The sequence below is a fragment of the Levilactobacillus tangyuanensis genome (assembly GCF_003946545.1).
Taxonomy (GTDB): domain Bacteria; phylum Bacillota; class Bacilli; order Lactobacillales; family Lactobacillaceae; genus Levilactobacillus; species Levilactobacillus tangyuanensis.
In genome coordinates this window covers 173,015-230,685 of the sequence record NZ_RHOA01000003.1, presented here as the reverse complement: position 1 = coordinate 230,685, position 57,671 = coordinate 173,015, and the positions used below count along the sequence as shown (strand labels likewise).

47 protein-coding genes and 1 riboswitch (2 of these 48 running past the window's edge) are annotated in these 57,671 nt (G+C 51.6%); of the genes, 2 read left to right on the top strand and 45 right to left on the bottom strand.

Annotated elements, in window-relative coordinates; genetic code table 11:
• The 7 genes from dprA to EKM96_RS04285 all read right to left on the bottom strand — a co-directional run.
• A protein-coding gene (gene dprA / locus EKM96_RS04315; protein ID WP_125640221.1) for a DNA-processing protein DprA crosses the window boundary here: on the bottom strand, window positions 1-210 show its beginning. The gene continues 663 nt to the left of window position 1, outside the view; the window shows 210 of its 873 coding nt (coding positions 1-210); its start codon is at window positions 208-210; its stop codon lies beyond the left edge, outside the window.
• Window positions 211-240: 30 nt separating this feature from the next.
• Window positions 241-1,026 (bottom strand): ribonuclease HII, encoded by a 786-nt coding sequence (locus tag EKM96_RS04310; RefSeq protein ID WP_125640218.1) that lies wholly within the window; start codon window positions 1,024-1,026, stop codon window positions 241-243.
• Window positions 1,019-1,882, bottom strand: a complete 864-nt coding sequence (gene ylqF, locus EKM96_RS04305) for a ribosome biogenesis GTPase YlqF (RefSeq protein WP_125640215.1) — start codon at window positions 1,880-1,882, stop codon at window positions 1,019-1,021. The genes EKM96_RS04310 and ylqF overlap by 8 nt, the downstream gene beginning before the upstream one ends.
• 293 nt (window positions 1,883-2,175) lie before the next feature.
• Complete coding sequence (locus EKM96_RS04300; RefSeq protein WP_125640212.1) at window positions 2,176-2,397, bottom strand: YozE family protein; 222 nt, start codon at window positions 2,395-2,397, stop codon at window positions 2,176-2,178.
• Between the two features lie 11 nt (window positions 2,398-2,408).
• Window positions 2,409-3,008, bottom strand: coding sequence for a YpmS family protein (locus tag EKM96_RS04295; RefSeq protein ID WP_125640209.1), 600 nt, complete (start codon window positions 3,006-3,008; stop codon window positions 2,409-2,411).
• Between the two features lie 15 nt (window positions 3,009-3,023).
• Entirely contained in the window at window positions 3,024-3,941 is a 918-nt protein-coding gene (locus tag EKM96_RS04290; RefSeq protein ID WP_125640206.1) for a GDSL-type esterase/lipase family protein, read from the bottom strand.
• A gap of 67 nt (window positions 3,942-4,008) precedes the next feature.
• Complete coding sequence (locus EKM96_RS04285) at window positions 4,009-4,860, bottom strand: DegV family protein (protein WP_125640203.1); 852 nt, start codon at window positions 4,858-4,860, stop codon at window positions 4,009-4,011.
• Window positions 4,861-5,010: 150 nt separating this feature from the next.
• Between EKM96_RS04285 and trhA the strand changes: the two genes are divergently transcribed.
• Complete coding sequence (gene trhA / locus EKM96_RS04280) at window positions 5,011-5,652, top strand: PAQR family membrane homeostasis protein TrhA (RefSeq protein ID WP_125640200.1); 642 nt, start codon at window positions 5,011-5,013, stop codon at window positions 5,650-5,652.
• 40 nt (window positions 5,653-5,692) lie between these two features.
• On the opposite strand, the gene EKM96_RS04275 is transcribed toward trhA, so the two are convergent.
• Genes EKM96_RS04275 through EKM96_RS04260 form a run of 4 tightly spaced genes read right to left on the bottom strand, consistent with a single transcriptional unit; the run spans window position 5,693 to window position 10,282 of the window.
• Entirely contained in the window at window positions 5,693-6,184 is a 492-nt protein-coding gene (locus tag EKM96_RS04275) for a dihydrofolate reductase (protein ID WP_125640197.1), read from the bottom strand.
• Between the two features lie 16 nt (window positions 6,185-6,200).
• Window positions 6,201-7,151, bottom strand: coding sequence for a thymidylate synthase (locus tag EKM96_RS04270; protein ID WP_125640194.1), 951 nt, complete (start codon window positions 7,149-7,151; stop codon window positions 6,201-6,203).
• A gap of 10 nt (window positions 7,152-7,161) precedes the next feature.
• Window positions 7,162-9,057 carry an ABC-F family ATP-binding cassette domain-containing protein gene (locus EKM96_RS04265; protein WP_125640191.1) on the bottom strand — a complete coding sequence of 632 codons (1,896 nt, stop codon included), beginning with the start codon at window positions 9,055-9,057 and terminating at the stop codon, window positions 7,162-7,164.
• A gap of 34 nt (window positions 9,058-9,091) precedes the next feature.
• Window positions 9,092-10,282 (bottom strand): CCA tRNA nucleotidyltransferase, encoded by a 1,191-nt coding sequence (locus tag EKM96_RS04260; protein WP_125640188.1) that lies wholly within the window; start codon window positions 10,280-10,282, stop codon window positions 9,092-9,094.
• Between the two features lie 172 nt (window positions 10,283-10,454).
• Between EKM96_RS04260 and EKM96_RS04255 the strand changes: the two genes are divergently transcribed.
• Window positions 10,455-11,348 carry a YitT family protein gene (locus tag EKM96_RS04255; protein WP_225417590.1) on the top strand — a complete coding sequence of 298 codons (894 nt, stop codon included), beginning with the start codon at window positions 10,455-10,457 and terminating at the stop codon, window positions 11,346-11,348.
• A gap of 119 nt (window positions 11,349-11,467) precedes the next feature.
• On the opposite strand, the gene EKM96_RS04250 is transcribed toward EKM96_RS04255, so the two are convergent.
• The 34 genes from EKM96_RS04250 to era form a co-directional block, all read right to left on the bottom strand.
• Entirely contained in the window at window positions 11,468-12,727 is a 1,260-nt protein-coding gene (locus EKM96_RS04250) for a tetratricopeptide repeat protein (protein WP_125640182.1), read from the bottom strand.
• Window positions 12,728-12,840: 113 nt separating this feature from the next.
• On the bottom strand, window positions 12,841-13,116 hold the full coding sequence (locus tag EKM96_RS04245) for an HU family DNA-binding protein (RefSeq protein WP_011667553.1): 276 nt from the start codon (window positions 13,114-13,116) through the stop codon (window positions 12,841-12,843).
• 239 nt (window positions 13,117-13,355) lie between these two features.
• The gene (der, locus tag EKM96_RS04240) at window positions 13,356-14,663 is read right to left on the bottom strand and encodes a ribosome biogenesis GTPase Der (RefSeq protein WP_125640179.1); all 1,308 of its coding nucleotides are present in this window, start codon (window positions 14,661-14,663) and stop codon (window positions 13,356-13,358) included.
• Window positions 14,664-14,760: 97 nt separating this feature from the next.
• The gene (gene rpsA, locus EKM96_RS04235) at window positions 14,761-16,074 is read right to left on the bottom strand and encodes a 30S ribosomal protein S1 (RefSeq protein WP_125640176.1); all 1,314 of its coding nucleotides are present in this window, start codon (window positions 16,072-16,074) and stop codon (window positions 14,761-14,763) included.
• Window positions 16,075-16,152: 78 nt separating this feature from the next.
• Window positions 16,153-16,833: a (d)CMP kinase gene (gene cmk, locus EKM96_RS04230; protein WP_125640173.1), complete on the bottom strand. Its 681-nt coding sequence runs from the start codon at window positions 16,831-16,833 to the stop codon at window positions 16,153-16,155.
• Window positions 16,834-16,863: 30 nt separating this feature from the next.
• Window positions 16,864-17,463, bottom strand: a complete 600-nt coding sequence (locus tag EKM96_RS04225; protein WP_125640170.1) for a LysM peptidoglycan-binding domain-containing protein — start codon at window positions 17,461-17,463, stop codon at window positions 16,864-16,866.
• Window positions 17,464-17,534: 71 nt separating this feature from the next.
• Entirely contained in the window at window positions 17,535-18,959 is a 1,425-nt protein-coding gene (locus EKM96_RS04220) for a RecQ family ATP-dependent DNA helicase (protein ID WP_125640167.1), read from the bottom strand.
• Window positions 18,949-19,995, bottom strand: coding sequence for a helix-turn-helix domain-containing protein (locus tag EKM96_RS04215; protein ID WP_125640164.1), 1,047 nt, complete (start codon window positions 19,993-19,995; stop codon window positions 18,949-18,951). Before EKM96_RS04215 ends, EKM96_RS04220 begins: the two co-directional genes overlap by 11 nt.
• Before the next feature lie 99 nt (window positions 19,996-20,094).
• Window positions 20,095-20,676 carry an ECF transporter S component gene (locus tag EKM96_RS04210; RefSeq protein WP_125640161.1) on the bottom strand — a complete coding sequence of 194 codons (582 nt, stop codon included), beginning with the start codon at window positions 20,674-20,676 and terminating at the stop codon, window positions 20,095-20,097.
• 108 nt (window positions 20,677-20,784) lie between these two features.
• Window positions 20,785-20,902: riboswitch (FMN riboswitch) on the bottom strand.
• A gap of 59 nt (window positions 20,903-20,961) precedes the next feature.
• A complete protein-coding gene (locus EKM96_RS04205) occupies window positions 20,962-21,684 on the bottom strand; it encodes a pseudouridine synthase (RefSeq protein WP_125640158.1) in 723 nt (240 codons plus the stop codon).
• The gene (scpB, locus tag EKM96_RS04200; protein WP_125640155.1) at window positions 21,685-22,287 is read right to left on the bottom strand and encodes an SMC-Scp complex subunit ScpB; all 603 of its coding nucleotides are present in this window, start codon (window positions 22,285-22,287) and stop codon (window positions 21,685-21,687) included.
• Window positions 22,265-23,056 carry a segregation and condensation protein A gene (locus EKM96_RS04195; RefSeq protein WP_125640153.1) on the bottom strand — a complete coding sequence of 264 codons (792 nt, stop codon included), beginning with the start codon at window positions 23,054-23,056 and terminating at the stop codon, window positions 22,265-22,267. Before EKM96_RS04195 ends, scpB begins: the two co-directional genes overlap by 23 nt.
• Window positions 23,010-23,405 carry an N-acetyltransferase gene (locus EKM96_RS04190; protein ID WP_125640150.1) on the bottom strand — a complete coding sequence of 132 codons (396 nt, stop codon included), beginning with the start codon at window positions 23,403-23,405 and terminating at the stop codon, window positions 23,010-23,012. Before EKM96_RS04190 ends, EKM96_RS04195 begins: the two co-directional genes overlap by 47 nt.
• A gap of 39 nt (window positions 23,406-23,444) precedes the next feature.
• A complete protein-coding gene (gene xerD / locus EKM96_RS04185) occupies window positions 23,445-24,341 on the bottom strand; it encodes a site-specific tyrosine recombinase XerD (protein WP_125640147.1) in 897 nt (298 codons plus the stop codon).
• Between the two features lie 11 nt (window positions 24,342-24,352).
• On the bottom strand, window positions 24,353-25,243 hold the full coding sequence (locus EKM96_RS04180; protein ID WP_125640144.1) for a CvfB family protein: 891 nt from the start codon (window positions 25,241-25,243) through the stop codon (window positions 24,353-24,355).
• A gap of 289 nt (window positions 25,244-25,532) precedes the next feature.
• The gene (gene pyk / locus EKM96_RS04175; RefSeq protein WP_125640142.1) at window positions 25,533-27,290 is read right to left on the bottom strand and encodes a pyruvate kinase; all 1,758 of its coding nucleotides are present in this window, start codon (window positions 27,288-27,290) and stop codon (window positions 25,533-25,535) included.
• A 258-nt stretch (window positions 27,291-27,548) separates the two neighbouring features.
• Window positions 27,549-28,277, bottom strand: a complete 729-nt coding sequence (locus EKM96_RS04170) for a transaldolase (RefSeq protein ID WP_125640139.1) — start codon at window positions 28,275-28,277, stop codon at window positions 27,549-27,551.
• A 94-nt stretch (window positions 28,278-28,371) separates the two neighbouring features.
• Window positions 28,372-31,728 carry a DNA polymerase III subunit alpha gene (dnaE, locus tag EKM96_RS04165; RefSeq protein WP_125640136.1) on the bottom strand — a complete coding sequence of 1,119 codons (3,357 nt, stop codon included), beginning with the start codon at window positions 31,726-31,728 and terminating at the stop codon, window positions 28,372-28,374.
• Window positions 31,729-31,867: 139 nt separating this feature from the next.
• Window positions 31,868-34,474: an ATP-dependent chaperone ClpB gene (gene clpB / locus EKM96_RS04160; protein ID WP_125640133.1), complete on the bottom strand. Its 2,607-nt coding sequence runs from the start codon at window positions 34,472-34,474 to the stop codon at window positions 31,868-31,870.
• 145 nt (window positions 34,475-34,619) lie between these two features.
• Window positions 34,620-35,861: a peptidase T gene (gene pepT / locus EKM96_RS04155; protein ID WP_125640358.1), complete on the bottom strand. Its 1,242-nt coding sequence runs from the start codon at window positions 35,859-35,861 to the stop codon at window positions 34,620-34,622.
• Between the two features lie 55 nt (window positions 35,862-35,916).
• Window positions 35,917-36,723, bottom strand: a complete 807-nt coding sequence (locus EKM96_RS04150) for a Nif3-like dinuclear metal center hexameric protein (RefSeq protein ID WP_125640130.1) — start codon at window positions 36,721-36,723, stop codon at window positions 35,917-35,919.
• Window positions 36,710-37,417: a tRNA (adenine(22)-N(1))-methyltransferase gene (locus EKM96_RS04145; RefSeq protein ID WP_125640126.1), complete on the bottom strand. Its 708-nt coding sequence runs from the start codon at window positions 37,415-37,417 to the stop codon at window positions 36,710-36,712. The genes EKM96_RS04150 and EKM96_RS04145 overlap by 14 nt, the downstream gene beginning before the upstream one ends.
• A 137-nt stretch (window positions 37,418-37,554) precedes the next feature.
• Window positions 37,555-41,079: a KxYKxGKxW signal peptide domain-containing protein gene (locus tag EKM96_RS10755; protein WP_125640122.1), complete on the bottom strand. Its 3,525-nt coding sequence runs from the start codon at window positions 41,077-41,079 to the stop codon at window positions 37,555-37,557.
• Window positions 41,080-41,445: 366 nt separating this feature from the next.
• The gene (locus EKM96_RS10805; RefSeq protein WP_382336228.1) at window positions 41,446-43,299 is read right to left on the bottom strand and encodes an MMPL family transporter; all 1,854 of its coding nucleotides are present in this window, start codon (window positions 43,297-43,299) and stop codon (window positions 41,446-41,448) included.
• Entirely contained in the window at window positions 43,296-44,708 is a 1,413-nt protein-coding gene (locus EKM96_RS10800) for an MMPL family transporter (protein WP_382336243.1), read from the bottom strand. The genes EKM96_RS10805 and EKM96_RS10800 overlap by 4 nt, the downstream gene beginning before the upstream one ends.
• A gap of 36 nt (window positions 44,709-44,744) precedes the next feature.
• Entirely contained in the window at window positions 44,745-45,266 is a 522-nt protein-coding gene (locus EKM96_RS04130) for an RrF2 family transcriptional regulator (RefSeq protein ID WP_125640120.1), read from the bottom strand.
• A gap of 264 nt (window positions 45,267-45,530) precedes the next feature.
• Window positions 45,531-46,661, bottom strand: coding sequence for an RNA polymerase sigma factor RpoD (rpoD, locus tag EKM96_RS04125; RefSeq protein ID WP_382336242.1), 1,131 nt, complete (start codon window positions 46,659-46,661; stop codon window positions 45,531-45,533).
• Between the two features lie 10 nt (window positions 46,662-46,671).
• Complete coding sequence (dnaG, locus tag EKM96_RS04120) at window positions 46,672-48,510, bottom strand: DNA primase (RefSeq protein ID WP_125640117.1); 1,839 nt, start codon at window positions 48,508-48,510, stop codon at window positions 46,672-46,674.
• A gap of 226 nt (window positions 48,511-48,736) precedes the next feature.
• Window positions 48,737-49,345: an SdpI family protein gene (locus EKM96_RS04115; RefSeq protein WP_125640114.1), complete on the bottom strand. Its 609-nt coding sequence runs from the start codon at window positions 49,343-49,345 to the stop codon at window positions 48,737-48,739.
• A gap of 217 nt (window positions 49,346-49,562) precedes the next feature.
• Window positions 49,563-51,638 (bottom strand): glycine--tRNA ligase subunit beta, encoded by a 2,076-nt coding sequence (gene glyS, locus EKM96_RS04110; RefSeq protein WP_125640111.1) that lies wholly within the window; start codon window positions 51,636-51,638, stop codon window positions 49,563-49,565.
• The gene (gene glyQ / locus EKM96_RS04105; RefSeq protein ID WP_125640108.1) at window positions 51,638-52,561 is read right to left on the bottom strand and encodes a glycine--tRNA ligase subunit alpha; all 924 of its coding nucleotides are present in this window, start codon (window positions 52,559-52,561) and stop codon (window positions 51,638-51,640) included. The genes glyS and glyQ overlap by 1 nt, the downstream gene beginning before the upstream one ends.
• A gap of 338 nt (window positions 52,562-52,899) precedes the next feature.
• Complete coding sequence (locus EKM96_RS04100; protein ID WP_125640106.1) at window positions 52,900-55,917, bottom strand: leucine-rich repeat domain-containing protein; 3,018 nt, start codon at window positions 55,915-55,917, stop codon at window positions 52,900-52,902.
• A gap of 330 nt (window positions 55,918-56,247) precedes the next feature.
• Window positions 56,248-57,060, bottom strand: a complete 813-nt coding sequence (gene recO / locus EKM96_RS04095) for a DNA repair protein RecO (RefSeq protein WP_164510969.1) — start codon at window positions 57,058-57,060, stop codon at window positions 56,248-56,250.
• A 27-nt stretch (window positions 57,061-57,087) separates the two neighbouring features.
• A protein-coding gene (gene era, locus EKM96_RS04090) for a GTPase Era (RefSeq protein WP_061777200.1) crosses the window boundary here: on the bottom strand, window positions 57,088-57,671 show its 3' portion. Its footprint extends 322 nt past the window's final position; the window shows 584 of its 906 coding nt (coding positions 323-906); its start codon lies off the right edge, out of view; it ends in the stop codon at window positions 57,088-57,090.

Genomic DNA, 57,671 nt, shown 5'->3' with positions numbered 1-57,671 from the left:
GGTAAGCTCTGTTGAAAATAACTGCTGGTGCATTGCCGTGGCCTGACTAATGGTCATGGGGATTTCCGTACAGAGTTGATCGACCAATTCTGGGGTGAACGTTGCTTGGGGATGATGTTTGGTCCAGATCCAACAAGCCCGGCAGGCCTTCTGACCAATGCCCGTAATCAGTGGTAACCGCATGAAAAAATCACGAAGTGTCAGTTGCATGGTGGCAACCGCCCTTTCCTCTTTTGAGGATTAACTCCGTGATGCTTGGTTAATTATTTTTTGAACCGGTGAAAAAGTCGTTCGATGGATGGGGGTGACCCCGCGATCGGCTAACCCTGTCAGGTGCTCCTTAGTGCCATAACCGGCGTTATTAGCAAAGCCATAGCCAGGATACAAAACGTCATAGGTGGCCATCAGATGGTCACGATAGACCTTAGCAACGATGCTGGCCGCGGCCACGCTAGCACTCTTGGCATCACCCTTAATTAAACGGGTTTGCGGGACCTGAACCGGGATCTGCATGGCATCGACGATTAACTGTTGGGGAACGACCCCTAGTCCCATGACGGCCCGCCGCATGGCCACCCGGGTAGCTTGATAAATGTTAATATGATCGATCAGCTTGGGACTGCCAATCCCAATACTAACGGCAACTGCCTGATCCAGGATTAACGGATATAATCGTTCCCGTTCCTTGGCGGTCAGTTGTTTTGAGTCGTTTACCAATGGGATATCAAAGTCATGTGGCAAAATGACGGCACTGGTCACCACGGGCCCCGCCAGCGGACCGCGCCCAACCTCATCGATCCCCGCGACCTGGTCGCCCTGCGCCCAAAAATCCCGCTCATATTTGAGTCGATTCTGAAAAGCAGCCTCGGCGAGACGGCCCTTTTCAATGCGTCGTTCAATTTGGCCGAGTAGTTGTTGGGCGCCCTTGCGAGAATCCAAACGAAGCGTGGCCAAACGCTCATCATCGAGGCTAACCACGTCGTTTAGATCCTGCTTTAATTGACTAAGACTGGGTTGCTTAGTCACTGGTCGTCGCCTCACCTTGGGGTGCCCGATCAAGGGTAAAGCCGCCCAGCTTCTTACGGCGGGCATCTTGAATCAACCGTTCGCTACCGCGTTCATAGTCGTCACGCATACCGATCTTACTAGTGATCTTCAGTAGGAGATCAACGTCGCTCAGACTCATGTCGTCCGCCGTCAGATGGTACCGGTCCTGCAAGGCCGGTTCGTGGTATTGACGGAAGAAACTCAACGCATAGAGGGCCACGTCATCCTTGGCGTACAACTTTTCCTTGATGGCCCCGGTCAATGCTAGCTTAAGGGCTGTTTCCTGGTCCTTAAACTTTGGCCAGAGAATCCCTGGGGTGTCCAATAATTCAAGTTGCTTACTTGAGCGTAGCCACTGTTGTCCCTTGGTTACCCCTGGCGTATTGCCGACTTGTGCCGCCTTGCGGTTAACCAAGTGGTTAAGCAAGGTTGACTTGCCGACATTCGGAACGCCGACGGTCATGGCCCGCACTGGCCGCTCCTTCAGGCCCTTAGCCTGTTCCGCAGCCAACTTGTCTGCCAACAAGCTTAGCGCCAGTTTGGTGATTTGTTTAGGCGTCACATTGGCTCGGGAATCGATAGCAATGGCCCCCTTGCCCTGTGCGCGATAGTAGCGAATCCAGGCAGCGGTTTGCTGGGGATCGGCCAGATCCATCTTGGTCAAAATAATTAAATGGGGCTTGTCCTTAGCAATTCGGGCAATTTCGGGATTTCTGGATGCACCGGGAATGCGGGCATCTACTAATTCAAATACAATATCGACCAGATGAATATTTTCTTCCATCTGTCGAATGGCCTTGGCCATATGGCCAGGGAACCATTGAATGTTACTCATAAGTTAGTCTCCTCTATTCATACAATCGCGTGATAATAAATTTTGTGTTGGGCGACGGTCTTGTGAAGACGCTACCGCTACTTAATCGTTAAATGTCTGGGTAGTGGTCGATGGGTGACGACGCATGGAGCCTACCCAGAATTTCAAGTACATCTATTCTACCATGTTTTACCAGCAAATTAGATGTTAGCCGGCCTTCGCTCATTAAAAACTTAGTCAGTCGGCAACGGTCACCCGACCTAAAAAAGCTCACTTCTTCGAGTGGGCTTCCTTGGTCAGACTAGCCAGTCATCCTAGGCCAGTGCTGCTAAATAGAGTTGCCAAGCATCGTCGAAGATGGTCATCGATGGCAAGTAGCCGGCATTTTCCTCTAAATATTTTGAAATTTCAGCAAAATCCGTTTCTTGCTTGGGAAAGGAACTGTCATAGAAGGCATTGTTGGCAAAAGTCGCGACCGGATCATAACTCTCGGGATTACGCTGGGTCATGAGATATTGGTAAAATGACTTAGGCATCTAAATCCTCCTTAGTTTTTGGGAATTCGTGCCTGGAAGACAAACTTTCCGGCACCGTTTAGATCGATTTTCTTCGCCGCATACGATAGTTTCTTACCGTGGCCGATGGCCGTCAAGTGCAGGGTCATGGTTTCATCCTTCACGTTCATAGCGACCCACTTTGGCAGGGGATAATTCTTATCGATGTAGCTCATAACAAAGCTGACTGGGACCGGTAAGGATCCAATCGAGAGCTTCTGTGCCTTTAATTTCACGTCACCCGAAGGCAGAACGGTTGGTTTAAAGAGCAAGACAAAGTTGACGTTGGCCCCTAAAACCTGGGTTGATCCCGTCAGCATGGCGTGATCGGTCACTTGGAAACGATACTTTAATGGATGGCCCTTCAAGGACTTATTGACGTAGTAGTCGGCCAAGGCATTCACTTGTTTTTTATTGAGCGTGACATTGACGTCGGTGCCGCCACTCACGGGCTTGGTCGTGGTCGCCTCTTGGCTACCAGAGAACACCTTCACACTCATCGTGACTGCGGTGAGCAGGATGATGGCCACCAGGGCAATGAAGCCCCATTTCCACCAATTTCGTGGGGTATTCGTTTTGGCATGTCGTTGCATGGATTCGGTTCCTCCTTACTTCAATAACCATTGCTGATGGGCCTGCATTTGTTGATAAGCGTAGCGGGTCATCAGTCGATACCCTTTTGCATTCGGGTGAAAATGGTCTTCATTGGATAAATAATCATTGCGTTCATCGCTACTGTCGCTCGCCAGAATCTGGGCCTGGAAGCTTTGTGCCGACAATTTACCGTCGTTGGCCTTCTGAGCATCTCGCTTGAGCTTGGCCTGCTGGGTTGCCGACTTGAATTGACCAACCGACATGGCCCGACTGATGTTCACCATGTAAAGGTGATCAAAGGTCGTGGCCGTCGCCGTGGTTTTAGCGTTCCAGTCATCAACAGCCTTGGTAATTTGGTCAAGATTGGCAAAGTAGACGTAGATGGGATTGTAAATCGTGTACAGATAGATTGGCGCATCCGGATTCAGCTTGCGTACTTGCGTTAACAACGATTTCAATTTTTTCTGATAGGTCGTTTCTGCCGAGTCCAGTTGGTGATTTAACTTCGACTGCTGATTGATGGTGACGTTTTTAGTTAGCGTCTGTAACAGGTCGTTGCCACCAACGGTCATGGTGATCGCCTGGGCCTTCTTAACCTGACGCTGCATCTTACGACTATCGGTCAGTCGCTGCTCAATCTGATCACTGCGGTCCCCAGACTTACCATAGTTGTGCATAATAACACGAACATGGTCCTTCTCGTGAATCATGGTCTTTAGTCGACTGGTATAGCCGCCTTGCTTCTGCTGATCGCCAACGCCCTCGGTCAGGGAGTCACCCAGGGCCACAATGCGAACCACAGAACGCTTGTTGCTGGGCGTACTCGAGACGGTTGTCCGGGCACCAGGATGCCAGTACGTCACAACGGCCAGGACAATTAAGACGACCAGTAAGGCAACCCCAATCACCTTGCTTAGATTTTTGAGTTTCATGTTAGATCCCCCTCAGGATAAAGAAAAAGCGGTGACGTCGCCACCCCTTCTTCCAAAAGTACAATGACTATTTAGTTGGGTCGGTGTAATACATTAAGGCAAAGGCGCCCATACCACCATGAGTTGCGATAATTGGGACCGTTTCACGGACCAAAACATCTTGCTTAGGGAACAACTCGTGTAAGTGTCCCGTGACCTTCTCAACGGACTCAAAGGCTTCCACGTGAGAAATGCCCATGGCCATGATGTCTGGTGTCTGCTTCATTTGGTCGTAAACCTTATCGAAGTACCGGTCAATGGTCTTCATGCCTCGACCCTTGGCCCGGATCTTCAGTTCACCACCGGTTACTTGAAGAACAACCTTAATATTTAATAATGACGTTAACATACCCGCGGCCCGGCTTAACCGACCACCCTTGAGGATGTTCTCTAGGGTCACAACACCCATGAAGAGATGAGTGTGATCACGAACAGCCACGGCCCGATCCAGAATGGCTTGGGTGTCGGCACCGGCTGCTGCCAATTTGGCTGCCTCAACGACTTGGAAGGCCAATGCCTGGTCCGTGTATTGACTGTCGACAACGGTCACGTCAGTCTTCGTTAATTGGGCAGCCTGTTCGGCGGTGTGGACGGTCCCACTAATTGCCGCCAACATGGTGAAGCAGATGACGGAACTGCCATCTGCTCCCAACTTGTCAAAGGTTTCAACAAACTTACCTAATGGTGGTTGGCTGGTCTTTGGCAACGTCTTAGACGTTTTCATTTTCTCGATAAATTCTTTATTTGTGATGGATTCCCGTTCAACGTAAATCGTGTCATCAATCATGACCGTCAACGGGATAATGGTGATGTCGTAATCTTGGATTTGCTGATCGGTAAGTCCGGCAGACGAATCCGTAACGATTTTAATTTTAGCCATGAGATCCCACTCTTTCTAACCAGAGAATTTGGTTTATGCTACAATATGCGTAATGAAACATACAGTAGTAGTATAGCAGAGTTAATAACATTTTTTAAGTAGGAGTTGTCGGGTCTGGTTGTCCCGTCAACCCCATAAGGAGGATATGGTTTGCCAAATACACGGAGCCGCACCTATCAAATCATTAATGAAATCTTAAATGCAGCCACTCATGGAATCGGTGCCGCCCTGAGTATTGCTGGATTGGTCATCTTGATCCTACAGGCACACGCCCGCGGAGGGGCCTTACGGATGACCACCTTTACCATTTATGGTATCATCCTCGTCTTGTTCTATTTAGCCTCAACCCTATTTCATAGCCTGTACTTTACCCGTGCGAGTCATGTGTTTCAAATATTTGATCACTGTGCTATCTATCTCCTGATCGCCGGGACGTATACCCCATTCAGCCTGGTTGTGGTTGGTGGTAAGCTGGGTTGGACCATGTTCGGCATCATTTGGGCCATGGCCATCCTAGGTATCATCTACAAGGCCATCTGGCTGGGACAATACCAGAAACTCTCAACGGTCATTTACGTGGTGATGGGCTGGATGTGTCTCATGGGCATTCAGCCCCTATATCACGGCTTAGGCTCCATTGGCTTCTTGCTGTTATTCCTGGGTGGCGTCGCCTTTACAGCCGGGGCCGTTCTGTATAGCTTTAAGAATATCCCCTTCGGTCATGTCATCTGGCACCTGTTCGTCATGCTGGGCACGGCCCTCATGTACTTCAGCATCTTGTTATACGCCTAAATTAAAATGGATGTGGGAATTGACCCCCACATCCATTTTTTTATTGTCGTTGATATTGCTCAAATTCATAGTTGTAAGGGTTAGCCGTATCGCGGACGCCTTGACGGCTTTTGACCAAATTGAATTGATCATAATCGATGGCTGGCATCCAGGTATCGCCATCAAAGTCGGCATCGATGACGGTTCGATACAACCAATCGACATCATCGAGGAGGGCCGCAAATATTTGGGCGCCGCCGACAACGAATAATTTTTCAGTTGGCCGTTCCCGAGCATACTCGCGGATAGCTTCGATACTATGGAGAACGATGACCCCCGCCGGAAATTTGTCCGCGGCCTGATGGGTCACGACCACATTAGTTCGGTTGGGTAGTGGCCGTTTGAACGACTCGAATGTTTTCGCGCCGGCAATGACCGTGTTATCCGTGGTGACCGTCTTAAAGAAGTGCATGTCGGCGGGTAAATGCCAAGGTAATTGGCCGTCCTGGCCAATTACACCATCGTGACCTTCCGCCCAAAGAAAAATTAACATCGCGTGAACACCCTTTCTATACGGCTACGGGCGCCTTAATGGTCGGCGCCGGATCGTAACCAGTGAGTTTGATATCAGCCATTTCATAATCAAAAATACTGGATTTGTCTGGATTCAACCAGAGCTGTGGCGCGGCCTTAGGGGCCCGGGTCAGCTGCTCGGTAATTTGGTCAATATGATTGCTATAGATGTGGGCGTCACCGAGTGTATGGACGAAGTCGCCCACCTCCAGGCCCACTTCCTTGGCAATTAAGGACGTTAACAGCGCGTAGCTGGCAATGTTAAACGGCACCCCAAGGAAGATGTCACCACTACGTTGATAGAGCTGACAGCTTAATTTACCGTCATTGACGTAGAATTGAAACAAGGTGTGGCATGGGGGCAGTGCCATGGATGGCACGTCTGCGGGATTCCAGGCCGAAACGATCATTCGTCTTGAGTCGGGATGGGTTCGCAAGGTCTCGATGACATTGGCCAGTTGGTCAATGGTTTCCCCGTTATGTCCCTGCCAGGCTCGCCATTGACTACCGTAGACCAAGCCTAAATCTCCATATTGGTCGCCGAATGCCTGATCGTTAAGAATGCGGTCGCAAAACGCCTTTTTTTCCGCCTGGTACTGCGTGTTAAATGCTGGATCGCTTAAGGAACGACGACCGAAGTCGGTCATGTCGGGACCATGGTAGGCGGGACTATCAACGTAGCGTTGGAAGGCCCACTCGTCCCAGATGTGATTATGGTGCTGCAGCAAGAAGCGAATGTTTGTGTCACCCCGCAGGAACCAGAGCAGTTCCGACTTAATTAAGCCAAAGGGAACTTTTTTGGTCGTTAGGAGCGGAAAACCCTCCTGTAAGTTGAACCGCATCTGATAGCCAAACAGGCTAATTGTGCCAGTGCCCGTCCGATCGGTCTTCTTGTGTCCAGTGGTTAAAACCGTTTTTGCCAGGTTTAAATAGGCCTCTTCTAACATGATTGCGCCCCTATTCTGCGTATTCGCTCAGGTATTCCCAACGAGCCATCTTGTCGTCTAATTGATGATCTAAGTCATCCAACTGGGATTGCAGCTCAGCCAGTTTACCATAGTCATCACCGTTAGCATTCATGGCCGTTTGTACTTGGGACTTTTGGTCTTCGAGACCGTCAATTTCGCCCTCGATGCCTTCCCATTCCTTTTGTTCAGCATAGGTCAGCTTAACCTTCTTCTTGGGTTGATCCGCCTCGTTGACGGCGGGCTTTGCCGCTTCCTTTGGCTTGGACTTTGTGGCCTGCTTACTTTCGGCTTGGCTGGCAGCCAGGTAACTACTAAAGCGGCCGGAATACCGGTCAATTTTCCCGTTGCCATCGAAGATCAACAGGCGATCGGCAACCTTGTCCAGGAAGTACCGGTCATGAGAGACCGTGATGACGGTCCCGGCAAATTGGGAAATATAGTCTTCAAGCACCGTTAACGTGCTGATATCCAGGTCATTGGTGGGTTCGTCCAAGAGTAAAACATTGGGCTGTTCCATCAGAAGCTTCAACAGATACAGCCGGCGTTTTTCACCACCGGAGAGCTTTCGAATCAGCGTGCCGTGCATGAACCGTGGGAACAGGAACTGTTCCAACAGTTCGGTGACACTGACGGAGTTCCCCTGATTGTCGGTGACCTGTTGCCCAACTTCCGAGAGATAACTAATCATGCGTTTATCTTCAGGGATCGGCTCGATCTGTTGCGTGTAGTAAGCCATCTTGACGGTCTCCCCAATTGATACCAGACCGGAATCCAAGGGTAACCGATTCGCAATCACGTTGAGCAGGCTGGACTTACCGGCCCCGTTCTCGCCGCTGATACCGATTCGTTCGCCACCCTGAATCAGGTCCGTGAAGTCCTTCAAGATGACGTGACCGCCCAATGACAGATTGGCATCCTTCAGTTCGATAACCTTTTTACCCAAGCGTTGCTGGCCTAATGAAATCGCCACATGATGTTCTACCTGACGGGTGCCCTGCTGGCTTTCAATATCATTGAAGCGGTTGATCCGGGCCTGTTGCTTGGTGGAACGGGCCTGAGCACCGGCCCGCATCCAGGCCAGTTCCTGCTGATACAGTCGCTTTTGTTTCTTTTCGGCCTCGGCCTCGAGGTTGACGCGTTCAGCCTTCTGTTGAACGTAGGCCTGGTAGTTTCCTGGGTATTGATAGAGTTTCCCGAAATCAAGTTCCCAAATTTGGTTGGCAATTTGATCCAGGAAATACCGGTCATGGGTCACAACGAGTAAGGCCCCTTTATAAGAAGCCAAGTACTGTTGTAACCAGGCAATTGAATCAAAGTCCAAATGGTTGGTCGGTTCATCTAATAACAAGAGATCGGGTGACTGAATCAAGACTTGTGCGAGACCCACCCGTTTGATTTGGCCTCCAGACATGGTTTTGATGGACTGGGATAGATCGGTAATTTTCAGTTGAGTCAGGATGGTTTTAACGTCACTCTCGGCCGTCCAGGCTTCCTCTTCATTCATCTGGGCCTCGGCATCCAGATAGCGTTTCTGAGCCGCCTCGTCCTCAGGATGGGCACCATAGGCGGCTAATGCGGCCTCGTACCGTCGAATCGTAACGAAGACCGGTTGATCACCAGAGAAAACGGCATCCATCACCGTTAAATTCTCGTCAAGATCTGGTTTTTGCGTGAGGTACCCAATGGTATAGTCCTTGGGCGTGGCGAGTTCCCCATCGGGTTCGTTCGCAATCCCTGCCAAGGTGTTAAGCAGGGACGTCTTCCCACTACCGTTGACCCCGATCAAGCCAATGCGATCGTGCTCGTTTATGATGAAGTTAAGATCATCGAATAAGGTCTTTTCCCCATAGGTTCGATGTAAATGTTCTGCTCTTAATGTCTGCATAATCTCTTCACTTTCTTCTCTATCAATCTATAGATTACTGAATTGCTGCAATTAGCGTAGGGGCGTCATTCGGCAATTCCCCACGAACCACTTGCTGTTCCAAAGTTTTCAGGTCTGCCCCCAGTTGTGGTCCTGGCTGCACGCCGGCCTGCATCAGATCACGGCCGGTGACGGCTAATTCTTTCTTCGAATGGATGGGCAATTCTGTCCATTGCGTGGCTAAAAGTGGTTCCCGATCGGCGGCGCCTAAAATAACGGCCACCTCATTGGCAATGGCCAAACGATCAGCGCCACACTGGTAGACTTCCCAGGCCAGTAAATCACGTTCTAAAAGTAACCGGGCAGCCGTGGTGGTTGCCTGAACGTCGGTGATCATTTGGTTGGCTGTCTTCCAGGCCTTCAAGAAGGTCCCGATTTGACTCGTTGCCAGGCTGAATTGGGTGGTCAGCAAGGTCCAGGCCGCCGTTTCGGAAGATAGGCCGGCCTCTAGTCGTTCACTCAGGTCCTTCAGTGAGGCCCGGTGACCGACAAACTCTGGACAGTATTGCCAGAGACCGGTCGTCATGAATGCCGCCAGGCCACGCTTGGGTGCCTGTCCCTGTAAGAGTTTTAACAATTCCACCTGCGTGCGTTCCACCGCAATCTTCTCGAGAAGCGACGCATGATCGGCGATGGCCTCCAGAGTTTCCGGAACGATGGTAAAGTCGAGCTGACTGGCAAAGCGCACGGCCCGCATCATTCGTAACGCATCTTCATGGAAACGCTGCTCCGGATCACCCACGGCACGGAGTTGCTTGGCGGCCAAATCGGCCAGGCCATCGAACAGGTCGATGACTTCCCCATTTTCCTTCATTGCTAGGGCATTAATGGTAAAATCCCGTCGCTTGAGATCTTCAGCCAATGACCGAACAAAGGTGACCTGATCGGGTCGCCGGTAATCGGTATAGGTTGATTCTGACCGGAAGGTGGTCGTTTCATAGCCGGTTCCGTGGTCCAGGATCATGACCGTCCCGTGTTCGATTCCCGTGTCAACGGTCCGCTTGAATAGCCGCTTGACCTCTTCTGGGTAGGCGCTAGTGGCAATATCAACGTCATGAATGGATTTCCCCAGGATGGTATCACGAACGCTTCCCCCGACAAAGTACGCCTCGTAGCCGGCAGCTTCAATGGTTTGTAGAACTGGTCGCGCCAGTTCAAATTCTTGTGGTAAGTGTTCTAGTTTCAAATTATTCACCCTTCTACCAGCAATTTCTGTTGTGGTTCCCTATGTCAGTCTAACAGATTCATTGTCAGAATTGAATTGAAACCCCGAATTGGTTCCATGGGTTTCTGCCCGTTCTCAGACGGCCTGTGCTATGATAAAAGGTAGTAAACGTTTTCGGCGAGGAGTAGATTGGATGAGTACGAGTAAGGATGAATCAATTCGGTTAATTGACCTAATCATGATTGGCATTGGTTGTGCCATGTTTGGTTTTGGCCTGGTATTTTTCAACATTGCCAATCATTTGGCGGATGGCGGGGTTTCCGGGATTACCTTGATTTTTCGGGCACTCTTTCATATCGATCCGGCCTACTCGACCATTATCATTAACGTTCCCCTGATTCTAATCGGTTGGCGTTATCTGGGGCGACAATCCCTGATCTATACTATTTATGGGACGTTCATGTTGTCCCTGTTTCTGTGGGTCTGGCAACGAGTGCCCATCCACATTGAGCTCCATGGTGATTTGCTCTTGTCGGCCTTAGGCGCCGGCATTATTGGCGGCTTTGGCTCCGGATTGCTTTACCGCTATGGTGGGACGACCGGCGGGACCGACATTATTGCCCGGATATTTGAGCGTTTCCGCGGGGTTCCCATGGGGCGAACGCTATTATGGTTAGACGTGATTGTTCTGATGTTCTCCTTGGTTTACATCGATATTCAACACATGGCCTACACCCTGATTTACTCCTACGTCTTCGCCAGAATCGTGAACTTCACCCAGGAAGGCGCCTATGCCGCTCGCGGGGTCATCGTGATTTCCGATCAACACCAGGCCATTACGGATGAGATTATGGATGAACTTCAGCGTGGTGTGAGTCTCATTCATGGTGAAGGTGGCTACTCTCATCAGCAACGGCAAATGATTTATGTGGTGGTCGCTCCGAGTGAGCTCCATCGCTTACGACAAATTATTCAGCGCAACGATCCCCGCGCGTTTGTTTCCGTGATAAACGTGAATGAAGCTTTAGGCGAAGGCTTTAGTTTTGAAGTACCACAAAAGAATTGGTTCAGTCGCTTCCGACATTGAGTTTTGGGCTGGCAACCGCGGTTTTTGCGGTTGCTTTATTTATTGGGGATAAGTTAAAGTAATATTTGTGTCGTAACTAAAAAGGCAACTCCAATTAAGAAGTCACCTTGAGCACTCGTTTATTCCTGATAGCCTTCCAGCATGAGCGCCATCTCGGTATCATCTGGCACGACCTGCAAATAGGCCTGCAAAAGCTTGACCACCTGGTCCGTGGCCCCTTCCTCACGATAGAAGTAAATGGCCGACTGTAAGAAATCTGCCTGGTCCATGAAGAATGGTTGCGCAGCATCGTAATACTTGCGGGCTAAGTCGAAATCTTCTTGGTGTTCCGCCGTAACGGCCAGATTCCAATACAATTGCGGATCGGCATCGTCATTCTTAACGTATGGCTGAACCAGCGTGGCGTTGTCCGCCCACCGTTCCTGCTTAACATAGAGATTGCTTAGTTGAATGACGGCGTTCAAGTCGTCCCCATCAAGCTCATGGCCGTGTTCCAGGTAGGACTCTGCCAGCTTCTCATCGTCCAATTTAGTGGCCACATGAGCCGCCTGCAGCCAGAGCTTCTCGTTATACTGGTCAACACCCAAGCCCTCCTGCAACGTCGTCAACGCCTCTGGAAGCCGGTTCTCTTCCTCCAAGGCCTGGCCCAGATAAGGATATAACGACGTGTAATGAGAATCGGTATCTTTTAACTCCTCGAACAGCCGGATGGCGGACACCCGGTCCTTTAATTGCAGGTAAGTGAAGGCCGTTTCAAATTTGACGTCCGGCGTCATTTCACCGGAATGAATCTGTTTCAAGTATCCGATCGCCTGTTCGAAGCGCCCAGCGTTGGCGTAGGCCACCCCAAGTCGTTCAACGATATTCACTTGCGACAGCGTCGTCGTTCCCGCCATAATCAGATCGAGATACAGCGGAATGGCCTTCTGGAACTCACGCATCGTGAAATACAATTCCGCCAGAGCAAAGGTAATCACCGGTTCATCTGGAGCCAATTCCTTGGCCGTCAGCAGCTTCTGTTCGCTAACCTCGAATAGTTCCTGGGTCTGATATAGATCGGCCGCCACCAGCAAGGATTCCACGTACGCTGGGGAGTCCGGTTTAACCTGATTCAGGTAGTCTAAGGCCTCGTCGTTTTTATCCTCATCGATGGCGATATCGGCCAAATTAGTTCGCAGCTCGTCTTCGTCGGGATACTTTGTAAGCAACTTTTCATAAATTCGCCGAGATTGGTTCAAGAAGCCTAGGGAGTAGAGCTCTTCTGCCAGACTAAACAGGGTATCGTCGTCATCGTGTCGCAGTGATAAGGCATACTGCTTCTTAAAATCCTCGAGTTGCCCTTTTTCCAATTGGTCTAATGCTGATTGTGCGTAGCTCATGACCCGCCTCCATTACTTTTTAAATGTCTTTTTATCATTTAATTTTAGCGTATTAAAAAACCAGCCCAGTAAGGACCGGACTGGCCTTTCAACGGTTAAATAATTAATTTTAATTACTTAACAGCATCCTTTAAAGCTTTACCTGGCTTGAATGCAGGTACCTTGCTTGCAGGAATTTGGATTTCTTGTCCAGTTTGTGGGTTACGGCCCTTACGAGCTGCACGTTCACGAACTTCAAAGTTACCAAAGCCGATCAATTGAACCTTTTCGCCTTTTGCTAACGTTGCTTGGACAGAATCGAAGACTGCGTCTACAGCAGCCGTTGCGTCCTTTTTAGTTAAGCCAGTTGCAGTTGCAACATCGCTAACCAATTGTGCTTTGTTTGCCATGTGTGAATTCACCTCCTGAATAGAAGCTTAGATGAATGAACATCTAGTGGTCATTTTTGAGTGGTCCAAAAATGATGAAACAAATACGGTCAGCCGCATCATTTCTTTATCAAAGATAGCACAGGAAGCCTTATATGACAAGGGATAACGGCATTTTTTACTAATTAACAGCTCAAAATTCTCATTTTTACTGAAAAATCGTTAAAATCCTGTTAAAACCCTTCCCGCCGCCGATTCGACTACTTTCGTGCCCGTTCGATCAGGTGGATTGGTGTCCCTTCGAAATCGAAGTGTTCCCGGATCTGATTTTCCAAGAATCGCTCGTAAGAGAAGTGCATCATCTTCGGGTCATTCACGAAGACCACGAAGGTTGGTGGCGCCACGGCCACCTGAGTCGCGTAGTAAACCCGCAGCCGCTTACCGTTGTCGGAAGGCGTTGGGTTCAGGGCGATGGCATCCATAATCACATCGTTCAGCGTCGCTGATTGTACCCGTTGGTTATGGTTCTTAGCCACCCGTTCGATCATCGCTGGTAGTTGGTCCAACCGTTGACCAGTCTTCGCCGAAACGAAGACAATCGGTGCATAGCTCAGGTATTGGAACTCAATGCGAATGAGGTTTTGAAAGTCAGTTAACGTATGGTTATCCTTTTTCAGGGTATCCCACTTGTTAACCAGGATGATAATCCCGCGACCAGCCTCATGGGCGTAACCGGCGACTCGTTTATCTTGTTCCCGGATGCCCTCTTCGGCATTCAATACCATCAAGACAACGTCGGAGTCGTCAATGGCCCGCATGGCCCGCATCACACTGTAACGCTCCGTGTTTTCGTAGACCTTCCCCCGTTTACGAATTCCGGCCGTGTCGACCATCGTAAACTTCGTGTCATCCGCGGTAAATTTGGTGTCAATCGCGTCACGGGTCGTCCCGGCAATGTTGGAAACGATCACGCGATCTTCACCCAACATCGCGTTAACAAGCGATGACTTCCCCACGTTAGGCCGACCGATTAGGCTGAAACGAATCGAATCATCCTTAGGACCGGCTTCCTTTTCTGGGAACTCCTTTACAACGGCATCTAACAAGTCCCCAAGCCCTAAACCATGGGCCCCGGAAACCGGGTACGGTTCGCCAAATCCAAGTGAGTAGAAATCATAAATGGATTCCCGTGTCTCAGGATTATCGGCCTTGTTAACGGCCAAGAGAACGGGCTTATCCGCCCGATATAAAATCTTGGCCACTTTTTCATCAGCATCCGTCACGCCTTCTGGTGCGCTGGCAATGAAGACAATGACATCCGCTTCTTCAATCGCAATTTCTGCTTGCTGGGTAATCTGCGTTAAGAACGGTTCATCACCGAGGTCAATTCCCCCGGTATCAATCATCCGAAACTCAGTTCCCAACCATTCCGCGCGGGTATAAATCCGGTCACGCGTAACCCCGGGGGTATCCTCTACGATAGAGATCCGTTCACCGGCGATCCGGTTGAACAACGTTGATTTGCCTACGTTAGGCCGACCAACAATGGCAACTACTGGAAATGCCACGACAATCCCTCCTTTAAATCATTCTCGTTTGACATGAAAAGGGTCCAGAACGAAACCAACAAAGTTCCGCTCTAGACCCAATTCTCAACCAAACGTATTAGTTGTTTTCGTTATCTTCCATATCCTTCTTAAGGCTATCACCAATCAGATCGCCTAAGGAGAAACCAGTGCTTTCTTCTGGGGCGTTAGCCGTTGAAGTTTCAGCAGAGTTCCGGTTGCTACGACGACGGTTGTTGTTGCCACCGTTGTTGTTGCTCCGGCTACGGTTGTTGTTATTGCTGCTCCGGTCTTCAGAACCTTCATCAGCAGATTGTGGCTTTTCTTCAAGAGCCTTGATGGACAATGCCAAACGGTGATCGTCTGGACGAACATCTAAGACCTTAACCTTGATTTCTTGACCAACCTTCAAAACGTCAGCAGGCGTTGCGATGTGTTGGTGAGAAATTTGGGAAATGTGAACCAAGCCTTCAACGCCAGGGAACACTTCAACGAAGGCCCCAAAGCTAGTCAAACGCTTAACAGTACCATCTAAGACACTGCCTTGAGGGGCTTTGTCTTCAATACCGTCCCAAGGTTCTGGTAAGGTTTGCTTGATGGAAAGGGAAATCCGGTCGCGGTCTGGGTCTACTGATAAGACCTTAACCTTAACGTCTTGGCCAACCTTCAAGACATCGCTAGGCTTTTCAACCCGTTCGAAGGCGATTTCTGAAACGTGGACCAAACCATCAACACCGCCAAGGTCAACGAATGCACCGAAGCTAGTCAGACGAGCAACTTTACCATCGACAACGTCGCCGGCAGTTAACTTAGCCATGATTTCTTCTTTTTGTGCAGCGCGTTCCTTTTCAACGATTGCCCGGTGAGATAAGATCAACCGGTTTTCGCTAGGTTCGATTTCGACGATCTTGAATTCAAGCGTCTGGCCCTTGAACTGGGCGAGATCTTCAACGAAGTGGTCGGAAACCATGGATGCAGGAACGAACCCACGGACACCAGCATCAACAACCAAACCACCCTTAACAACTTGGGTAACAGGCGCAGTTAATGTGTGGCCAGCTTCAAATTCCTTTTGGATGTCGTCCCAAACCTTACGGGCTTCCAAACGACGTTGAGACAGTAAGTAGCTACCGCCTTCCTTGTCAGTACCGATCCGAGAAATAACGACGAGGTCTAAAACGTCCCCGACTTTAATTACAGAGTTAATATCGTCAACTGGTTTAGTGGAAAGTTCCTTCTTTGGAACAACCCCTTCAATACCAGTATCAGCAATACCGACGATTGCTTGTTGGTCGTCATCGATCGTTAAGATTTCACCCTTAACAACGTCACCGACTTTAACGTTATCGATGCTGTTTAAAGCATCTAATAATTCATTGTTTTCACTGTTTTGACTCGTGCCATTTTCACTCATGCGAATTTTTCCTCCTTGCGACAACTCTATATATTATTCTAGCCGATTGTTTCTCTAAAAGCTAGTAAAAAGCCCATATTATAGGGATTCTTTTTCTTTAATGATTTCTGCAATCTTATCGGCGACCTGATTAATTGACATTGAGGTCGTATCTAGCCGAATTGCATCGGCGGCCTGGGTTAGTGGTGAGACCTTTCGAGTGGAGTCCTTACGGTCCCGTTCTTCAATCTCATGCTTCAACGTGGCCAGTGGGGTATCAATCCCCTTAGCCGCGTTATCCTTCAGCCGCCGTTGGGCCCGTTCATCAACGCTGGCAACCAAGAAAATCTTGACTTCGGCGTCTGGTAAAACCGTCGACCCAATGTCGCGACCATCCATGACGATCTTGCCAGCATCGGCAATATCCCGTTGACGCGCCGTCAACTCCTGCCGAACGGCTGGTAAGGCCGAGACGGCAGAAACGGAATTAGTGACGTCCGGTTGGCGAATCGCCAACGTGACATCCGTTTGGTCAACGAAAACTTTTTGGGTTGGTTCGCCCGGCTCAAATCGAATGGTAATTGAATCCAACAATTGCTTAACCGCGGCCTCATCATCTAAGGCAACGCCTGCCTGTAAAACTTTCCAAGTAATGGCACGGTACATGGCCCCGGTATCACAATATATGTAGTGAAAACGCGTTGCGACAATCTTAGCAACCGTACTCTTACCGGCCGAGGCAGGACCATCAATGGCTACTTGTAATCCTTGTTTCTCCATGAAATCCAGACTCCCTCTAAAATTATTAGTCTACCGAACTCGCAGACGTTGCCCTGGGTAAAGTGATGACCCCGAAGACATGCCATTAAGTTCATATAGTTTTTGGACTGAAATCCCAGCATTAGTCGCGACCCGGTAGACCCCTTGTCCAGATTCAACCGTGGCATATTTTTTCGTCGTGGCTGAGCTCGACTGGGAATGACTACTTGCGTGACTAGCACTGTTGGTGGTAACAGAAGAGCTGCTAGCCTCTGTCTTTGAGCTAGCAGTCTTGGATGAACTGGTTTTCGTGGTACTCGTTGCTGACGAACTGGTCTTCGTCGCCTTCTTGTGGCTTGACGAGGCCTTCGCCTTCTTGTGTGATGAACTGGAAGAGCTGGCCGCAACCTTCTCTGTGTTCTGTGGTCGATTGACCGCACTCTGCCGGGCTAATCCATAGACCAGCGAAGCTGCTGCGATCACAATAATAATGGCCACCAGGATTACCGTCACCATGGTATTCCCATGGTTCTGTCGCCGCATCTTGGTTCGGGAAAAGTTCCCCTGATCATCGCGGTCATCGGCAAACGACTGATCCCACGGATGGGCATCCTTTGCTTTTGACTTCTGATCGTCCTGCTTTTGACTCATCATCTAACCTCCCTGAAAAACTTTCACCCGTAATTGTACCATACCAGAAACTTGAATTCTCTAAATTCTTCTTAAAAAAGCCGGGCCAATTGCGTTTGCCAATCCATCGGCGTGGCCTTATCCGCGGAATTGACAACCCGTCCAAGGTCCAAGCGACCAATATCTAGTGGCGTCGCTTGAGGGGCACAGCAATCCTCGGTGTGGGCCGGTGCCTGCTCATCAAAGGCCGCCAGCCACCGTTGACGTAGACAATGGTCTTCACGGGCATAGGCAACCATCCCCGCTAACGCCCGATTTCTCTCCTGCTCACGTTTAACGAACAGTCGTTGCACCGCCGCCTGACTAATCCCGTGTTGCCGATAGAACGCCAACAAATGAACGGTGGGCTCGCTATCATCAAACTTGGTTGGCTGGGCATAGTACTGGGCAATCTCGGCCTCATCGGGCCGGTTGGCCTGACCCAGGGCTAGCGGTAACTGCTCGTCGCCCGGGGCATACAACAGAATGGCCACACTTGGCTGGCCATCCCGACCGGCCCGACCAATCTCCTGGGCATAGCTCTCGAGGTCCCCAGGCAGGTGATAATGAATGACATAACGAATATCATTCTTATCAATCCCCATCCCGAAAGCACTGGTCGCACAGATCAAATCGAGCTCGCCCGACATGAACTGCTGTTGAATCTTAAAGCGATCCTCACCGCTCAGTCCGGCATGGTAGGCCGCGGCACGAACTCCAGTAGTCGCCTGCAACCATTCGGCGGTGTCCGTCGCCAACTGTTTGCTGGAAAAGTAGATCACGCCCGGCCCCTGTAACCGACTCACCAATTGTTGGAGTCGTTCCTTCTTATCCGCCTCATCATTTACCCGATCGACATCTAGGAAAATATTGGCGCGATTGACTGATTCCGTCACTATCGTGGGCTGGCTGCGCAATTGCTTGGCAATCTCCTGGCGAGTGGCCTGACCCGCAGTCGCCGTCAGCATGAGCGTCAATGGATTCCCTAGCTGCTCCTTGATGGCACCCAACAGCAAGTATTCCGGCCGAAAGTCCGGCCCCCACTGCACGATGCAATGGGCCTCATCCACCACAAACAGGCTGATCGTCAATTGCTTAATCCGCGTCAACATCTTGGGTTGCGCCAGCATTTCCGGTGATAGAAACAGAAACTGCAGGTCAGCCAACTGATCTAAGATCGTCTGCCGATCGGTATAACTGGTCTGCGAGGTAATGGCGGCCGAACGACGAAAGCCGCCCAACCGCATCCGGTCAACCTGATCGGCCATTAACGAAAGCAGGGGCGACACAATCACCGTACACCCCGCATGCCGATAGCCATAAAGCTGATAAATCAAGGTCTTACCGGCACCGGTTGGCAAAATGGCCAGGCTATCATTGCCGGCCTCCAACGCCTCCAGGGCAGCCTGTTGTCCCGGGCGAAACGTTTCATAGCCAAATACCCGTTCCAGGCTAGCCGTTAAGGGTTCATTTCCCATGTTGTTCACCCTGCTTTCCTACCCAAATGGCGTATAACCGAAAGTAAAAGAATTCATACTGCTTTTGAAGGGCCTCGGGTAATTCCGTGTACTGCCAGTCATCTACCGGTCCCTGAACGACCGCCTTAAATTGGTCACGCGTGGCCGGAGCCAACAGCCGATCGTACGGGAACGCTGCCAAGGGTAGCATAATGGCGGCCTCCAGCAGGTGTTCTCTAACCGTGCTCACCTTCACCCGCCGTTCACCGGCGATTTGGGCCAGCGTCTGGCCCTGTTTAACCGTATTCAGCGTAATCTGGGCACTGCGACTAACCGGGGTCTGCCATAGCGGTTGCAACAGACTGTTGAAGGGATTCGTCGGCGCCTTCGCATCCTGCATAATCTGGGCCAGGCCTTCGAACTGCATGAGTTGAATTTCCCATGGCGTTCGCTGAGTCGTCTGTGATAATTGTCCCAGGGTCTGCCCCGCTTGTTGGTACCCCGTAAACTGCCCCGTCACAACCGCCGCAACCAATGGATCGAGCTTGGCCAGGCTAGTCGTCAAGGCCGCTAAGACCTGGGTACCGAGATCATTGGCCTTAACCTGGTGAAACCAGTTGCGGACAAATTGTCGGGTCGCCATATCTGTCGTCAGTGGCAGGTAATGGCCGGCATGGTGGCTGAATTGCGACGCGACCTGAACCGCTAACAGGATTCGCTGTCGGGCCGTCATCAGATCGATGGTCGGCCACCAATCGGCCGTCTGCGGGTGAAAGTAAGTCGCCGACTGTTGTGCCGCTAGGCCACGGGGTGTTAAGACCAACCGTTCATGATTGGCATCCCATGAGGCCAATCCCTGTTGTACCACCTGCTGAGCGGCGGCATCCAGGGCACCCCGATCCAGCTGTTTGGCTAGGCTCAGGAGTGCCAGGAGCTGATACCGTTGTCCCCAGTAAAGCGTGGACACCGTTCGCCGGCCGCGCAAAAGGTTTTCAATGGCCCGAACGCGTCGCGGTTGCGTTTGATCCAATAATTGAAGTAAGTCTGCTGGTCCCATGGTCACCCCCCCTTTCAAAAAATAACTATGGTTTAGTTTACCATACAAAAAGGACTGGCCCAGTGCCAGTCCTCGTCACTATCACGTCTAATGAACTTTTTAATACAAGCGATGCTTTTCAATCCAAGGGGCGAGCCGCCGGTTGAGCAGAATAAACATGATGCCTAAAACAATTCCCTTAATGAGGTTAAATGGCACCACGCCGGTTAAGACTAACTGTTTCACGGGCATCCCCAATGAAAAGCCAAAGAGTTTCAAGTATAGTGGCGTCACCACCCACCAGTTGGCCAGCGACAGAATAACCGTCAGACTGATTGTGGCCACCGTGACCGCCACGATCTGCCGTTGCAAACTATTGGTGGGTTTCTTTAGAATCCAGCCAATCGGCAGGATAAACGCCACATCGGCAACGAAGGCCGTCAGAATGCCAATGAAATTTTGTAGGTTAAACCCCGTCAAAATAAAATAGAGCAACTCCTTAATCGCGGCGATGGCCACCCCACCGGCGGGGCCAAAGATGCCCATCCCCAGTAAAACAAACAGGTCGCTGATATCTAACTTCATGTAACTGATGTACGGCAGGATCGGCACCGATACGAACATCAGCACCGTTGCAATCCCGGCGAATAGGGCCATCAAGACCATCGACCGAACACCTAACCCACTATGACTTTTTTCCATGATACTTGTTCCTCCTTGCGGTCATCTCGTGACAAGCCCCAATGAAAAAGGCCTTGCCACAGAAGGGCAAGACCTTGGGATTTACGTTAGAGTACGCAAAAAGCAACGTCTCATCTTCTGCATACCAGACTATACTGTCGGTTCCGGAGTTGCACCGAATCAACCGCTCTCACGGGTTGCGGACTTTACCGCCGGTCGGGAATTACACCCTGCCTTGAAGATGAACCAGATATTTTATTACAACGCTAATATACGAAATTTTCGTTGACCTGTCAAACGTTTGGCTTAGGCGAGGCCCGTCAACCGCTTGAGTTCTTGAACCTCGGCGGGCTTCAGATGCCGGGCTTCACCCGCATTCAATCCCTTCAGCGTTAAGAAGCCATATTGTTCACGCTTTAGCTTCTCGACGGGATAGCCAACGCCGCTTAACATCTTCTTGACCTGATGGTTCTTACCTTCATGAATCACCAGCTGAACAATGGCCGTGTGTTTCTTATCATCGGCACTGAGTAACTTGCTCTTGGCCGGTGCATAGCTTTCGCCATCAACCGTGATCCCTTGACGTAATTGTCGTAAAGCATCGTTGGTCGGAATGCCCGTCACCCGAGCGATATAGGTCTTCTCAACCTCATACTTCGGATGGGTCAATCGATTGGCAAGTTCCCCATCGTTGGTCAGTAGGAGCAGGCCATCGGTATCGTAATCTAACCGGCCAACGGGGTAGACCCGTTGGGGAATGTCCTTTAGCAAGTCAACCACCGTTTGCCGACCCTTGTCATCGTTAGCCGTTGAGATAACCCCACGCGGCTTGTACAACATGATGTAAACGGGGGCCTCGGTACTGACCGGAACGTTGTCCACGAGAATTTCATCATGAACCCCCACCTTGGTACCCAGTTCGGTGACCACAGTTCCGTTTACCCGGACCCGGCCACTCATGATGAGTTTTTCTGACTGACGACGTGAAGCCACGCCATCATGAGCTAAAACTTTTTGTAATCGTTCCATTTATGCTTCATCTCCTGACGAATTCAATTGTTGATTAAAGGCTTTCAAAAATAAATCACCGTTCGGCGTCTCCTCATCCGTGGCATCCGGTTTAGCGGCTGCTGGTAATGGGGGTAAGTCCGCAAGTTGTTTTAGGCCAAAATAGTCTAAGAAGTAGTCGCTGGTGCGATAGACCTTGGGCCGTCCGGGTTCATCCAACCGCCCGGCATCCTCGATTAGTCGGCGCAAGACCAGCTTCTGAACGGTCGATGCGCTCTGAACGCCACGAATCTCATCGACCTCAATCCGCGTCACCGGTTGCCGATAGGCGATGATGGCCAACACCTCAAGGGAGGCCGGCGTCAGGCTGGTACTCAACGGGTTCTCGAAATACTGCTTGATCAGGTCCTGGGCCGCCGCCTTGGTCACCAGCCGATACGTGGTGTCATTCACCATTAATTCCAATGCGGAATCCCGATCGGCCGCATACTTCTGGGCCAACCGTTCCAGACTGGCTAAGATTGCCGGTCGCATCAGTCCGGTCGCCGCTGCGAGGTCGGCCACCGTCACACCCTCATCCCCGCTCACGAAGAGTAGACTTTCAATCTGTGCTAGTGGCGTCATCCGCATCGTACCTTCCTTCCGCTCGTAAAAATTTAACTTCTAGTGGTGCTACTCGGCTGACCTGCTGCAGGCGAACCTGCCGCTGGCGGGCCAACTCCAGGACCGCTAAGAAGGTTGTGACGACTTCCTCCATCGCGGGGACCTGGGCTACCAGTCGTTCGAAATCAACCAGGCCGTGCGCGGCCTGCAGTCGTCGCAAGACGACCTGCATCTGCGTCTTAATGGTGAAATGCTCCTGGTGAATGTTTTGCGTCACGGGTTTCATCATGGTGGCGCGATGCAGCAACTTGACCAAGGCCTGTTGCAGATCCACCGGTGTCACCCCCGGGGCAACCGTCAGCGCCACAGAATCCGGCACCGGAGACGCAGGTCGCGTAAAGTGCTGTTGCCGATCGGCCGCCCGTTCCTTCAGGTTTTGGGCCGCCTGCTTATACCGCTGATATTCCAGCAGCTGACTCACCAACTCCTCGCGGGGGTCGACGGTGGGATCTTCATCCTCGTCTACCGTCACCGTTTGGGGCTTTGGCAGGAGTAATTTAGCCTTGATGGCCATCAGATTAGCCGCCATGACAAAATACTCTCCCGCAATATCCAGCCGGAGAGTCTGCATCTGATGAAGGTACGTCAAGTATTGACTCGTAATCGTTGAGATCCGAATGTCATAGATGTCCATTTCATTGGTTTTGATGAGGTGTAAGAGTAAATCTAACGGTCCCTCGAAATCACTGACCTGAATCAGTGGTTGACCGTTCGTCGTTGCTTTGTCCATGGTAATACTCCCATTTTGCAATAATCTTGGCGGTGGCTAGCGTCCCCATCAAGCGAAGCTTAGGGACCGCCGTTGCCAACTCGTCTAACATTTGCCAGGTATTCTTGGTCGATTGTTTGTCGGGCATCAGCGTGAGTAACCGGACAATGAGGTAATTGCCCTGTTCCTCAGCCCCGATGATCCCGGCGAAATCATCGTGTTCATCCTTCCACAGGTAGAGGGTCCGATCATCGCCACTTAAATACCAGGTTAATTCCGCCTGAAGCCGATCCCAATCCTTAAAATTGGGCAGCAGGCTGAGTAGCCCCATGGCGATCTTCTGATAATCACTCCGGTATTTCAGTAACATCTTGGTCCTCCAATCAGTTATAAATAAATTTATTCCAGGCTAGGCACGGGGATGATATTGGTCATACACCTTGACTAACCGCTGCTTCGAAATATGGGTATAGATCTGCGTCGTCGTGATGTCAGCGTGGCCCAGTAATTCCTGAACCACCCGCAGGTCCGCCCCGTTTTCCAGAATGTGCGTGGCAAAGGAATGACGTAGCGTATGCGGCGTCACGTCCTTCTTAATCCCGGCCGTCAACACATACCGCTTAATCATCTGCCAGATGGCCTGCCGCGACAAGCCACCCCCGTGGGCATTCAAAAACAGATAGGGACTCGTTCGTTGCTTCAACAGCTTGGGCCGCACCTCTTGGAGGTAACGGTTGATCCACTCCCCGGCAACGTCGCCAATCGGAATAATCCGTTCCTTGTCACCCTTACCTAGGGTCTGAATCAAGCCCATTTCGAGATGCAGGTCGGCCAGTTTCAAATGCACCAGCTCGCTGACCCGAAGGCCGGTCGCATATAACACCTCTAATATCGTGCGGTCCCTTAGGCCCAGCTTCTTTGAGGTATCCGGCGCGGCCAGTAGCCGATCAACCTCCGCTACCGTCAGAACGGCCGGCAGATGTTGGGCATGCTTGGGCGCCGCCACGTTAGCCATCGGGTTCACCGTCAATTGGTGTGTCTGAACCAGGTACCGGTAAAACTTACGTAGGGCCGACACGGCATGAATCACCGAGTTACGGGACTTCCCCGCCTCGGTCAAATGATTCAAGTAGGCCAAAATGGTCAGACGGTCAACGGCCGTGAATGTCGTCACCTTTTGCAGGGTCAAGTATTGAGCGAAAGTGGTCATCTCCTGAACATAGCTCTTGACCGAATTTTCCGCCAACCCTTGTTCAACCGTTAAATAGTGACCGAAGTCAGCCACCGCAGTCGTCAGATCTGCCACGTTACGCCTCCTTACTTGTTTGGTTCAGTGGTTTCTGGGGCCTCATCGGCCAGCCATAAGCCACCATCGTGTTGCGTAATCTTCCGGGCCTTCATCAAGTGACCGACGGCCCGCTTGAATTGTCCCTTACTAATCCCAAAGTAGGCCTTAATGGCCGCTGGATCGCTCTTATCACTAAAGTCCAGGTGGCCCTCTTCGCTATGTTCTAACGCAGCCAACAACATTGCCGAGTCATCATCGATGGCCTCAAACGTCCGGGGACGTAGCGACAGGTTCAAGGTCCCATCGTCATGAACGCCAATCACGCGGGCCTTTAGTTCTTCACCCAAACGGGGTTCGGTTTCCCGTTCCGACGGATGAATAAAGCCTAATTCGAAGTGATCGGTGATCACCCGCGTCCCAACTAACTTCAGTTGGTATGCGGTCACAGTCACATTGCTGTTTTGTAGGCGCTTGTTAGCGGGTTGCGCGATGGCCTGATAGATGTCACCATCGGCCAACACGCCCCACAACCGATGCTTAGCGTCCTCTCTGAGGGCAATCAGCAACCGGTCACCCTGTTGTGGCCAGAGTTCCATCATGTCAGGCAGGTCATCCAATGAAACCACGATGTCTTTGTTGGGCAAGCCGATGTTAACGAAAACTCCCAGGGTCCGTTGACTCCGAACCACTGTCCCAAAACCATACCGGTCGACCTGAGACTTAGGCGCATCCCGGGTCATTTGCATTTTATGCTTCTCGTTTTCGTAAGCAAAACCCGTAAAGGTCCCGTTCATCTTCAGGGGCTTCTTAATTTCTTCCTTGCTCAGGTGGAAGGTCGTCCCTTCAACCTGAACAAAGTAATCCGTTTCGTTCTCATCGGTAACCTTACCGGTGATGAGTCGTCCTAATAAATCTGCCATATTCTCCTCAATTCTACTGGGTAAACCAGTGTCCGTTCAAAACTGTCTAACGCTTATTTTACACGGAAACCCCACAACTAGCCAGCTTCAATCTCACAAACTGGCGGTTCGCCGGCCAAATAATGACGTCGTGGTGGCATTCGTCAGGTGGCCTCGTCCAAAACCCGCTCAATTTTTCATCGAGGCCTGCCCTTCCACGGCCGAAGAAGCTACCGCCCGTCATCATTAAACACAGCAAAAAACGGACCCCCGACAGAGGATCCGTTTTTTATAACAGGTTTATCTCTTATTAAAGCGCGTTAGAAGCACCGTGGTAAACGATCCCGCGACGTGAGTCAACGGTAATCAATTCGCCATCGGAAATCTTGTCACTGGCACCGGTAGCACCAACGATAACAGGAATTCCCATTGAGATGCCGACAACAGCAGCATGAGAAGTCAAACCACCGTTTTCAACGATAACAGCACTAGACTTTTCGATTGCTGGCAAGTAGTCTTTGTCGGTGTTCTTAGCAATCAAGATACCACCTTCAACGACCTTAGCGTTCGCTTCGGCTGCGGTGTTAGCAATGATTGCCTTACCGATAACCGTGTCATCGCCGACGCCTTGGCCTTGAACTAACTTAGAACCAATCAATTGGATCTTCATTAAGTTCGTGGTCCCACGTTCGCCAACTGGCACACCGGCGGTGATCAAGATCAGGTCGCCTTCCTTAGCCAAGCCGGTTTCAACAGCCTTAGCAGCTGCTAAATCGAACATGTCATCCGTGTTGCCTGGCTTTTCGGTAACGATTGGGTAAACACCCCAGTTAACCATCAAGCCGCGACGAGTCCGGTCATCGAAAGTGATTGCCAGGATATCAGCGTTTGGCCGGTACTTGGAAATCATCTTAGCCGTGTAGCCACTTTCGGTAGCGGCAACGATCGTCTTAACACCCAATTCGTTAGCAACCCGGGCAACAGAAGCACCGATGGATTCAGTAACGTCGCCGTTATCGAAGTCCAAGTTGTCGCGACCGAATTCCTTCAAAGCATTTTCAGCCTTGATGTCGATCCGGTTCATGGTAGCAACGGCTTCAACAGGGTATTCACCGTTAGCACTTTCACCAGAAAGCATGGTGGCGTCAGTACCATCAAAGACGGCGTTAGCAACGTCAGATGCTTCGGCACGAGTAGGACGTGGGTTTTCTTGCATGGAGTCTAACATTTGCGTAGCCGTGATAACGGGCTTACCCAAAGCATTACACTTCTTGATCAAGGCTTTTTGAACCAATGGCACGTTTTCCGTTGGAATTTCAACACCCATGTCCCCACGAGCAACCATCAATCCATCGGAGACCTTGATGATGTCATCAAAGTTGTTGATCCCTTCTTGGGATTCAATCTTAGGGAAGATTTGTACGTGTTCCATGTGCTTTTCTTCAAGCAGTTCACGAATGTCCATAACGTCTTGAGGCTTACGAACGAATGAAGCTGCGATGAAGTTAATTTCGTGGTCTAAACCAAAACGAATGTCATCGGAATCCTTTTCAGTAATCCCAGGCAGGTTGATGGAAACACCGGGAGCGTTAACACCCTTACGTGAGCCCAAGACACCATCGTTTTGTGCGGTCACAACTAATTCCTTAGTTGCATCGTCTTTCTTGTCGATTACGGAGTCTAAGAGACCGTCATCAAACATAACGTGGCCGCCTTCATGAACGTCATCATATAAACCAGGGTAAGTTACAGCAATCTTATCCTTGGTTCCTTCGATCGAGTCATCCATGGAGATTCGGAATTGGTCACCAGTGGAAAACTGCAACTTACCGCCTTGTTGGACGGTGGTCCGAATCTCGGCACCCTTAGTGTCGAGCATGATTCCAACCGTTTTACCAGTAATTCTTTCGGCCTTGTGAACATTCTCCAAGCGGCCTAAGTGTTCTTCATGGTCACCATGTGAGAAGTTGAACCGGAAGATGTTGGCACCTGATTCGATTAATTTAACAATTGTATCGACATCAGTACTTGCAGGCCCAAGGGTACTTACAATCTTGGTTTTCTTCATTAGAAAATCTCTCCTTTAGAAATGGCACGAACTAACCATTATTTTTAAGAAAATAATGCGTCTCAGTTATTCGGCACAAATTTGATTCCAAAAGTATTCTATCACTTTTAAAATTTTATGTCTGCTAAGATCATCGATTTTTACCGAGATTGTTGAATACTTATCAAAGTAAGCGCTTTCCCCGGTGCTAAAGGGATTATCCTACTTAAAAACCTACTGGTTATATAACCAGTAGGTTATTTTAAGAATAATTTTTAGCTATGCTTCTGGCGCACCCTCAACGGGAATCGTAAATCCTAATTCCGCAATATCTTGGTCAAAGGTTTTCACCGTATCGACGGAAACTTGGAAGGCATCCTTCCCAAATTTTGGCAACTTGGCCAAAATCTTCGGTGGCACGGTAATAATATCACAATCGGTTTCGTCGGCCTCAACGATGTTGAAGACTTCTCGGGTGCTGGCCCAGAGTAATTCGACGTTGGCCTTGGCATGGCAAGCCGTTGCAGCGGCCTTCATCAATGGAATTGGGTCCACACCGGTGTCGGCAATCCGACCGGCGAAGACGGACACAATGCCACCAACCTCGGCGTTCAAGGCAGACACGGCCAACTTCACTTGATCGAGCGTCGTGATAGCGGTCACATTAACGTGTACGCCGGCGTCGGACAGCGCCGTAATCACGGCCGCGTTGTCTTCCCCACTGGCCCGAATGATGGGCACCTTAACGGCAACATGCTTGCCCAGGGCCGCCAACACCTTAGCCTCTGCCAGCATCCGTTCGGGCGTGTTACCGAAGACCTCGAAACTAATCGATTGGTCCGGGAACGTTGCCACGGCCTCTTTAGCAAATGCCAAGTAATCCGTAATCCCGGCGGCCTTCATCAGGCTGGGGTTGGTTGTGAAGCCTTCCACAACACCCTTTGCTGCGACTGCCTTCATTGCGGATAATTCCGCACCATCAGAATAAACTTTGACCTTCAATTGCATGAAAAATACCTCCAAAGTAGATTTACATCAGTTATTGGTATAATCATACCAACACTGGTACAAATAGTCCAGAGGTATTTTTATCAAAATTGGTCTATCCATTCTGTAGAACGATATTTCCCTTGCCCATTAAGGCTTCCAGGTTCGATTGTAAGGCGGGATCGGCAGCAAGCCACTGCTTAGTGGGCATCACTCGCTTGCGATCGGATTGCGTTTGGTACACGATCACGGGCACCCCGCCATGATGATCCGTCAGAAACTGCCCCAACTGTGTGGCAATCGCGCGTTCATCATGCTCGGCATCCACCCGGATAAACCAGCGTGGCCCCCGAGGCAACGCCTTCGTGGCCGGCGCCGGTGTCGCCATCTTTTCCGCCAAGGTGACCTGATTGGCCACAATCTGCAAGCCCCGTTGTTGTTCAACTTTCCCCTTAACGACCAACACCTGATTGGTCGCGAGCCAGTCGGCCATTTGCCGGTACTGGTTAGGAAAGATGGTGATGCTAACGTCAGCGGTCTCATCGCTCCCGGTGACGAATGCCATCGGTTCCCCGCGCTTGGTCCGAATCGTTCGAATCTTCGTGACGTAGACGATGACCGTCACCAGGTTGTCGGCCGCAAGATCAGTAATGGCCGTGGCGTTTAAGCGCTCGCCTAATTCGCGATACTGTTCCACGGGGTGACCCGACAGGTAGGCCCCCAACACCGCATCCTCCTGGGTTAATTTGGTCATTAGATCCAGGTCCGGTTGCCGGGTAACCTTGGGGGCCAAGGCACTGAACAGCTCCACATTATCCCCGGACAATTCCACACTGCTGAGGAATTCCGGCATGGCCGCCAGCAATTCCGCCCGATTGTAACCGAAGTGATCGAACGCCCCGGCATAAACCATGGCATTCAACAGGTCGGGCTTGCGGTATTTATCCTCCACTCGCTGTAAAAACTCATGGAGGTTCTTAAACGGCCCCTTGGCCCGTCGATCGGCGAGGATTGCCCGCAAAAAGTCACGGCGAACCCCCTTGATCGAACTCAGGCCGAAAATAATGGCCCCCTGTCGCAGATTAAAGTAGGCCCCGGACTGATTAATATCCGGCGGCAAGACCTGCACGCCATGGCGTTTGGCCTCGGTCAGATACATCTTGGTTTTGACGGGGACATTAATCACCGAATTTAACAATGCCGCGTAGAACGGTGCCGGGTAGTGGGCCTTCAGGTAAGCCAGTTGAAAGGCCAACTTACTGTAGGCCACCGCATGCGAGCGGTTAAACCCATAATTGGCAAATTGGTCCATATAGGCAAAGACCTGTTGGGCCACGGTCTCCGGATAACCCAGCTTGAGGGCTCCCGCCACGAACTTTTTCTGCATGGCATCCATCGTTTGCTTCTTTTTCTTACTCATCGCTCGGCGAAGCAGGTCGGCTTCACCCAGGCTAAAGCCTCCCATGACGGCGGCCACCTGCATGACCTGCTCTTGGTAGACCAAGACACCATAGGTCGGCCCCAGGATCGGCTTTAAGGCTGCCGCCGGGAACGTGACCGGTTCCTTGCCATCCTTACGCCGAATGAAGGTATCGATATTCTCCATTGGGCCGGGGCGATACAGCGCATTCACGGCGGCTACGAGTTCGAAGCTGTCGGGACGCAGGGTTCGTAGGACGCGTTTGATCCCTGAGGACTCGAACTGGAAGACCCCGTTAGTCTCCCCCGCAGCAAATAGCTGCAAGGTGGCCGGGTCATTCAGGTCAATTTGATTGAGATCCGGCCGCGTCCCCGTCTGCTTCGCAACCAGATCTAAGGCGTTGGCTAAAATACTCAAGTTCCGTAGCCCCAAAAAGTCCATCTTCAATAGACCCACAGCCTCAACGGTGTCCTTGGGATACTGCGTCATTAACAAATCTTCACTTCCGGGCTGTAACGGGACCAGATCGGTCAGGGCTCCCTGACTTAGAACAATCCCGGCCGCATGGGTCGAATAATTCCGAGGCAGGCCTTCCAGACGACGAGCCGTTTCAAACAACAGCTGATTACGATCGGAATCGGCCACCAGGTTACGCAAACGCTGAGACTGGTCGTAGGCCGCCTTCAAGGTAATATGGAGTTGCGCGGGAATTGCCGCACTCCAATCGCTCATTTCATAGGGTGGGACACCAAGGACCCTGCCGACATCTCGGAGCGCGGCCTTGGCGGCCAACGTCCCAAAGGTAATGATCTGAGCCACCCGATCATGCCCGTATTTATCGTGAACATACTGCAAGACCTGTTCCCGTTTATCGTCCGGAATGTCCAGGTCAATATCGGGCATCTGGGCCCGGTCTTCATTTAAGAACCGTTCAAACAGCAGGTTATAGGTCAACGGGTCAACTTCGGTGATGGCCAGAACATAGGCCACCAGCGACCCGGCCGCTGAACCACGGCCAGGCCCGGTCTGAATGTGGGCCTGGTGAGCAAAGTGCATGACGTCCCACACAATCAGGAAGTAGTCATCAAATCCCATCCGATGAATGACTCCTAGTTCACGGTCTAACCGCTCCTGATAGGTTGTCGGATCAGTAATCCCTAATTGGGTCAATCGCCATGTCAGCCCCTGCTGGCATAGCTGTCGCAGATAATCCTGGGAGGTCTGCTGGTCCGGGGTCGGAAATTGTGGCAATTGGGGTTGTTTAAACTGCAACGTCACCGCAGTGGCCGCCGCCAGGGTTGCCGTGGTCGCGGCAGCTTCTGTCAGCCCAGCCGTCTGAAAACGGCGCAACTGTTCCGCTGCCGGCCGCAGCCAATGCTCGCCGCGCTTGGCCTGAGCCGCTGTCAAATCAGCCACCGTTTCGCCGGCACCGATGGCCCTTAAGACGGTGACCGCAAAGTAATCCTCGGCATCCAAATAATCCACGGGTGCCAGGCCGACCAGGTCAGCTCCGGTGTTTTCGGCCAAGGCCTTACGGGCCGTCTGTTCCGCCGTCGATTGCTCGGGACTAATCCCAACAAACACGTTTTCCGTCGTACACCAGTCCTGTAACTGACGAATAACCCGTGTCGCAGCATCCCCCGTGCCGGCCGCGAGGAGGTCTTGCACTTCCCCCGTTAACGGCGCAATCACCTTCAGATGGCTAAGGTTGGCCACCTGTTGGCCCAAATCAACGGCACCTTCGGCCACCTGATACGCGGTCGATAGTTGCATCAGCTGTTGGTAGCCCTGAAAATCACTGGCAATGAGGATCCAGTCGGTGGTCTGTGTGGGATCAGTTAGGCCCTGGGCCGTCAAGGTCAATCCCAATAGTGGCTTAATCCCGACCTTTTGGCAGGCATTATAAAAGGCCACCTCGCCATACATGACGTTACGGTCGGTCAGGGCCAACGACTGATATCCCCGTTCCTTAGCCGTTTGAACCAGTTTTTCAATGCTATTCGTACTCTGTAATAGGCTGTAGGTGCTCAACACCTGCAATGGCACAAACATGGCGCCGCCCCTTTCTGAAAAATCGTTAGGTTTATTATACCAGAAATCCAGCCATTGTCGGCAAATACGAACGCGTGTTCTAAATTTACTTCAAAAAAGGAGCCGGCTAACGCCAAGCTCCTTTCAAACCATTCTTCACTTAATCTGCAACTGGCTGTGGTGCATGCGTAAAGGTCAATGCATCATTGGCTACGTCAATGGTAATGAGGCTATGCGCCGGAATATTCCCAGCAATCAGCTCGCGAGCCAATGGCGTCTCCACATGACTGGTAATGAATCGTTGCAGTGGTCGCGCGCCATAGACTGGCAGATACCCTGCCTTGGCAATCCAGGCCTGAGCCGCCGGCGAAATCGTCAGATCGAGCTGTTGTTCGTGTAACCGAACCGCCAAGTGATCAATCAATTTAACCACAATCTGTTGAACATCTGCTAAGGATAATGGGGTAAACATGATCGTCTCGTCAATCCGGTTCAAGAACTCGGGCCGGAAGTGGGTTTGCAGCAATTGGGCCACCTGTTTCTGTGCCGCTGGTTCGATCTGGCCCTGATCGTCGGTGCCATTCAACAAAATCTCGGAACCCAGGTTAGAGGTCATGATGAGGATCGTGTTCTTAAAGTCCACGGTCCGGCCCTGGCTATCGGTCAACCGCCCATCATCCAAGACCTGCAAGAGCAAGTTAAAGACATCCGGATGGGCCTTTTCCACCTCATCAAACAGGACAATCGTGTACGGATTCCGCCGCACGGCCTCGGTCAGCTGGCCCCCTTCTTCGTAGCCCACATAACCGGGCGCCGCACCAACCAAACGAGAGACGGATTCCTTCTCCATGTACTCGCTCATATCGATACGGACCATGTGATCCTCGCTGTCAAAGAGGTTTTCGGCCAATGCCTTGGCCAACTCGGTCTTACCTACCCCGGTTGGCCCGAGGAATAGGAACGATCCTAATGGCTTCGTCGGATCCTGTAGACCGGCTCGGGAGCGCAGGACGGCATCCGCCACGGCAGAGACCGCCTGATCTTGCCCAACGACCCGGTCGTGCAGCCGGTCGGCTAGCTTCAGTAACTTCTCGCGTTCGCCTTGGACCAACTTGGTCACGGGAATCCCGGTCATTCGACTAACCACCGCCGCGATTTCATTTTCGGTCACGGACTCGGATACCAGCCAGTTGGCCTGCTGGTCTTGCTTTTCCAACACGGCCAATTGCTTTTCCAACTGGGGAATGGTTCCGTGTTGAAGCTCCGCCGCCTTGTTCAGGTCATACTGGGCCTCGGCGTTGGCCAGATCACGCTTGGCCTCGTCTAGGGCCTGCTTCTGATCGCCCAGCTTCTTAATGGCACTCTTCTCGTCTTGCCACCGGGCCCCCAATTGGTCAACCTTCTCTTGGGTATCGGCCAGTTCCTTCTTCAATTCTGTCAGCCGTTGCTTAGAGGCGGCATCCGTCTCTTGCTTCAGCGCCGTCTGTTCGACCTGCATCCGCATGAGTTGCCGCCGCGCCTGATCCAGTTCGGTTGGGGCGGAATTCATTTCGACCCGAATCGAGGCCGAGGCCTCATCGACCAGATCAATCGCCTTGTCCGGCAGGAACCGGTCGGTCAAATAACGATCGGACAGCTTAGCCGCCGCAATCAAGGCATTGTCGTGAATCCGAACGCCATGATGAATCTCGAAGCGTTCGCGGAGTCCCCGCAGGATGGTCACGGTGTCGTCCACACTGGGTTCATCCACCACGACCCGTTGGAAACGACGAGCAAGGGCCTTGTCCTTCTCCAAGTATTGGCGATATTCGTCTAATGTCGTGGCCCCAATCAAGTGGAGTTCGCCGCGGGCCAACATCGGCTTCAACAGGTTGCCGGCGTCCATACTGCCTTCGGTCTTCCCGGCACCCACAATGTTGTGAATCTCATCGATGAACATAATGATCTGACCGTTGCTCTTGGTGACTTCCTTCAGGACCGCCTTCAGTCGTTCCTCAAATTCACCCCGGTATTTGGCCCCAGCAATCAGGGACCCCATGTCGAGGGAGAAGATCGTCTTATCCTGCAAGTTATCCGGCACGTCGCCGCGAACAATCCGTTGGGCTAAGCCCTCGACAATCGCGGTCTTACCAACCCCGGGTTCCCCGATCAACACGGGATTGTTCTTCGTCTTTCGCGACAAAATCCGAATGACCGAGAGGATCTCATCGTCTCGACCAATAATGGGGTCAATCTTGCCACTCCGCATGGCCTTAACCAGATCGGTCCCATACTTTTCCAGTGCCTTGTATTGGTCCTCCTGATTCTTCGAGGTAACCCGTTCGCCGCCACGCAGCTTATCGACGGCCTGACGTAGCTTCTTTTCCGTGATGCCCTGGGCCTTCAGGTAGTCGGTCAGTGACTCTCCCGTCAGCTTCATCAGGGCAATCACCACCGTATCGATGGCCATAAAGTCATCGTTGTAGGCGGCCCGCACCTGATCGGCCGTTTGGAACAGCTCCGTCAGGTTGCGCGAGAACTGTTGACCATACTGGACACCGCTCCCGGTAACCGTACTGATGCTGTCCAACTCGCGGTCGAGCTCCTGATCGAGTGCGGTCACGTCTAACCCGGCGTCTTGAAAAATCTGGCGGGCCAACTCACCCGGCTGGACTAAAAACTTGAACAGGTGGGCCACCGTCACGTCCTGGTGCCGCCGCGTCATGGCAATCTGTTGGGCCTCCGCAATCGCGTCAGTTAAGCCCTGCGTCATTTTTTCTGGATTCATCTAAACTCCCCCTTAATTTGGTTTGATTTCATGATTTTTCGGTCTAAAAAAGAGGCAACCAACCGGTTAACCTCGATTTTTCATTCATATTCTAACTGATCTTGATCGAAATTGAAAATAATTTGACCAAGTTTGACTAATTAATTTAGGCCTGTGCCTCGGCGAGTTTGGCGATCTCAACGACGACATCGGTTGCCCGTTCCATGGTCTCTTCGGAAACGTATTCGAACCGGCCATGCATGTTTTCCCCACCGGCGAATAGGTTTGGTGTTGGCAAGCCCATGAAGGAAATCTTAGAACCATCGGTCCCCCCACGAACTGGGAAGATGAGTGGCTTAATATCTAAGGCATCGAAGGCATCCTTGGCCAAATCAACCACGGTCATGTCCTTCTCGATAACCTCACGCATGTTGTAGTATTGGTCCTTGATGGTGACCTTGATCCGGTCACTCCCGAAGTCCTTGTTCATCTGATCGGCAATCCCTTGGAAGAGCTTCTTGCGGTCTTCGAAGATTTCCCGGTCGTGGTCCCGGATGATGTAGCCCAAGTGAGCAGAATCAACGGTGCCATTCATACTGTATAGGTGGAAGAAGCCTTCACGTCCCTCGGTATTTTCTGGCCGGTCATGGGCGGGTAAGGCGGCATGGAAGTCCATGGCAACTTGTGACGCGTTAACCATGACCCCTTTGGCCTCAGCGGGGTGCACGTTGGTCCCGGTAATTTCAACCTGGGCATCGGCCGCGTTAAAGGTTTCATATTCCAATTGGCCTAATGGTCCACCATCAACCGTGTAAGCAATGTCGGCGCCAAAATCTTTAACATCGAAATGGTCGGCGCCGGAGCCGATTTCTTCGTCGGGCCCCAGGCCAATTTCGATTTCACCATGCTTGATCTCTGGATGGGCCAACAGATATTCCATGGCCGCCATGATTTCAGCAACCCCGGATTTGTCATCGGCACCCAACAGCGTGGACCCATCGGCGGTAATCAGCGTTTGCCCAGCATAGTTCTTCAAGTTAGGGAAAACGGCTGGGTCCAGGGTGAACTTGCCGGCGTCGTCCAACTTGATAACAGACTTGCCATCGTAATTTTCCACGATCTGTGGCTGGATGTTTTCACTGTTAAAGTCTGCGGTATCAAAGTGAGAAATGAACCCAATCTTTTGGACCTGCTTCGTCGTGTTCGCTGGTAGCGTGGCGTAAACGTAGGCGGATTGGTCATTGATGTGGACGTTATCCAAGCCAATGGCCTTGAGGTCCTTGACTAAGCCCTTTGCGAAGTCCATTAAGCGCGGTTCGGAAGGAATCGTCGTCGAGTTAGGATTCGACCGGGTATTAATTTTAACGTATTTCAGAAACCGGGGAATCAAATTTTCATACTTTGCCAACATAAATCACTCCTCAAATAAATTAACACTAATCTTAGTTTACGCGTTTAACGCGCTAAATAAAAGTAAACGGATCCGTATTGATCTGCGTCGCCACCACCGTTAGTGGCCAGTCATTCGCCGTGGCCCAGTCCTGAAACAGGCTGGTCAAATGGGGAATGCAAATGCTCTCGATATGGTGGCCCGGATCGACCACGCTGAACCCGGCCGCCAACATGTCATGGGCGGGATGATAGGAGACATCCCCCGTCACATAGACATCGGCCTTGGCCGCCATGGCGGCAGGATAGAATTCACTGCCGCTGCCGCCCAAGACCGCAACCCGGTGCACCATGGCATCCGGCCGATGACTGATTAACCGCAACCCAGGCACGTTAAAGACTTGTTTACAGGCCAACGCAAACTTACCGACGGTCATGGGCGTTGGTAACGAACCCACGCGCCCCATGGTCACCACCGGCGTGGCCGTGGCACCGTTGCTTGGCACCAAGCCCTCACAGTCCTGGAGGTTCAGGGCCGCCGCCAACCAGTCGTTCATGCCACCCGGCGCACTGTCCAGATTCGTATGCGCCCCGTAGACCGTGATGCCGTGTTGCAATAATGTCGCATACATTTGGTTCTGCGGGTTGGCCAGATCGAGGTCCTTGGCGGCATGGAACATCAGGGGATGGTGGGCAAAAATCAGATCGGCCCCCACCGCAATCGCCTCATCAACTACCTCTGGGCGAACATCCAGGGTGACTAAGACCTTGTGTACCTCGGCGTCCAGACGGCCCAATTGCAGGCCGACATGGTCCCAAGGCTCCGCCCAGGTCTGGGGGGCAAACTGTTCAAACCGATCGATTAACTCACGCACGAACACGGTGGAGGACCTCCTCAATCTCGGCAATCACTTGTTCCAAGGCGGCAACCTTATCGGCGGGCACCACGGCAGCCGACCGGACCTGTGTCAGGACGGCTTGGCTCCGGGCCAACTCATGTTGCCACTTCTCGATAAAGATGGGATTGTGTTCGGCCAACAGGAATGGGCCAAACCGCAATTCATCGGCGGTGTAAGGCCGAGCAACCGACTGGCGGTCTGCCACCAGGATTTCGTAGGTATGACCATCTTCGGTTAGGATCCGCTCGGCAACTAAGGCGAAGCCGTGGTCCATCAAGAACTGCCGCACGTTCATTTCGCCCACGTTAGGCTGTAACACGAGGCGGTTAACCCCCGCCAAACGATGGAAGTCCTGCGTCAGGATTTGGGTAATCAAGGCGCCCCCCATCCCGGCAATGACAACCGTATCAATTTGGTCCCCTGGTTCGATGGCCTTGAGGCCGTTGGCCAGGCGAGCCGTGATCTGATCCGTCAGTCCTTCGCGTTCAATCTCGTGACGGGCATTCTCAAAGGGCCCCTTCACGACCTCACCGGCAACCCCACTAATAATAACGCCACGCTTGGCCAGGTTAACCGGCAGGTATGCGTGGTCGGTCCCAATGTCGGCCAGCCGGCTCCCCTGTGGCACGTAACTGGCAACCGTCGCCAGTCGTTCTGATAGATGGTCTGCATCCATAATCAAATCTTCCTTTCTCGTAAAAAACTCATTAGTCCTAGTATAAAACAGCACCGGACAATTGAATACCGCCAATTTGATGGCAACAAAATAGACGGCCACTGACCGCCTCTTCCGCAAACTTGAATCGCCCACCATTAATCTTCGTGCCACCGCTTAATGAACGACCCACTCGCCAATGCCAATAACAGGCTCCCGATGAGACCCAAGATTCCCTGGGAGCGGTCGCCTGTCTGGGGCAGCGTGGCGGCTGCCGAATGATCACGGGCCAGCGCCCGATCGGCAGTCGGTTGCCGATTGTCGAGACGAACGTTCAGCCGATCATCGCTGACCTGCGCTACACGCCACTTGAACGTTTTACCAGCCGGGCCCGGTTCAGTGGTTGACCCCAGACGATCACCACCCCCTGGATTATCCGGATCGGTTGGTAAGGTCGTGGGCTGTCCTGGTTCAGTCCCGGGCGCTTGGTCACCACCAGGTTCAGGCGACTCGCTACCGGGAGCGGTTGTTCCGGGTCCGGGATCAACCGTTCCGGGATTGCCCGTTGGCGTTTCATTGACCTGATTTAGGCTGATGGTCGGCGCCTGCTTCACGGCCAGCGCGCTAAATGAATTGTCAATCGTCTCGCCGCCAACGTATCGACCGGTCACCGTGCCCCCACTATCGACAACTTGATTGGGCTCTGGTGCCGCCAGGGTTCCACCAGCGGTCAAGGAACCCGTGCGCCAGGAACCCGAAGACGCCAAGTTGTCCTCAGCAAACGGCAACAAGTCCGGTAACGTGGCCTGATCGGCAAGATTTGTCCGATCGTCGACCCCCGGTTGCGGTGATGCGGTATAGAGAAAATAGAAGGATGTGTTTACCAGCGTATTATAGCTCATGCCAGTAAACATCTTCATGACCTCGCCTACCGGGTCAAAGCTCGCGAAGGTATACACGTCCTGCAAGCTATCGAGTTGTTGCTTGTCATTCCCATCGACTCCTGCCCCAGGAACGCCAAGGGCCGTCAAATGGTAGACCGTGCCATCCGCCACAAAGAATGGCTGAATCATTCCCTTTAGTAATTCGGCAAATTCGGCCTTTCTGGTCTCGCTAACGATCAAATAGTTCGAGCCGGTTGCGCTCTTCGCCGGCGTGGTATCTGTGAGGTAGATAAGAAATTTGGTTAAGTTCCACCGCGTCATTTGCACCTCAGTCGTTGCCTGCCAGTCCGTGACAGTCCGGCCAAGAAAATCATCTAGTCTCTGGGCATACCGGGTACTTATATTAACGTGCGAGGTCCCCAGCTCCTGCTCTTCGCCCTCACTGGCAGAGTGGACACCATTAGTCGATAGATAATCGCCATCTTTCATCCTAGCGACAACCGCCGCATTATTCTCCTCGGTTGGCGCACTCTTAGCCAGGAAGTCTAAAAATTCCTGGTAAGCCGGTTCAAAGCTGGTCCAGCTCGTGCCAAATCTCAGGTATTGGGCCGTGACATCATCATTCGTCGGATACGAGTAGGCATCATCTGTATTGCCATAGTCCGCATTGGCCGCCTTTAGAGTCGCGATCAGGTCGGCATAGCTTGCGAGCTGATCATCCCCGTTAATCGCCAATTGATAGTCCGTGGCCTTGCTAGCCAAATCAGTCCCAATCGTTTGGAAGCTATCCGTCAGAACCGTCCAAATATTCCCCGTATAAGCCGCTTCATAAATAGTTTTTAGCATGGCTTGGTCAGTATTAATCGCGAGCACGATTTGATTGATTTGATTACTGCGCTGTTGTAAGGCGGTTTGCGCCGCGATAACCGCCAACAATTTCGGTGTGGCGGCCAGTACAGCGTCATTTTCCTCAATTTTTTTGGATAAGTCCGTTTGTAAGGACGCCAAATCAGGTAGCGTCCCATCGGTCGCTTTAACCGTGGTCCGCCCACTCTTATCCAAGGCCGCTTGATAGGCCGTCAACGCGTCCTGGTAATCAGCCTGGCTCTGGGTAATCGCTGAGAGGGCGGCTTGGACTGCTGCCTGCGTCCGCAACACGGTCGTTGCCAGCGCCGCCAAGTCTGATGCGTTGGACTCGCCACTTACCGGCTGGGTAACCGCCGTCTCATATGCCGTGTAGGCATTCTGCCAGACAGCCAACTTAGCCTTTAAGTCGTTAAGGGCCGCATTAAAGCTTTCGATAACCAGTTCCTCGCGCTTCACCATGGCATCAAATGATGCTTTAGGATCCAGCATGGCCGTTTCGGCATCCGCCACCGCTTGATCTGCTGTATCCATGACGCCCTGATTTATGGCCAAAGCCGCTGATCGTCTGGCGACTTCGCCTTCCCAATAGGTCGTCACCTGACCGGCCGCCTGGGCAGCCGCCAATTGTTGCGTCGCATTATCTAAATTAGTCTTCGCGCGATCGTAATCGACTTGTTTACTACTTTGGGCGGCAAGTGCATCTAAGTAAGTCTGGTAAACGTCCAGGTAAGCCGAGATAATGACGTCATTTTGGGGATCCTGCACAACTTCAGTGTAGACAGCTTGCACCACCACTATCTGCTTGGCGGCAGCTTCTACCGCCTGCCGGGCGGCCTGAAGTTCTGTCTCGTTGGCCCTTGGCGCCATGGTTAAACTGTCCAAGGCAGCATTGTAAGCACTCACCGCCTGCTGCCAATCACTCACCGCAGCCTGATAGTCCTGGGCCTTATCCTGAAATCCTTGGTATTGCTTGACCGCCCGCGAATAAGCCTCCGCCACCTGAAGATCGGCCAGCATCTGAGTAATCTCTGGGTTCTTGTCCGCACTAATGATGGCCATGGCCGCCCCGGTCTTGTCGTTATACGCAATGACCACAGTATTGTAGGCTGTCAGCGCTTGATCGTACGTCGCCTTCAACTTTATGAGGTCCGCGCTGGTCAGTGCCGGATTAGTGAGGCCAACGTTTAACGCGGTGGCAGCGCCAGTGAGCACCTCACTTGCCTGGTTAACCTGATCCGAAACGACATAGTTGGCCAGATTTGATTGCACCGTTTGAACTTGGGCCGCCACGTCTTTCTGTAGATTGACCGTCAATTTTTGATAGTCGACCAGATCGTCGCTGATGGTTTCGGTATCGGTCACCTGTTTGACAGCATTGGGCGGATCTTTAATGGTTTCATTAATCTTGGCCTGATAGGCGGTAATTAGGGCCTGAGTCTGAGCGGTGGTTTCACCGAAGGCCTGCGCATTATATTGATATTCATCCAGCGCTGCTTGCAACCGTTCTTGCCAATTAGCCTGTGTAGTTAATTCCGAGGTATGTAACAGGTCTTGTAACTTGGCCAGACTGTCATTAACCGCTTGTGCTTTCCCGTTGGCGACGTCGACCTGTTTCTGGGCGTCGGTATAGGAATCCGTTAAACTGGCAGGCGTAGTCGTCGCGGCGTCTCCTGGCCTTACGCCCGCTTTTCCCGGAGTCGGTTCAACCGGCTCATTCTCGACGGTCATCGACTCGGCCGCCGGCTTGACCTCGTTATCACGTGGCTGCTCGATCTTGGAAGCCGGATCCTCGGCGGCCGATGCCGTCAGTGGCTGACCAACGCTCAACCCCGCCACGAGGCCGATAGTGGCGATCGATCCAATGACCCAGCCTCGACCAACCTTATACATTTTACGATGCTCACTCGTAATAGTCTTCCGATTAAAATACATGGCGCTTCCTCCTACAATGTTTGACTGACATTAGGAATGACAAATTGCCGTGTGTTCTCGATCAATTGATTCAAGTATATCAATATTAAGCGTGTAAATCAATGCAAATATGGAAGCGTTTTCCTTAACGCCGTTGAACCTGTTCGACCACTTTTATCACGTTTAACATCTCAAAAAAATCGACCTTTTAAACGGCTAACCACGATAATTTCATTAGTTAGTTATCCTTACCAAATTGATTATCTTCAGAAATTTTCGAACATACGCCATCGTCTCTCACCTACCAGGCCGGCTTGGTCGTAAAAATACGCCTAAACGCAAAAAAGCCTCAGGTCGCCAAGGCAACCTGAGACTTCTTATTTAACTTTACTGACGCCGACGTCGTGTAGACCGCTCGGCCTGTTCTTCATCCGCATTCTGAGCAATCTTAGAATATGGATATGGATAGGTGATCTTCATGACCGCTGGCATAACCAGTGGCAACAAGACAACCAATAGGATAATCCCGATGATCACGGCCAACGCGATTTGAATCAACGTCATGACCCCTGATGGAATCAACGCGGCGAAAGTCCCGCTCAAGATAATTCCAGCGGAAATAACCACCGTGCCCATGACCGTTGCGGCCTTCAGCATCTTATCGCTGGTGGCACCCGGCTCATGTAAGGACTCCCGGTACTTCCGCATCAGGAAGATCGAGTAGTCGACCCCTAAGGAGATTAACATAACGAAGGTAAAGAATGGCGTGTTCCAGGTCAACATGTCGGCACCCAGAACTGGCTTAACCAACCAATGAACAATGGTCAAAGCCCCAGAGTAGGCAACCAGCAAGATCCCTTCGATGACGATTGGTTGAACCAATGAACGCGTCACCACCATCAGGGCGATAAAGATCCCCGCCAACATGATAATGACGGTCCGCGTAAAGTCACCGGAAGCCATGTCGTTAATGTCGTTGGTTTGCGACGTGTTACCGCCGAAGGCAACCTTGGCATGACCGAGGCTCGTCCCCTTAAGCGATCCATTCACAACCTTTTCAAGTTGTGGTAACCGGGCCATGGCGGCCGCAGAACTTGGATCGTCGTTGAGAACCAACGTCAACTTGGTCAGCTTACGGTTAGGCGACATGTAGGTCGTCAATGCCGGCTTGAACGATTCCCCGTGCAACTGCGCACTAGGAATGTAGAAGGTCTCAGTGGCAGCGGAATCCTTTAATTCCTTTAGGTAAACGTTGGCCGAACCAACCCCGGTAGAAACCTGAGTTAAACCACTCGAAGCGGATGTTAACCCATTCCGAAGGTCGGTCAACTGCTGACTCATAGCCGCCAACTTTTCGGCCATAGTCTGATTCCCAGCGGCCACTTGACTGGCACCACTGGCTAACGTTGGCATCTTACCGTTAATGGTAAACATCGCACTGGAGAGCTTCCCAGTGGCACCGGATAACTTACTCGACTGAGCGCTAGCCGCATTCAAGGCCTTCGTCGCCCCTGGCAGCGCGATATTGGACTTTTGGGCCAACGTCGCCACTGCCTTTTGCAACGTCGCCGTTGAATTCTGCAGGCTGGTTAATTGGCTGGCAACCGACTTGTCGGCGGCACCGATGGAGGTGGCATCCGTTCCAATCTTAGTCAGTGACGCGGTTAATTCGGTCTGTAACTTCGCTTGCGCAGCGGTCTGTTGCTTGAGAACCCCCGCTAACACCTGCTTCTGAGCAGCGGATAGTGGTGCGCCGGCCTTGGTAAAGGCGGCACTGACGGTGCTAGCATCCACACTTGGCATGCTCTTCATCGTGCTCTGCACCGTGGCCAACTGCTTCCCAATATCCTGGGTCTTCCCGCCAATGGTGGTCAGGGAAGTCTTGATCCCGCTGGTATTGGTACTACTACCCGAAACCTGTTGGTTTAGTTTTTGAATGGCCGCGTTCAGCTGTGGCAAGGCCGCCTCCAGCTGGGCTAATTGCGCTGCCTGCTTCCCACCGGAGGCAGATGATACCTGACTATTCAGGGAATTAACCCCGGTCGAGACCTGCGAAATGGCCGACTGTAGCTGATTGGTCCCGGTGCTGACCTCTTGGGCCCCACTGGCCAGTTTCTTAGCCGACGTGACCGAACCGGAAACATCTTGCTTGCTCAATTGGTCGTTGGCGGACTTAAGACCCTTGTTGACCTTATTAACGCCGGCCTGGGCCTGTGCCAATCCGCTGGTGACGGTACTCATTTGGTTCCGAACGTAAAGCTTTTTTCCTTACCACCCGGTTGGGTAGCGGAAGCCACGGTCTTAACTCCGGTCGACGCTTGCAATTGCTTGGTTAACCGGTCGATTAACATCAAGGATTTTTCGTTGTCCAACTTGTGATCACTCTGAATATAAATGGTCGTTGGTTCCGCAGTCCCCTTGGAGAAATGCTTCTGAACAATCTTGAACCCTTGCTTGGCGGGAACGTTATTCCCAATTTCAACCAGATTGTCGTAGTCCAAGGTCCCATGAGACGTCAGGGCTAATGGGACAAAGACAATTCCGGTCACAATTAAGGTGATAATTGGGCGAATCATGGCGTGTTTGGCCATGCCGTGCCACAATCGACTGTCGCCTTCGCCGGCAAACTTTTTGACTGGCCAGAACATCCGTTTACCGAAGACGGCCATGAAGAATGGATTTAAGGTCAGGAGAACGGCCAACAAGACCACAACCCCGACGGCGATGCCAACCGCGGAACGGTACAGTGAGAAGTTGGCAAAGCCCAGCACACTCATCCCGATTAAGACGGAAAGCCCGGAGTAAAGTACCGTCCGGCCTCCAATCTTAATGGCGTCCTTGGTTGCCGAGTAGCGATCCTGCCCTTGGGCCAATCGCTCCCGGAATTCATTGTATAGGAGGATGTTATAGTCCGTCCCAATCCCGAATAACACGATGACAATAAAGACTTCCGTAAAGTTGGAGAATGGGAAGTTGAAGCGGTCAACCATGTTGGCCACCACGGAAATCGAGGTGATAACGGATACCGCCACCGTTAATAGTGAGAATAATGGCGTGACCGGCGAACGGAAGACCAACCATAGAACCAAGAAGATAAAGATCGCCGCAATCACTTCGGTCTTTTGAACCCCGGCCTGTGTGGCATCGGAGAAGTCTTGATTCAAGACATCGGCCCCGGTAACGTAAGTCTTAACACCGCTGGTCTTGGCCAGGTTCGTGATTTGACTCCGAATCGTGGCCACCCCATGACTGGAGGACTTATGGACGTTTAATTGCAGTAACTGCGTACTCTTATCCTTTGAAACCAGCTGTGACGCCGCCGTTGAACTATCGCTGGCTGCGGTCACCGACCGGATTTCATATTGGGACTCATGATTCTTGATTCGCTGAATCGTTTGGTCAATCGCGGTGTTCTGGGAACTCGTCAAGGCCGAGTTGCCGTTGCTGAAGACCACCACGACCGCAGTGGTGCCGCGTTGGGAACGGCCCCACTGCTTCTGCATATTCGTCGCACGGGTGCTCTGATAACTGTCAGGGACCGTAATCTGTCCCTTGTCAGCCACCAGTTGACTCATGTTCGGTAACGTCAGGACGGCCAGCAAGACAATCACTAGCCACCCGATGACGTTCCAGGTGTAATGTTTATTCATCCAACGCACGGGAAAACCTCCTAAATAATTTCTTCTCTATTCTGCTGATGGGTGTTGCTTTAACCATGTCGTCCAGTCCAACTCAACCGGTTGATGATCCGTTGTGGGCAAGACCTCGCCAATGGTCAACTTTGCTAACTCCTGCCGATACAGATCCTCTGCCCTGCCAAAAACGGCTAAGACATTGGCAACTGGCTGTTGATCCTGCAGGTCATTTAGCTGATAGGTGTTCATAAAGGCTTGTTTCTGATCAAATCCAAAAACCTTATTGACTAATCCCGTGTTCTTAACAAACAATGATTGTCCTTCGATGGCTTCGAAGACCTCAAGTAACGTTATCTCATGGGGGTCGCGGGTCAAAACAATGCCGCCCTCACGACCGGATACCGTCTTAACAATCTTGGCTCCCGCCAATTTTTGGACAATTTTCTTCAGATAACTGGTCGAAATTCCCAGTCGTTGAGCCACAAGTTGACTATGTAGCGGAATCTCTCGATCCTGAATTCCTAGTAATGCCACGATGCACAGCGCCTGCTCTAAGCTTGGCTTTGCCTTCAAAAACGACCCTCCTTTACCGCAAAAACTTTTAAAATCCCTAACTCTTAAACGAGATACATTATATCCCCTTTAGAGAATATTTCAAGACTTTTGACGCAATAAAATAACCCGCCTTCAGCTATTTTTCTATGTAAACGATTCCAACTTAGCTACATTCGCTAAGCGGGTGATGCCCTTACTTCTACTAACGAAATTAAACCGGTATTTTTGACACAAAAAAATAGTGCGACCAGCATCATAACTGGTTGCACTATCGTTTCAAGTCTATTCCAAGAAGTCCTTGAGTTGCTTGCTCCGTGATGGGTGCCGTAACTTACGCAGCGCCTTGGCTTCGATTTGACGAATCCGTTCACGCGTTACCCCAAAGACCTTACCGACTTCTTCCAAAGTCCGCGTCCGGCCGTCATCCAGGCCGAACCGTAACCGCAACACGTTTTCTTCCCGGTCAGTCAGCGTGTCGAGGACACTTTCCAACTGTTCCTTCAAGAGTTCATAGGCCGCATGGTCGGCAGGGCTGGTAGCGTCTTGGTCTTCGATGAAGTCACCCAAGTGAGAGTCATCCTCTTCACCAATAGGCGTTTCCAAGGAAACGGGCTCTTGCGCAATCTTCAAGATTTCGCGAACCTTTTCCGTTGGCATATCCATTTCGGCCCCAATTTCTTCAGGCGTTGGTTCCCGCCCTAAGTCTTGGAGTAATTGCCGTTGAATTCGAATTAATTTGTTAATCGTTTCAACCATGTGCACGGGGATCCGAATGGTCCGTGCTTGGTCAGCAATGGCCCGTGTGATGGCTTGCCGAATCCACCAGGTCGCATACGTGGAGAACTTGAACCCTTTACGGTAGTCGAACTTTTCGACGGCCTTCATCAGACCCATGTTCCCTTCTTGAATCAGGTCCAGGAATTGCATCCCCCGACCCACGTAACGCTTGGCAATGGAAACCACCAACCGTAAGTTAGCCTCTGCCAATTCTTGTTTAGCAGACTCCTCACCCTTTTCAATCCGGAGTGCTAAGGCAACTTCTTCGTCGGCTGTTAACAGGTTAACCCGCCCGATTTCCTTCAGGTACATCCGAACAGGGTCATTAATCTTAACCCCAGTCGTAGTGCCGGCGTCCTTTAATTCCTTTTTAGAAACGGTCTTTTGTGCCTTAACGGCCCGTGGGTCTGGCTCACCCTTGGCATCAACCACGCTAATCCCAGCATCGGAAATGGTCTCAAGTAACTTATCCATCTGCTTGGCATCCAACGTGTATGGAGTTGCCACCTGATCGGACAGTTCGTCATACGTGATATGCCCGGCCTTTTTGGTATTTTTAATTAAAGCTCGCACCGTCTTGTTGTAAGCTTTTTGGTCAAACATTGGTTGATCTGTGGTCTTTTTCGCCATCAAAATACCCCCTAGATTAAACTTGCTTGTTCGCCTGGCGTTGTTGCTCCAAGCGAACAATTTCAATCACTAATTGCTGTTGTTGTTCGGCATTACCCAATCGTGAGGCTTCTGCCAATTGATTCTTCTTTTGTCGGAGCTGCTCTTCCACCGGTGCGTCGGTCATAATCACCGCGAGATAATCATCAATCTCGCGTTCGGTGACGGCCACGGTCATGTTCATGGTTTCCAAGTCAATCACCAGTTGCTGCAGGCGGTCCTCCTGAATAAAGTCAGTGAACTGAGCGCTCTGGTACACCTGATGGGTTTGAAAGTACCCTTGAGCCAGCGTGTAAATAACTTGATAGTCATCATGCACGAAGCAAAAGTCGGGAACCGAGCTCACCCGAGCCCAGACGTTCCGATCATGTAACAACCGGTACAGGAGGCCTCGTTCGGCCCGTTCCAGCCGATTCAACGGCCGTTGCTGCTGATGAACCATCACCGGTGGTTCCTGACGCGTTGGCGTCTGTGCCGGACGCTGCCGCTCCTGCTCGGCCGCGGAAGACCGCTGCGTTTGCTTGAGTTGGGCCATCAGGGCCGACTTGTCCAACTGAAATTCGCTGGCCAATTGGTTCAGGTACAGATCGAGTTCCACCGGTTCCTTCACCTGAGCTAAGAGCGGCATGATCTGCTGCAGATAGTCCAGTCGTTCACTGTCGGTATCCAGGGCGCGATTGCGCCGTAAGTACCGCAGATGGAAACGAATCGGGGTTTCCTTGGCCGTTTGCAACATCTGTCGAAAGGCCTCGTCACCGTTAGCTCGCCGATACTCGTCGGGGTCTTGCCCCTCGGGTAATTGGATAACACTCAACTGTAAATGACTGTGCTGCCCTAACAAAGTGAGTGCCCGAGCGATGGCCCGTTGACCGGGCTCATCACCATCGTAACATACGTTGAGCTTATCCGTCGTCCGTTCGATCGCGTAAATCTGTTCGGTCGTCAGGCTGGTCCCCATGGAAGCAATCCCATTTTGAACCCCCGCCTGGGCGGCAGAAATCACGTCCATGTAGCCTTCAAACAACGTCACCTCACCGTGTTGCCGGATCGCCGGTCGCGCCAGGTCAAAGTTGAATAATAACCGACTCTTGTTAAACAAGGCCGTCTCCGGACTGTTTAAGTACTTCGGTTGGCCATCCGTGACCTGTAACAAGCGCCCCGAGAATGCTGCAACATGACCGCTAGCATTCCGCAAGGGAAACATGACCCGCTCGGTAAAACGGTCCCTGAGCTCGCCATCAGCGTTCTCAATGAACAGACCCGACTGTCGCAATAGCTGATAATCCGCGTCCCGGCCGTCAAAGAACGGTTTCAATAACCGCTTGGCTGGCGCGAATCCCAACTGATAGGTCTCAATGGTTTCGTCCGTAAGGCCCCGATCGTGCAGATAGGTTAACGCCGGCTCACCCATCTCGGTATTGATCAGGATATGATGATACAGCTTCGCCGCCTGCTCCTGCAGGTCAATCAGTTGGCTGGTCTTGGAATCCACGGCAGGACCATTAGCGTCTTGCCGATATTCGCTGGCCAAGTCGACGTGACTAAAGTCAGCGACCTTGACGACGGCTTCCGGGAAGCTCACGTGTTCGAGTTCCATTAAGAACTTAAACACGTTGCCCCCACGGCCGCAACTAAAACAATGAAAAATTTGTTTATCTTCCGCTACTGAAAATGATGGCGTCCGTTCCTCATGAAACGGACAGAGGCCAAACAAATTCTTTCCAGACTTCTTAAGCTGAACATATTGGCCAACCACATCAGCAATGTTGGTCGCCGTTCGAACCGTTTCAATCACGTCTTCGGGTATCTTTGCCAAACCATCACTCCCTTACCGTGAGCGCCATCGCGCTAAAAGCTATGAAAAGTCGCACCCCGGGCTCCCGAAAAGTGCGACTCTTTAATTGGCCTACGTGCGTAAAAATACACTATACATACTACTCCTATTACGGCCGGTGTCAACACTTAGGCCTCGCGGTTCTGGGAGAAAAATACCGGGTATTTTACGATGGTTTGGCTGCTATTTTTTGGTAAATTTTAATCGGTCACTTGGCTAACTCGTAGCCATACCAAATGGTCGTTCCAACCAGCACCACGGTGCCAATCGTTAGGATAACGATAAACCAGGATTGGTTGATGCCAAAGGCTAAGAGACTCAGCAACGAAACGACTAACATCACCTGCCCGCCCAGCACATTCACCTTGTGCCAAATGACCGGCGAGTTATAGGTCCACGGAATCCGAATGCCCACCAACCGATTGCGGGGAACATAGGGCAAGATGGCGGCAATAATCGACAGAACGATCATGGCGATAACGCCCACTTGATGGGGTTGACGAGTCGTCAATAAGGCTCGTGGCCAAATGAGAAAAACGAGACTATATAAGAATAGCACGACGTTCAAGTCAAAGGGCAATTCCGTTTGAACCCGTTCCGCTAGCCGCTCCCTAAGACTGCTAGGAATAATCATCGGCAGGCTGATCGCCACCAACGCGATCAACGTAAACCACAAGAGACTGGTCACCGAGCGCGCCGGTTGAATCGTCCCGAATCGCACCGACAACCGCTGAAACAGATCGATTAACGCTAAGAGGCCAAGATTCAAGAGTCGAATTCCCCACTGCCACTTAGCAGACACCTTCGTTTTAAACATTCTCAATCATCCCTCTTGCTCGATTGAACTGACAGTCCCCACCAACTATCGTGAGCATGGCCTCACGCACGAAATTTTTCAATCGATCCGCACCACGTCCATTGGTTAATTCCTTAACGTTAAAAGCAGATGCCCTAACAAAAAAGTCTGGGATTAATCCCAGACTCTCGCTAACTCATTAATCAATTTAATTAAATGACGGTTAATCAAATGGTGGCTACTTGACGACTAACTGGTCCAGGTCACCCAAGGTCAGCGCTAACTGAGCCAAATGACTAAGTTCCGTGAGCCGGTTGTTCTTAACGGCTTCATCCTTGTCCATCACCATGGTTGCGTCAAAGTAGGCCGCAATCGTTGGTTGAATGTCAGCCAGGCTAGCGTACAGCGCATCTAAGCCCTGATCGGCAGCCGCAGCAACCTTGGCAACGCCTTGATCCAAGGCCCCTTCACTGTCGTTATTAAACAGATCGGGGTTAACCTTGGCCGTAGCCAATTCGGCTGGCGCCTTCTGGGCCAACCGGATGACCCGCGTCAGGGATTCAATGACATCCTTGAAGTTGGCATCATCGGCGTGGCTTGCCAAGATATTGGCCGCCGTGAAGATCTGCAAGACGTCACTGCTGGAACCTTCGGTAACGGCGGCAATAATGTCGTGCCGTTGCTTGCTGGAACGCAAGATCTTCCGAATCCGGTCCTTAACAAAGTTGACTAACGCTTCGACTTGGGCCGTTTGGTCCAGGTCTGGTGCCACGTTAGCGGCCGTTTCGGCGGCAATGGCATCCCGTGCCAAGTCGGCAACTGGCAGAGACCACTGTTGGTCGCGAGCAATCCGCACAATCCCCGTTGCCTGGCGACGCAGGGCGTAAGGATCGTTGGAACCACTAGGAATCATTCCGGCGGCGAAGAACGTCAGGATACTGTCGAGCTTGTCGGCCAATGCCAGGACGGCACCGGGCACGGAAGCTGGCAAGGCGCCATCGGCAGAGATTGGTTCGTAATGTTCGCGAATGGCTTGGGCAACGGCAGGATCTTCGCCTTCAAGCAGGGCATACTTCTCACCCATAACCCCTTGAAGTTCGGCGAATTCACCGACCATCCCGGTAACCAGGTCAAACTTGTAGATTTCACTGGCACGCAAAGCCGCCTTCGTCTGGGCATCGTTTAAGTCAAAATGCTTGGCTAAGACGCCCACAATGGCCGTCACCCGGGCCATCTTTTCAGCCATGGTACTGATCTTGTCATGGAAGCTAACCGACTTCAACCGTTCAACATAGTCGGCAATCGTCTTGTTTTGGTCTTCGGTGTAGAAGAACATGGCATCTTCCAACCGCGCCGTCAGAACCTTTTCGTTCCCGGCAACCACGTTTTGCAAGTCATGATCGTTCCCGTTACGAACGGAGATGAAGTTAGGCAATAACTTGCCGCTAGCATCCCGCGCGTAGAAGAACCGTTGGTGATCTCGCATTGAGGTGATCAACACTTCTTCTGGAATGGTCAGGTACTTTTCGTCAAAGCTCCCGGCAAAGGCCGTTGGCCATTCAACCAAGTTGTTAACTTCTTCCAAGAGGCCGGCATCGACGTTGACCGTCCACTGGTTATCCGTGGCAATCTTGTCGATTTGCGTCTTGATCAAGGCCTTACGTTTGTCGGCATCGGCAATGACAAATTGACTGGTTAGGTCGGCTTCGTAATCGCCCGCCTGTTTCAGTTCGATGTCCTTGCCGAGGAAGCGATGGCCGCGGGTATTGCGGTCGGTCGTCACGTCCAGAATGCTAAAGGGAATGACGTCGGCATCTAACAAGGCCACTAACCAACGGATTGGCCGGATGTATTCAAAGTGATGGTCGCCCCACTTCATCATGGTTGGGAACGTCATCGCCGTGATGACATCCTTTAACCCTGCCAGAACCGCAGCAACGGGTTCGCCGGCAATAAACTTGTCGACGTAAACGTATTCGGTTCCCTTGATTTCCTTAAAGGTGATATCGTCTGGCGTCAGCCCTTGGCCCCGGGTAAACCCAATGGCAGCCTTGCTCCAGTTGCCATCGGCGTCCTGAGCAATCTTCTTGGCAGGACCCTTAACGGATTCGCTGATGTCGTCTTGCTTGTCGGCTAAGCCACTGATTAACAGGGCCAACCGGCGTGGGGTTGAGAATGGCTTGATGTCGTCATAGGCCACGCGCTGTTCCTTCAAATAGTCCGCGGTTCGCTTAACCAGTTGCTTAATGGCCGGTGTGACCACGTGGGCTGGCATTTCTTCCAAACCGATTTCTAGTAAAAATGTGTGTGCCATTATTTGGCCTCCTCGTCCGCTAATAATGCTTGTCGTACCTGGTCATCCTTGATCAATGGGAAACCACGCTTCTTCCGTTCGGCAACGAAGGCCTTGGCAATTGCCCGGGCCATGTTCCGAATCCGTGAAAGGTAGCCGGCCCGTTCGGTAACGGAAACGGCCCCACGGGCATCCAACAGGTTAAAGGTGTGGCTGCACTTCAGGACATAATCATAAGCTGGGTGAACCAAGCCATTTGCAATTTGTTTCTTAGCTTCGTCTTCATATTCATCGAAGTGCCGTAATAACATGGCCTGATTGCTTTCTTCGAAGCTGTACTTGGAGTGTTCGTATTCGGGTTCCTTGAAGATGTCCCCATACTTAACGCCATCGGCCCATTCCAGGTCAAAGACGGAGTTCACGTCTTGAACGTAGGAAGCCAACCGTTCCAACCCATAGGTGATTTCGGAGGTCACGGGATCGACTTCCATTCCCCCAACGACTTGGAAGTAGGTAAACTGGCTGATTTCCATCCCGTCCAACCAAACTTCCCAACCAACACCGGCGCAACCCATAGATGGGTTTTCCCAGTTATCTTCAACGAAGCGAATATCGTGTTCGAGAGGGTTAATGCCTAATTCTTGCAGACTGTTCAGGTAAAGCTCCTGAATGTTGTCTGGTGAAGGCTTCATAACCACTTGGAATTGATGATGTTGGTACAACCGGTTAGGGTTTTCCCCGTAACGCCCGTCGGCTGGTCGCCGTGATGGTTCAACGTAAGCGGCGTTCCAGGGTTCTGGCCCAATCGCCCGTAGGAAGGTGTAAGGGCTCATGGTACCGGCCCCTTTTTCAGTATCGTAAGCTTGCATCAGCATGCAGCCCTGTGCGGACCAATACTGCTGTAGCGTCAAGATGATTTCTTGCATGGACAGTTTTTCTGTCATGGGTGCGTTTCCTCCTCAAATGATGTGATTCAATCAATGTGGCTAACTTGGTTAATAAATAAGCGCAAAAAAAGTCCCTACGAGAATTCACTAAGGCAAATTCACGTAGGGACGAAGTTTTAATTTCGCGGTTCCACCCTACTTCTAGTCCGTGGACTAGCAGCTTTATTGGAAACGACTCCGAATGTGCCAACCCACAGAAACTACTATCCGGCTAGCACTATCCCGGATTCGCTGAAAATAACCGCTGTGTTTTTCATTCATCATAATCGACTTATTTAACTGTTTTTCATAATAGTCGTCTGGCTCAGGCTTGTCAATGAGTTTAGCTGAAATCCTTACCGTTGGCGCCGACGATCGGCCAGTCCCAACCAGCTCAGAATCGTCAGGAGCATGGTGCCAATCCAAGACCAAGCGGTCGCGGATTCGTCGGTTTGTGGTAACTCAGCGGCCGCCTGGTGTTGACCGGTTGTCGAATGATCCGACCGTTGTTTCGTCAAGCCTTGCTTGGCTCCGTCACGATCAGTCCAATAAGTCCAGCCGGTGGCACTTGCCGCCGAACGGCCATGCCCAGCCAAGGGCGTCTGCGACGTTTTTGGTGAGCGATGATGATTGCCCTTCCTATCCTTGGGCTTCGTCGGTTTGACTGCTGGCTTCTTCCCCGGATCGACCGGGTGGATCGGTGTCGTGGGCTTATCCGGAGATACCGGATCGGTCTTCGCAGAATCGCCACCACTACTTGAATCCGACCATTTAAGGGTTAACTGATTAACCCCATAGTTACCGGAGTGATCGGTGTCCTGACCGATAGTCCCCGAACTCAGAGTTAGGACCATGCTGGTCCCGGTAATCCCGCTGGGCAGGCTCAACCGATCCGTCGTGGAATCATAGCTTAGCGGTGTCCCGTTATAGGTAAAGACCATCGGATCCGTGAGGGCGAAGTTCTGTAGCTTCAAGGTCGCTGCGATGGCTGCCTTCACGCCCGTCAGCTGATCATTGGCGTGGCCCACCGTGGCGGTGAGGGTTTGTTGATCGGCAAAGGCCTGATCACCCAGGTGGGTGACGGGATCGGCCGCCTGAATTTTCTGCAGGTTGTTGCCGGCGAAGGCCTCGTTGTCGATCGAATCGACGGTTCCGGCAAAGGTGACGCCACCGAGATCGTTGTCGGCAAAGGCCGTTTTGCCAATCGAGGTCACGCTAGCGGGAATCATTAACACGTGCTCAGCACTGATATCGTCGTCCGGCAAGATGTCACCGGTTAAGGCATTATCGGCGAAGGCCGACGTCCCAATGGACGCCACGCTATCACCGAGCGTTAACCGAGTCAACTGATTCCCGGTGAAGGTCTGTTCGCCAATTGAGGTCACTTTTGAAGGAATGACCAAGTCACCAGCAATCTGGTTGCCAGCAAAGGCCTCGTCTCCGATGGTCATTAAGTCCTGCCCCAACTTTAATCCGGTCAGACCATTATTTTGAAAGGCGGCATCATTAATGTGTTCAATCCCATCCGACAACGTTAAGGTCCCCACCAGTTTATTGTTGGTGAAGGCACCATTGCCGATGGTCCCAGTACTCTTACCAAAGTCGATCCCGGTCAAGGCGTCTCCAGAGAACGCGCCAGCGTTAATGAAGTTAACCTTGTCAGGAATGATCAGCTCACCTGTCAAGCCGGGGTTGCCCACAAAGGCGGCCGAGCCGATGGTCTCCAGCTTAGAGGTGTGTTGATTGCCGAACGTGACTCCCGTTAGTTTATTGCCGGCAAAAGCGCTGTCCCCAATGACCCTTACAGAATCAGGGAAAGTTAGATTACCGCTAATCGCATCTCCACCAAACGCGGCGCTGCCAATCGTATCCACTTGATTACCCAATTGCAAACTGGTTAATTGAGGGTTCTCTGTAAAAGCAGAGCCTTGAATGGTCGTGACGCTATCGGGAATTTTTAAGCTAGTAATACTGTTCTCTGAAAAAGCCCCAACACCAATGGTGTCTAGCCTGCCATTAAAAAACGTCACTTCAGTCAGTGAATTATGGGCAAACGCCGTATTACCAATCGGGTTAACATTTTTAGGGATGGTAATGGTCTGTAACAAGTTGTGCAGAAACGCCCCATTGCCAATGGTGGTTAGATCCGTCCCCAACGTTGCCGTGACAAGTTGATTGTAGGAAAAAGCAGTGTCACCCACCGAGGTCGTTCCATCTGGCAAGGCGATGCTCGTCAAGGCATTATAGCTAAAACTATTTACACCGATGGTCAGACTGAGATTCGTCCCATCAGGATTAAGCGGCCGCACACCAAAATCGATACCGGTTAACTGATTTTCGCTGCCATCATCCTGATCATTGCCTTCGAAGGCAGAATCACCAATGTTCTTAACTCCAGCTGGTAACTTTAAGATGCCTTTTAACCGATTGTTTTTAAAGGCCGCCTTCTCAATGTCCCAGAGTGACGTACTTCCCGCTTGAACACCTTTGAAATCAATTGATTCTAATAGGTTATTTTCAAATGCAGATGTATCGATCTCTGCTATTCCAACGGGTAGGGTCAATGTCCCATTTAACTGGTTACCCTTAAAGGCCGCCGCACCGATCTTCCAAAGCCAGCCACTACCCGTCTGGTTAGCTCGAAAGTCGATGGATGCCAGTAAATTATTTTCAAATGCGGAGGCCCCGATCGTCTGAACTTCGTTGCCGATGGTCAGACTGGTCAATTTATTATTGGCAAAGGCACTCTCGCCAATGGTGCCCACCTTGTCACCGATGGTCACACTGGTTAACTTACCATTGGCAAACGCCTTGTCGGCAATCGCCGTGACATTAAGGTTTTCAAATTGGTCCGGGATGCTGATCGCCGTCGCATCGCCCGTGTATCCCGTCACCGTATAGCTAGTATTGTCACTATTCAAGGCATACTGAATTCCCGCGGTGTCCGCACCCGTGGCATCGGGTGTCGTCACAGTGGCATTGTTGGTGGGCGCCGCCGGGATGTCCAGCGCCCGGCTCCTGCGCTGGTAGTGGTTATTCACGGCAGTTGTCGTGACTTTTTTATCCACAGAACCATTCTTGTCAGCCAGGTCACCGGTTCCATCAGCGGATTGTTTTTTTTCGTTGGTCAATGGGTCACCGCTATTTTCGTTGCTTTGACCGGCCGACTGGTCGCCATCGTCGGTACTTGCCGGCACCACCGGCTTAACCGTGTTCGCTTTAGGTTCCGAGTCCTGAGATACGACCGGTTCCGTAGCAGCATTGGCCGGTGTCGTGAGCATTAATCCGGTACTCAAGGCCGCCAGGGTCACCCCGGCAAATAGCCAGGCGCGATAGGTGCCTTGGCGCTTCACTTGTCGTTGATCAATCCGCATTGTTTAATCGTCCTCCGTCATTCGCCACCAACAGCCCAAGTTCCATCATGCCATTATCGGCTTACTTACTCATAAACCCCATCGTAGCACGATTTATTCAAATGATCAGGCCGCAAAAATTACCAACGGGGTCAACGTTTATCCCTATAACTTGGCCGATAATGCCGCACCAAACTCACTGAACTCAAGCCCAGACAATCTGCTACGAAGGATTAGCTTAACTGTCATTCGGACAATGACTATTAACCGTAACAATTTTAAAAAGTTCGCCGTTCTCCTCGAATTTTAAGCAAACTAAAAGGGACCTCATTTTCGGGTCCCTTTACACCTTTAAGACTGATTAGAATCGGCCGACGATCCCGGTTCAGGCATCGTCAACTTGGCCGACCAAGTTTGCATCTGATCCAAGAAACGCTTGCTCTTGGGGTGCACCCCGATCTGGCTATCATAGATTTCATCCATCAACTGCCGCAGCGCGTGTTCCGTCTGGGGCTTCACGTCAATGGTATGCAATTTGTCTAGATCCAGTACCGAGAACTGCCGCAGATAATAAATGGTTCGTTGGGCCAACTGCAACCGCCGCGGGTCCATTTGCCAATGCTGCTGACACAGCAGTCCCCCGTAGCTTTCCGAATAATCGAATGGCAGATCGTTGCGGCCACAAATCACGCACCCCTGAAGCTGCGGCGCCACCCCGAAGGCCGGCATCAGCTGAATCTCCATGATATTCGTGACGATGGCGGCATTCACCCCGTCGTCGATCAACGTCAGTGCCCGTTGGACCCGGTGATACCACGTTGGCAACGGTTCACTGTCGGGAAAGGCCGCATCCACCAAACTCATGATGTAGGTGGCATACGCATTCTTAAAAATATCGGTACTGATATTCTGATACTGACTGGTTTCGCGGGCCGTGCGGATGTAAGACAAGCCGTCGTCGGCAATATCGCCAACGTAACTCCCCACCGTGAACGGCAGGATATCGGCGACCATCTTATAGCCCTTCTTCTTGGCCCCCCGCACTAGAAACATTTTCTTCCCAAATTCTTGCGTTAAAAACTTGATCAGAAAATCTCGCTCGGCATAGTCCCGCCGAAACAAAAGGATGCCGTGAAAGTCCGTTACATTTCGAGCCACAGTCATCCCCACTTTCTAAGTTAAAGCTGTTTTTTATAAGTCATCCTTGCGGTAACCGTAGGACTTCAACAGCGTGGACTTGTCCCGCCAATTAGGCTGAACCTTGACCCACAGCTGCAGGTAGACCTTGCTACCCAACAAGTGTTCAATGTCTTGTCGAGCCATGGTCCCAATCTTCTTTAGCATGCTGCCGCCCTTACCGATCATGATCCCCTTTTGAGTGGGACGTTCCACGATGATGGTGGCCTCGATGTGGACATGGTCCTCATCCTTTTGCTTCATGCTTTCGATTTCAACCGCAACTGAATGTGGCACCTCTTCACGCGTCAACATGAAGATTTTTTCCCGGATTAATTCGCTGACAACGAAGCGTTCGGGGTGATCGGTGACTTGGTCGGCCGGATAATACTGAGGCCCGTTAGGCATCTGGTCAACCAGTCCGGTCAACAGGTCATCGACATTATTGCCTTCCAACGCGGAAATTGGGTAAACCGCCTGCCATGGTAAGGCCGTTTGGTACTGTTCCATGACGGGCAGCAGATCGTCTGGATGAACCTGGTCAATCTTGTTAATCAACAGATAGACTGGCGCCTTAACATCCTTTAACCGGTCAATGA

Excerpts from the sequence above, each read along its gene's own strand:
- ylqF (WP_125640215.1), bottom strand. The coding sequence starts at position 1,882 with ATGAGTAACATTCAATGGTTCCCTGGCCATATGGCCAAGGCCATTCGA.
- EKM96_RS04300 (WP_125640212.1), bottom strand. The coding sequence starts at position 2,397 with ATGCCTAAGTCATTTTACCAATATCTCATGACCCAGCGTAATCCCGAG.
- EKM96_RS04295 (WP_125640209.1), bottom strand. The coding sequence starts at position 3,008 with ATGCAACGACATGCCAAAACGAATACCCCACGAAATTGGTGGAAATGG.
- EKM96_RS04290 (WP_125640206.1), bottom strand. The coding sequence starts at position 3,941 with ATGAAACTCAAAAATCTAAGCAAGGTGATTGGGGTTGCCTTACTGGTC.
- EKM96_RS04285 (WP_125640203.1), bottom strand. The coding sequence starts at position 4,860 with ATGGCTAAAATTAAAATCGTTACGGATTCGTCTGCCGGACTTACCGAT.
- EKM96_RS04275 (WP_125640197.1), bottom strand. The coding sequence starts at position 6,184 with ATGTTAATTTTTCTTTGGGCGGAAGGTCACGATGGTGTAATTGGCCAG.
- EKM96_RS04270 (WP_125640194.1), bottom strand. The coding sequence starts at position 7,151 with ATGTTAGAAGAGGCCTATTTAAACCTGGCAAAAACGGTTTTAACCACT.
- EKM96_RS04265 (WP_125640191.1), bottom strand. The coding sequence starts at position 9,057 with ATGCAGACATTAAGAGCAGAACATTTACATCGAACCTATGGGGAAAAG.
- EKM96_RS04255 (WP_225417590.1), top strand. The coding sequence starts at position 10,455 with ATGAGTACGAGTAAGGATGAATCAATTCGGTTAATTGACCTAATCATG.
- EKM96_RS04250 (WP_125640182.1), bottom strand. The coding sequence starts at position 12,727 with ATGAGCTACGCACAATCAGCATTAGACCAATTGGAAAAAGGGCAACTC.
- EKM96_RS04245 (WP_011667553.1), bottom strand. The coding sequence starts at position 13,116 with ATGGCAAACAAAGCACAATTGGTTAGCGATGTTGCAACTGCAACTGGC.
- rpsA (WP_125640176.1), bottom strand. The coding sequence starts at position 16,074 with ATGAGTGAAAATGGCACGAGTCAAAACAGTGAAAACAATGAATTATTA.
- cmk (WP_125640173.1), bottom strand. The coding sequence starts at position 16,833 with ATGGAGAAACAAGGATTACAAGTAGCCATTGATGGTCCTGCCTCGGCC.
- EKM96_RS04225 (WP_125640170.1), bottom strand. The coding sequence starts at position 17,463 with ATGAGTCAAAAGCAGGACGATCAGAAGTCAAAAGCAAAGGATGCCCAT.
- EKM96_RS04220 (WP_125640167.1), bottom strand. The coding sequence starts at position 18,959 with ATGGGAAATGAACCCTTAACGGCTAGCCTGGAACGGGTATTTGGCTAT.
- EKM96_RS04215 (WP_125640164.1), bottom strand. The coding sequence starts at position 19,995 with ATGGGACCAGCAGACTTACTTCAATTATTGGATCAAACGCAACCGCGA.
- EKM96_RS04210 (WP_125640161.1), bottom strand. The coding sequence starts at position 20,676 with ATGGAAAAAAGTCATAGTGGGTTAGGTGTTCGGTCGATGGTCTTGATG.
- EKM96_RS04205 (WP_125640158.1), bottom strand. The coding sequence starts at position 21,684 with ATGGAACGATTACAAAAAGTTTTAGCTCATGATGGCGTGGCTTCACGT.
- scpB (WP_125640155.1), bottom strand. The coding sequence starts at position 22,287 with ATGACGCCACTAGCACAGATTGAAAGTCTACTCTTCGTGAGCGGGGAT.
- EKM96_RS04195 (WP_125640153.1), bottom strand. The coding sequence starts at position 23,056 with ATGGACAAAGCAACGACGAACGGTCAACCACTGATTCAGGTCAGTGAT.
- EKM96_RS04190 (WP_125640150.1), bottom strand. The coding sequence starts at position 23,405 with ATGTTACTGAAATACCGGAGTGATTATCAGAAGATCGCCATGGGGCTA.
- EKM96_RS04180 (WP_125640144.1), bottom strand. The coding sequence starts at position 25,243 with ATGGCAGATTTATTAGGACGACTCATCACCGGTAAGGTTACCGATGAG.
- pyk (WP_125640142.1), bottom strand. The coding sequence starts at position 27,290 with ATGAAGAAAACCAAGATTGTAAGTACCCTTGGGCCTGCAAGTACTGAT.
- EKM96_RS04170 (WP_125640139.1), bottom strand. The coding sequence starts at position 28,277 with ATGCAATTGAAGGTCAAAGTTTATTCTGATGGTGCGGAATTATCCGCA.
- dnaE (WP_125640136.1), bottom strand. The coding sequence starts at position 31,728 with ATGTTTGTGCCATTGCAGGTGTTGAGCACCTACAGCCTATTACAGAGT.
- clpB (WP_125640133.1), bottom strand. The coding sequence starts at position 34,474 with ATGAATCCAGAAAAAATGACGCAGGGCTTAACTGACGCGATTGCGGAG.
- EKM96_RS04145 (WP_125640126.1), bottom strand. The coding sequence starts at position 37,417 with ATGGATGCAGACCATCTATCAGAACGACTGGCGACGGTTGCCAGTTAC.
- EKM96_RS10755 (WP_125640122.1), bottom strand. The coding sequence starts at position 41,079 with ATGTATTTTAATCGGAAGACTATTACGAGTGAGCATCGTAAAATGTAT.
- EKM96_RS10805 (WP_382336228.1), bottom strand. The coding sequence starts at position 43,299 with ATGAGTACCGTCACCAGCGGATTGGCACAGGCCCAGGCCGGCGTTAAT.
- EKM96_RS10800 (WP_382336243.1), bottom strand. The coding sequence starts at position 44,708 with ATGAATAAACATTACACCTGGAACGTCATCGGGTGGCTAGTGATTGTC.
- EKM96_RS04115 (WP_125640114.1), bottom strand. The coding sequence starts at position 49,345 with ATGTTTAAAACGAAGGTGTCTGCTAAGTGGCAGTGGGGAATTCGACTC.
- glyS (WP_125640111.1), bottom strand. The coding sequence starts at position 51,638 with ATGGCACACACATTTTTACTAGAAATCGGTTTGGAAGAAATGCCAGCC.
- glyQ (WP_125640108.1), bottom strand. The coding sequence starts at position 52,561 with ATGACAGAAAAACTGTCCATGCAAGAAATCATCTTGACGCTACAGCAG.
- EKM96_RS04100 (WP_125640106.1), bottom strand. The coding sequence starts at position 55,917 with ATGCGGATTGATCAACGACAAGTGAAGCGCCAAGGCACCTATCGCGCC.
- recO (WP_164510969.1), bottom strand. The coding sequence starts at position 57,060 with ATGACTGTGGCTCGAAATGTAACGGACTTTCACGGCATCCTTTTGTTT.